Genomic DNA, 57,671 nt, shown 5'->3' with positions numbered 1-57,671 from the left:
GTCCTCTCGTACTAGGAGCAGATCCTCTCAAATTTCCAGCGCCCACGGTAGATAGGGACCGAACTGTCTCACGACGTTCTAAACCCAGCTCGCGTACCTCTTTAAATGGCGAACAGCCATACCCTTGGGACCTGCTTCAGCCCCAGGATGAGATGAGCCGACATCGAGGTGCCAAACACCGCCGTCGATATGAACTCTTGGGCGGTATCAGCCTGTTATCCCCAGAGTACCTTTTATCCGTTGAGCGATGGCCCTTCCATACAGAACCACCGGATCACTAAGACCTACTTTCGTACCTGCTCGACTTGTGGGTCTCGCAGTTAAGCGCGCTTTTGCCTTTATACTCTACGCGTGATTTCCGACCACGCTGAGCGCACCTTCGTACTCCTCCGTTACTCTTTAGGAGGAGACCGCCCCAGTCAAACTACCCACCAGACATGGTCCTCGCCCCGGATTACGGGGCAGAGTTAGAACCTCAACATTACCAGGGTGGTATTTCAAGGACGGCTCCATTGGAACTAGCGTTCCAACTTCAAAGCCTCCCACCTATCCTACACAAGTAAGGTCAAAGTTCAATGTCAAGCTGCAGTAAAGGTTCACGGGGTCTTTCCGTCTAGCCGCGGGTACACCGCATCTTCACGGCGAATTCGATTTCACTGAGCCTCTGCTGGAGACAGCGCCGCCATCATTATGCCATTCGTGCAGGTCGGAACTTACCCGACAAGGAATTTCGCTACCTTAGGACCGTTATAGTTACGGCCGCCGTTTACTGGGGCTTCGATCAAGAGCTTCGCTTACGCTAACCCCATCAATTAACCTTCCAGCACCGGGCAGGCATCACACCCTATACGTCCACTTTCGTGTTTGCAGAGTGCTATGTTTTTAATAAACAGTTGCAGCGGCCTGGTTTCTGTGGCTGCCAATAGCTCAGGGAGCAAGTCCCATCACCGTCAGCAGCGTACCTTCTCCCGAAGTTACGGTACCATTTTGCCTAGTTCCTTCAGCAGAGTTCTCTCAAGCGCTTTGGTCTACTCGACCTGACCACCTGTGTCGGTTTCGGGTACGATTCCTGTGTAACTGAAGCTTAGAGACTTTTCCTGGAAGCATGGTATCAGCCACTTCACTGTACAAGTACAGCTTGCTATCAGCTCTCAGCATAGAGCACCCCGGATTTGCCTAAGATGCATGCCTACTGCCTTCCACCTGGACAACCAACGCCAGGCTGACTTAACCTTCTCCGTCCTCTCATCGCATTACACAGAAGTATTGGAATATTAACCAATTTCCCATCGACTACGCCTCTCGGCCTCGCCTTAGGGGTCGACTCACCCAGCCCCGATTAACGTTGGACTGGAACCCTTGGTCTTTCAGCGAACGGGTTTTTCACCCGTTTTGTCGTTACTCACGTCAGCATTCGCACTTCTGATACCTCCAGCATACTTCTCAATACACCTTCATCGGCTTACAGAACGCTCCCCTACCACTTACGCTAATGCGTAAATCCGCAGCTTCGGCACATAGTTTTAGCCCCGTTACATCTTCCGCGCAGGCCGACTCGACTAGTGAGCTATTACGCTTTCTTTAAAGGGTGGCTGCTTCTAAGCCAACCTCCTAGCTGTCTATGCCTTCCCACATCGTTTCCCACTTAACTATGATTTTGGGGCCTTAGCTGGCGGTCTGGATTGTTTTCCTCTTGACTACGGACGTTAGCACCCGCAGTCTGTCTCCCGGATAGTACTCATTGGTATTCGGAGTTTGCATCGGTTTGGTAAGTCGGGATGACCCCCTAGCCGAAACAGTGCTCTACCCCCAATGGTATTCGTCCGAGGCGCTACCTAAATAGCTTTCGGGGAGAACCAGCTATCACCAGGCTTGATTAGCCTTTCACCCCTATCCACAAGTCATCCCCTGGCTTTTCAACGACAGTGGGTTCGGTCCTCCAGTTAGTGTTACCCAACCTTCAACCTGCTCATGGATAGATCGCCTGGTTTCGGGTCTATACCCAGCAACTAAACGCCCTATTAAGACTCGATTTCTCTACGGCTCCCCTATTCGGTTAACCTCGCTACTGAATATAAGTCGCTGACCCATTATACAAAAGGTACGCAGTCACCGAACAAGTCGGCTCCCACTGCTTGTATGCATGCGGTTTCAGGATCTATTTCACTCCCCTCACAGGGGTTCTTTTCGCCTTTCCCTCACGGTACTGGTTCACTATCGGTCAGTCAGGAGTATTTAGCCTTGGAGGATGGTCCCCCCATATTCAGACAAGGTTTCACGTGCCTCGCCCTACTCGTCATCATTGTGTGTGCCCTTTCGTGTACGGGAATATCACCCTCTACGTTCGCACTTCCCAGAGCGTTCCACTAGAACACACACAACTTAATGGGCTGCTCCCCGTTCGCTCGCCGCTACTAAGGGAATCTCAATTGATTTCTTTTCCTAAGGGTACTGAGATGTTTCACTTCCCCTCGTTCGCTTCATAAGCCTATGTATTCAGCTTATGATACCCGCCTTATAGCGGGTGGGTTCCCCCATTCAGAAATCTCCGGATCAAAGGATATTTGCCGCCTCCCCGGAGCTTATCGCAGGCTATTACGTCTTTCATCGCCTCTGACTGCCAAGGCATCCACCACATGCACTTAATTACTTGACTATACAACCCCAAACAGTCGTTAACACATACAAGTGAGTGTTATCGTTGCAAACTTAATTGCTACCATCTGTTGTCCTGTGAATTTAATCACCGTACAGCTTCAATCTAATTCATATACCAAAACGCTTGATTCAGTTAATTTGCTAGTTCTCAGATTAATTCTTCATCCAACTGCAATACTTACGTATTACCGTTAGTGTCAAATTAATCGAGTTTGAACAATTTATTTCAGACTCAATTTTCTAATCTGTTAATGATTAACTACCACCTCGTCGGTGTGTAGTAAACTGTGATAAATCACAGAACTTAATAAGCTATCTACTTACTAAATTCTATAAGCTATCTTGGAATTCAACTTTCGTTTTACATCACTTTGTAATGTATGGTGGAGACTAGGAGAGTCGAACTCCTGACCTCCTGCGTGCAAAGCAGGCGCTCTACCAACTAAGCTAAGTCCCCAGCTTATCATTTAATGAACGACATATCTTTCAATCTAAGCTACTGCAATCAGATTTGGTGGGTCTGACAAGACTTGAACTTGTGACCCCACGCTTATCAAGCGTGTGCTCTAACCAACTGAGCTACAGACCCTCAGATACATCTTCGAAGAACAACTTGTTGTGGATTCTTACCGATCGTCAATCTTTCGTTAAGGAGGTGATCCAGCCGCAGGTTCCCCTACGGCTACCTTGTTACGACTTCACCCCAGTCATCGGCCACACCGTGGTAAGCGTCCTCCTTGCGGTTAGACTACCTACTTCTGGTGCAACAAACTCCCATGGTGTGACGGGCGGTGTGTACAAGGCCCGGGAACGTATTCACCGCGGCATTCTGATCCGCGATTACTAGCGATTCCGACTTCATGGAGTCGAGTTGCAGACTCCAATCCGGACTACGATCGGCTTTTTGAGATTAGCATCCTATCGCTAGGTAGCAACCCTTTGTACCGACCATTGTAGCACGTGTGTAGCCCTGGCCGTAAGGGCCATGATGACTTGACGTCGTCCCCGCCTTCCTCCAGTTTGTCACTGGCAGTATCCTTAAAGTTCCCGACATTACTCGCTGGCAAATAAGGAAAAGGGTTGCGCTCGTTGCGGGACTTAACCCAACATCTCACGACACGAGCTGACGACAGCCATGCAGCACCTGTATCTAGATTCCCGAAGGCACCAATCCATCTCTGGAAAGTTTCTAGTATGTCAAGGCCAGGTAAGGTTCTTCGCGTTGCATCGAATTAAACCACATGCTCCACCGCTTGTGCGGGCCCCCGTCAATTCATTTGAGTTTTAGTCTTGCGACCGTACTCCCCAGGCGGTCTACTTATCGCGTTAGCTGCGCCACTAAAGCCTCAAAGGCCCCAACGGCTAGTAGACATCGTTTACGGCATGGACTACCAGGGTATCTAATCCTGTTTGCTCCCCATGCTTTCGTACCTCAGCGTCAGTATTAGGCCAGATGGCTGCCTTCGCCATCGGTATTCCTCCAGATCTCTACGCATTTCACCGCTACACCTGGAATTCTACCATCCTCTCCCATACTCTAGCTGACCAGTATCGAATGCAATTCCTAAGTTAAGCTCAGGGATTTCACATCCGACTTAATCAGCCGCCTACGCACGCTTTACGCCCAGTAAATCCGATTAACGCTCGCACCCTCTGTATTACCGCGGCTGCTGGCACAGAGTTAGCCGGTGCTTATTCTGCGAGTAACGTCCACTCTTCCTAGGTATTAACTAGGAGAGCCTCCTCCTCGCTTAAAGTGCTTTACAACCAAAAGGCCTTCTTCACACACGCGGCATGGCTGGATCAGGCTTCCGCCCATTGTCCAATATTCCCCACTGCTGCCTCCCGTAGGAGTCTGGGCCGTGTCTCAGTCCCAGTGTGGCGGATCATCCTCTCAGACCCGCTACAGATCGTCGCCTTGGTAGGCCTTTACCCCACCAACTAGCTAATCCGACTTAGGCTCATCATTTAGCGCAAGGTCCGAAGATCCCCTGCTTTCTCCCGTAGGACGTATGCGGTATTAGCATTCCTTTCGGAATGTTGTCCCCCACTAAATGGCAGATTCCTAAGCATTACTCACCCGTCCGCCGCTAAGTGATAGTGCAAGCACCATCACTCCGCTCGACTTGCATGTGTTAAGCCTGCCGCCAGCGTTCAATCTGAGCCATGATCAAACTCTTCAGTTTAAAATCATTAGTAGCTTATGGCTACAAATCTTGGCTCATCAATTTTCTGACTAAAAATTCGCTCAAATAAACTTCGAGAAATTTCTACCATTCAATCAATGAAATATTTTCGATCGATCAATCAGTAAAAATCCACACAAGTTGTTCTTCTATTCTCTTAATGATCTTCTCGATGATTCGTCATCATCAAGCTAGGTCGGCTATATTACTCTAAATTTCTTTAAAGTCAACAGGTAATTTAGATATTTTCAAAACTTATTCTCAAACCCAAAAATTTAACCCTTAAGCCAAATCCTTGTTTCTCAACAAGTTTTTATCTGCATCACCGCCGATGGATGTGCATTCTACAGCATTTCAGGTCAGGTGCAACCCCATTTTTTATTATTTTCTTTTGCATGTTTCTTTTTTCTACAAAACCAGTGTTTTCGTTGTTTTTATCAGCTATTTATGTATAAAAAGCAGGCTCATGGCCTGCTTTTTATTATTTTCATTTTGATTTAGTCAGTGAAAGTCACTCGTGCAATGGCTTTTTTACCTGACTGAATGATTAAAGTGACATTCTCTTTTACAGAGAAGCTCATATCAACCACATTCCAATCAACTTTTACTGCACCACGACCCACGGCGTCTTTCGCTGCTGCTGCATTTGGGTTTAAACCTGCAACACGAAGAATCGTTGCAATAAATAACTCACCACCAAACTCGCCACGAGAAATGATCACTTCTGGTGTATCTTCCGGCACTTCACCTTCTGTTACACGGTTACCTGCACTCTTATGTGCATTTTCCGCTGCTTCTGCATCATGGAAACGCTCTACAAGCTCAAGTGCCAAGATACGTTTAATTTCTTGCGGATTACGACCTGCAGCCATTTCATCAAGCAATACTTTGATTTCATCAAGTGACTTAAAGCTCAGTAAATCAAAATAACGCTCAATCAAGCTATCTGGCATAGACAAGATTTTTTGGTACATCGCACCAGGTGCATCAAATACACCAATATAGTTGCCTAAAGATTTAGACATCTTATTCACGCCATCTAAACCTTCAAGAATCGGCACAGTAATACAGACTTGTGATTCTTGACCGTAACGACCTTGTAGGGTACGACCCATTAACAAGTTAAAAGTCTGGTCTGTACCACCTAACTCGACATCTGCCTCAAGTGCAATCGAATCATAGCCTTGTACCAATGGATACAAAAATTCATGAATCGCAATCGGTTGATGATTGTTATAGCGCTTAGTAAAGTCATCACGTTCTAACATGCGTGATACGGTTTGCTGGCTTGCCAATTGAATTAGATCAGCCGCAGATTTCTGATTAAACCATTCCGAGTTAAAACGGACTTTGGTTTTATTCGGATCTAAAATTTTAAAGACTTGTTCTTGATAGGTCTTAGCATTGGCAATTACTTGCTCTTGTGACAACGGCGGACGCGTTGCGCTTTTACCCGTTGGGTCACCAATCATGGCAGTATAATCACCAATCAAGAAAGTGACTTCATGTCCTAAATCTTGGAAGGTTTTTAATTTATTAATTAGAACCGTATGTCCTAAGTGTAAATCAGGAGCCGTAGGGTCAAAGCCTGCTTTTACACGGAGTGGACGATTCTCTTTCAATTTTTTAAGTAAATCTTCGTCAGAGATAATCTCGTGCGTGCCTCGTTGAATGAGAGCAAGCTGTTCTTCGGCTGGCAAGAAATTTGACATCACAAAACCTAAACACATCAGTTATTCAATTTGTGCGATATACTAACATTTTTTCAGCATCTTGCAGGATAAGTTGTATATGAGCGCAATCTATATTGGTGTAATGACAGGCACGAGCATGGATGGTGTTGATATTGTTGCAACTTCATTCGACCCTTTAACGCTGCATGCTACGCTGACTGTGCCTTTTGAACCTGAATTACGCGATGAGTTGATGGCATTGACGCTCCCAGACGACAATGAAATTGATCGTATGGGTAAAGCTGATGTTGCTTTAGCGCAAATGATTGGGCATGGCATTAATGAACTGATTGAAAAGAATAATTTAGACCGCACTCAAATTAAAGCCATCGGTTCGCATGGGCAAACCATTCGCCATCGTCCTGAACATGGCTTTACCTTACAAATTGGTGATCCCAATATCATTACCGAAATCACGCAACTCCCAGTAGTGTCTGATTTCCGTCGTCGTGATATGGCAGCAGGTGGTCAAGGTGCACCTTTGGTCCCCGCCTTCCATCAAGCCTTATTCCTACATGACAGTATCCACCGTGTCATTTTAAATTTAGGTGGTATTGCAAACGTCAGTATGCTGCCTGCAAATGATTTAAACGGCGTATATGGCTTTGATACAGGCCCTGCCAATATTTTGATGGATGCTTGGTGTCATCGCCACACTGGACATCCTTATGATGAAAATGGTGACTGGGCAGCCTATGGCAATCCAATTCGTTCCTTACTAGATCGTCTACAGAATCATGAGTTTTTTGCCAAAGAACCACCGAAGAGCACAGGTCGCGAAGATTTTAATCTCGAATGGTTGGATGAGCAGCTCAGCGATTGGCGCAATGATCTGGAATATGATGAACTGGAAGATACACCAGAGAATGTTCAAGCGACCTTAATGAAACTCACCACACGTGCGATTAAAAAAGCAATTTATCGTAGCAAGGAATGGATGCCGACAGGTGAAATCTATGTCTGTGGTGGCGGTGCATATAACTCGCATCTACTTGAACAACTCCGTTGGCGCTTACGTAAACATAATTGGTCAGTGCAAACAACGGATGCACTTGGTCTAGCGCCAACTTGGGTAGAGGCAACTGCTTTTGCGTGGTTGGCTATGCGCTTCGTACAACAACTGAGTGGTAATTTACCTGCGGTGACGGGTGCAGCAGGTGATCGTATCCTCGGAACAATAACCATGGTATAAAACAAAAAAGCTTCTCAATTGGAGAAGCTTTTTTTATATCTAGAATCTGTTAGATTGAGAATGATGAACCACAGCCACAGGTTGTTGTCGCATTCGGGTTCTGGATCACAAAGCGTGAACCTTCAAGTCCTTCAAGATAATCAACAACTGAACCGATCAAATACTGGTAGCTCAAAGAATCCACCAACATTTTTACATCGCCATTCATGAACTCAGCATCATCTTCATTGACGCTTTCAGCGAAATTAAAGCCATAAGAGAATCCTGAACATCCACCACCCGTTACATAAACACGTAACATAAGGTCGTTATTCCCTTCACTTTCGCGCAGTTGGCGAACTTTTTTGGCAGCATTATCTGACAATTCTAGAGCTTGGGCGTTCATGATGCACATTCCTCAGACTTCAATACGTCTTTAATAAATAAAAGACCCGATATTTAGTATAGCATACTCAATATCGGGTCTGTATTTGAAGTTTAAAGTGCTGTTAGTAACTTTTTGCAAGATTATTTATAGTTCTCATCTTGCAGACCACATTCAAAGTTCTTCGCATCTTCGCGGCAACGGAATTGCCATAGCAATTTCATCATCCGTTTGTCATAGATTCCTTTTGCTGTCAGGTTAATGCGCGCTTCACGCATCAGTTTTTGATAACCTGGTTTATCCGAAGCTGGAACTTCCATCCAATATTTTTGTGGAATGTCTGCCTTCATTTTTCCAAGAATTGTAAATGCACGCGGCAATTGTGCTTTTACCCATTCTCTTGATTTTTGACCAAAACCCTCAGGGAATTTATCTGGATGAATGATCAAATTACCAGTTACTTGTAAAATTGGGTAATTCACAATTGCACCTTTTGTTCCCAAGCCCTTATAAAGCTCCAAAGGTTTGAACGCTGCCGCTGGTGCTCCAATAATATCGACCTGACCATTGTTAAACTTCGCACCAAAGTTAGTGATATCTGAACTGACCGCCTGTGCACCGACTTGCGAAGCCATAATTTTTTGGGCTTCGTCATAATCTAAAACGGCGATTTTCTTACCTGCAGCCTTGGCAACGGTATTGATATTACGGTCATTCACAAGTAAGTAAGCATCTCCCACTGGGATTACACCTACGACTTCATATTTACCATTCACCATCGCTTTGGCAAAAGTTGGACTCGCCAAACCTTGCATCACCTTCACAGCAAGTTTAAGGTCTGTAATTGCCCCAATCGCATCCAATGATCCTGTAAATGGGTTAAACTGGCGGCCACGCATGCCTGTGATACTCACGCCATCACATTTACCCGCTTTAAAGTCTTCCGCGATCACAGCTTCATTGGTCGCGACTTTCAGTTCAATATCAGCACCCCAGTTTTTTGCAGCAAGCTGATAATCTTTCATTAATGCATAGACATCGCCACTTTTACCCACGATATCGAATACACAAATTGTTTGTTTTGCCTGAGCGCCTGCAGATACCGCAGCGATACCTGTTGCAAGTAATAATGTTTTAAACCATTGCATTTTATTTTTCCTTTGCATCTATGCTGATTGTTGTTGCATCACACCCAAAAATTAAAGAATTAGCTAACATCCTGCTCTGGGCTTTCACATAAAAATATGTTTTTGTTCAGTCATGTCCAATCGTCCTGATTAAAACATATTTTAAATCTTCAAGATTTCATTTGGCTTTTTATATATTTGTATGATTACGATCTTTCAAAATAAACACAATGACTCAAATGACAAAGCCTAAAAAACAAAAAGCCTAGATGAATCTAGGCTTTAAGTGTGATATATCGCAATTACTGATTATTCACCAGGTAATGCACATTCAAAGTTAGCTTTGTCTACTGAACAACGTGCTTTTTTCAATACAGACATCATACCAGCATCGTAAATACCACGTTTAGTCATTTCTAAACGACCATCACGCATTAATTTTTGATATTTCAATGTGTCTTCAGCCGTTAAGTTCATTTTGTATTTCGCTGGGATTTCAGCTTCATAACGCTTGATCATTGAGAATGCTTTTGGAAGTTGCTTCACAAAATAATCACGAGATTTTTGACCAAAACCTGCTGGGAATTTTTCTGGGCGTAAAACTAGATCCGCTGTGACTTGTAGTACAGGGAAGTTAAACATTGCACCATTGGTACCCAAACCTTTGCTTAATTCTAATGGCTTGTAGGCATAAGCAGGCGCACCAACCATGTCCACTTGACCATTGTTAAATTTAGCAGCGAAGTTAGAGATATCAGAAAGTACGGCTTGAGCACCTACGCGTTGTACCATGATTTTTTGCGCATCGTCATAACCCAATACTGCGAATTTTTTACCCGCTGCTTTTTCAATTGAATTAATACTCTTGTCACGTACAAAAATGTATGCGGCACCCATTGGAGCGATACCACCAATTTCATATTTATTTCCACCTAAAGTGGTGGTCATTTTTGCTGCATTACGTGCGTCTAGAACATAAGTAATTGCGCGTTGTGCAACTTCATTACTTGGCGCACCACCTAATGAATCTACAGAACCAGCAAACTTGTTATATGGGCGGGCACGCATAGCGGTCATTGCAACAGCAGCACATTTACCTGCTTTAAAGTTGTTATCCGCAACCTGCTCATCTGTAAGCGCGAGAAGATTGACATCAGCGCCCCAGCTTTTCGCTGCGAGTGCCCAGTCTTGCATCATTTTGTATGATTCACCTGACTTTCCTAATAAGTCGAATACACACACGTCAATTGCTGCTTGAGTAGAAGCAGATACACCTAAGATCGAAGTTGCTGCAAGAGCAAGTGCAATTTTTTTCATATTTTTCATCCCTTCACAAACTTTATGTTTGTCTCCTTGTTCGAAGCAAATATTAATCATGTTTTTTGAAAAAAAATAGAGCTTATACTCTATTTTTATGTCTAGTTTGTATACTTTTTACCCAGTTTTATCTATTTCTATTATTTTCATAGGCAAATTTGTTATATATGCCTCACTTTGTTTATAGATTTATATTTTTGTACTGCTGTTCTCCTTGTTATTCACCACTCAAAGTACACTCAAAGTTTGTCCGCTCAACCGTACAACGGGCACGCTTGAGTACATTCATCATACTAGCATCGTATACGCCCTGCTTGGTTAAATTCATGCGACCATCACGTAACATTTTTTGATAACGAACTTTATCTTCGCTCGACAAGGTAATTTTTCTCGCGTTCATTCCTGCCTCTAAACGTTGCACCATGGCAAAGTTACTTGGCAGTTTATTGACAAACCATTGTCGAGATTGTGGACCAAATCCATTCGGGAATTGACTCGGACGAATAATTAAGTCACCTGTAATATTCACCACAGGAAAATTAAACAGCGCCCCATTAGCTAAGCCTTTACTAATTTCAAGTGGTTTATAGGCGTACGCTGGTGCAGCAATCACATCTACTTGGCCACTATTAAATTTCTTCACGAAATCAGAAATATCAGATGGGACAGCAACTAGATCTATGCTTTCAACAATGGTTTTTTGTGCTTGATCATAGTGTAGATAAGCAAATTTTCTACCTTTGGCTTTTTCAATGGTGTCGATCTTTTTGTCGCGGACAAAGATATATGCCAATCCCACTTGGATAATACCGACGACTTCAAATTTATCACCGTTGACTGTTGCCGTTAAACGATGCTGATTTCGTTTATCCAATACATAGGTGATTGCCTTTTGTGCAATGGCATTACTGGTAACTGCACCAACCGCATCGACTGAGCCTGCAAATTTATTATATTTACGTGCACGCATGGAGGTCATATACACGCCATCACATTTGCCTGCATCGAAATCTTTTTCCGCTTTTTCTTCATCTTGATAAGGAATTAATTCAACATCGCCCTGCCATGTTTTAGAGGCAAGCTTCCATTCTTCAATCAGTTTATAAGACTCCCCAGCCTTACCCAATAAATCAAAAACACAAATTTGTTGTTTTGCCTGTACAGGAGTAGCCATGACAAATAGAGCCGTAGCACTCAATGCCCAAAGTCCTTTTTTCATCTCGTTTTCCCTTATTTTTACTATCTTGCACAATTTTCCATCAGTGCTCGATAAATATAGTCAGCTTTTTCCTAAATGCATAGCGCTTTTATATACATACATCGGGTTTTCGTCAGTTTTAACAGACTTGATCACGTTTTAATGTTTTAGGCCAATATCAACTCAAAAGGAGAGTATTGAAACATCCATCCCCTATGTACTGATTTATTCACCACCTAAAGTACATTCAAAATTGGTCCGATCCACGGTACAACGTGCACGTTTGAGTACATTCATCATGGTGGCATCGTAAATACCACGTTTAGTCAATCCCATACGTGCTTCACGCAGGATTTGTTGATAACGAGTTTTATCTTCATTACTGAGGTTCATTTTGTATTTGGCTGGCAATTCTGATTCTAAACGCTGAATCAGAGCAAAATTGGTATTCAAACGACCAAGAAACCAAGCTCGTGAATTTTGCCCAAAATTACTGGAGAATTTTTCAGGACGAATAATTAAATCCATGGTCATATTTACAGCAGGAAAGGTAATAATCGCCCCATCATTGCCCAAACCTTTATGCAACTCTAATGGTTTGTAGGCATAGGCTGGCGCAGCCATGATATCGGCCTGCCCATTATTAAATTTTTTCGCGATATCTGATACATCCGCAAGGACCGCTTGTCCACCCAAGCTTTTGACTACGATTTTTTGCGCTTCATCATAACCAAGAACAGCAAACTTCTTGCCTTTGATTTGCTCAATGGTATTCATTTTCTTGTCTTTGACAAAAATATAAGCCAGACCAATTTGCGAAATTCCAGCAACTTCATAGTTTTCATTATCAACGGTACTGATCAAACGGCGTTGATTGCGCTTATCCAAAGCAAAACTAATCGCTTTCTGTGCAATCGCATAACTAGGAACAGCACCAATTGCATCAATTGAGCCTGCAAACTTGTTATAACGGCGTGCACGCATGGAGGTCATATACACACCATCGCATTTGCCTTGTTCAAAATCATTTTCGGCCAGTGCTTCGTTTTGGTAACTGATCAAGTAACTATCACCACGCCACGCTTTGGCAGCTAAAGCCCATTCCTCCATAGCCTTATAAGCTTCTCCCGATTTGCCGAGTAGATCAAAAACACAAATTTTGCTCGCAGCCTGTGTTTCTGTTTGCACAGCAAAAATCAGCATTGCCCCCAATGCAAGAATTCCCTTCTTCATCCTTAAATCCTGTTTATCTGCTTTTTGTCTAATTACTTATTTTTCATATAATTTAAATGATAATCTGATTCGCGTCACAAAAATAGAGCTTTTGCTCTATTTTATGATTGATTGATCAGCTCAATTCAGACAACTTGATCTTAAATATAAAAATTTGCATTCATGGGCGATCACCTTAAAATGCAGCTATCTATTCGCTATTTTGCATACTCATGATCCAATTTGACCAAGTTTCATTACGCCGTGGTGGGCGAGTTTTATTCCAAAAAGCTTCAATGCAGCTTCATCCGGGCTGGAAAATTGGTCTTACAGGCGTGAATGGTGCAGGTAAATCAACTTTATTTGCTGCATTCCTAGGTGAGTTGGTCGCAGATGAGGGCAATCTGACCCGTCCAGCAGTCTGGACAGTTGCCCATATGGCACAAGAAATTAAAGCCTTGGAAATGCCAGCAATTGATTTTGTTTTGTCTGGTGACGAAGAATATTGGGACATTCAAGAAAAACTCGCTCATCCAGATCAACTCAGTAATGATGACTTAGCTCAACTTCATGGTCGTTTTGATGAAATTCATGGCTATGCTGCGCCTGCCAAAGCTGCGCAACTCATGGCTGGACTCGGGTTTCTGGATCATCAATTGCGTTTAAATGTGGCGAGCTTCTCTGGCGGCTGGCGGATGCGTTTAAATCTTGCGCGTACCTTGATGAGCCGTTCAGACTTCTTATTACTGGATGAGCCAACCAACCACTTAGACTTAGATGCAATCTTGTGGTTAGAAGACTGGCTGAAAGCTTATGAAGGCACACTGGTTCTGATTTCACATGACCGTGATTTCCTCGATGCCATTACTGACCACATTTTGCATATCGAAAATCAGGAACTCACGCTATATACAGGCAACTATTCCACTTTTGAAACCACACGTAGCGAACGTTTAGCTCAACAACAGCAAGCCTTTGAGAAACAACAAGAGACGCGTGCACATCTGCAAAAATTTATTGATCGTTTTAAGGCGAAAGCCACTAAAGCTCGCCAAGCACAAAGCCGAATTAAACAACTTGAGCGAATGCAGCAGCTTGCGCCTGCACATGTCGATACACCCTTCACCTTTAGCTTCCGTGAGCCGACCAAAATGAGCTCGCCTTTGCTTAGTTTAGATGCAGCCACAATTGGTTACGGCGATAAAATGATTGCTGAAAAGATTCGTCTGCAAATCACCCCAAGTTCACGTATCGGCTTATTGGGGATGAATGGTGCAGGTAAATCAACCTTGATCAAAACTTTGGTCGGAGATCTGCCATTACTGGCGGGTGAACGTAAGGCTTCTGAGCTGCTCAATATTGGTTATTTTGCCCAGCATCAAATGGATGCATTAGATGCCAATGCCAGTCCAATGCTACAACTGGCCCGTATTGCTGACAAAAAGATCAGTGAAGCTGCTTTACGTGCCTTTTTAGGTGGCTTTGGCTTTAGTGGCGAACGTATGGACACACCGTGCGAAAGCTTCTCTGGCGGCGAACGTGCGCGTCTCGCTTTGGCTCTTATTGTATGGTTACGTCCGAATGTTTTAATCCTTGATGAACCAACCAACCATTTAGATTTGGACATGCGTCATGCCTTGACCATGGCACTGCAAGATTTTGAAGGAGCTGTGGTTCTGGTTTCGCACGAACGTCAGCTGATTGCCAGTGTTTGTGATGACCTCCTGTTAGTTCATGCAGGCAAATGCACTGAATTTGAGGGTGACTTACAAGATTATGCCAAATGGTTACGTGAAGCGCGTCAACAACAAATCAATGCACAGAGCGTCTTACAACAGCAAACGGCAAGCACCAGCACCCCTACTGGAAAAGTTGATAAGGAAGCACAGCGTAAAGAGACTGCTCGTCGCCGTGAATTGACGCGTCCGATTCGTAAAAATATTGAAAAAGTCGAAGCTCAAATTGAAAAGGTTCAGCCTCGCTTAGCTGAAATTGAAAATGCATTGGCAGACAGTGCGTTGTATGACGCCAATCGCAAAGATGATTTGATCAAGCTGATGAATGAACAAAATGAGCTGAAAGCAAAATTGGAACAGCATGAAGAGCAGTTATTAGAGTTAATGATGGAACTGGAGGAGTTGGAAAGCTCTTTCGCAGACTAAGATGAATAATAGTCCATACACGTTGTAGCTTAACGTGTATGGAGGTCATCTTATGAGGCCATTTCTTTAAACAAAATCTTCGATTTTCTTGATCTAACAAATGCTCAGATACTTAAAAACACAATGAATAGCATTAAAAGTGTCATGAATTTGTCGATAATTTAAGATAAGGTAAAAATTGGAATTTTCTCAGAAAATTGAGCTTTAGCTTCAGGCTCGATATACTCGGCTCCCACTGTTGTATAGTTATAACTGACGAATGAATCCTGAGGGTTAAATTCATTTCACATTTTTTGTACTTTAATTTGGTGAGTACTCTATTTTGGATTATACAAACTGAATGAATTCTTTAGATTTTATTTTTAATTTTGAACATATTTTGCCTGTTTTGGTTCAAGAATATGGCTTATGGATTTATTTCATCCTTTTTCTGATTATTTTTTCAGAAACAGCCTTTGTTTTTATGTTCTTTTTACCTGGCGACAGTCTGTTATTGACGGTGGGAGCATTATGTTCCGTAGTGGAAATCATGCATCTTGGTTACATGATCAGCCTCCTATTTTTCGCAGCTGCATTGGGTTATATGGTGAATTATCACATTGGCCGTCATTTTGGTGATCGTATTTTCAATGTTAAATCACGCTTTATTAAGCAAGAATACCTGCAAAAAACCAATGTGTTCTTCTTAAAGCATGGTGGGAAAACCATTCTACTGGCTCGTTTTATTCCTTTTGCTCGTTCATTTGCGCCATTGGCAGCAGGTTCAAGCAACATGAATTATAGTCACTTTGTGGTGTATAACATTTTAGGGGCTTTGCTGTGGATCAGTGTGCTAGTGACAGCAGGCTATTTATTTGGACATGCATTAATCCAAGTTAGCGACTTTGTCGAAAGTTAATAAGCATTTTTGCTGACAGAAATCTGATTATCATTCATTTCAAGCTTAAATAGATCATTAATAGGTAGGCGATTTCATCGGCTACCTTTTTTTTAATCATTTTATTCAGTCTAAGGTTTCACGTGGAACGTAAAAAACAATAGTAAATAATAATGAAAATAATTATCAATAAAAATAAAATCACTTCATAAAAACACAAACCTTAAGGAAGCCAATGCACTCACCTTCATTGGAAAATCAGTTATGAAGCAAACAGCAACTGCCATTAAAAAAACCAACTCGCGCTGGTTTCGCATTAACTTATGGATTCATCGTTGGATCAGCTTGGTGATCGTGATCCCCTTTGCGATTTTATCCATCACAGGGGTGATACTTATCTTTCATGAAGAAATCGATCACGCGCTTGGCGTTGAACCTACTGCTTTACACTCCTCAATTCAGCAACAACGCCCGCTCGCAGATTCATTAGCAACAGCACAAAAAACCTATCCCAAAGAGCAAATCATCAGTACAGGCTACGACCCTGAGCATCATCCTGGCGTGCTATTGATTGGTATGGCCAAACCAGAGCAAAGCTTTGAACAAGCACGTTGGTTATTTGCAGATATTGGTTCTGCGACATTAATTCAGCAACCAAATGAACGAGATACTTTGACTGGCTTCTTACTGGAACTACATGCCAACTGGTTTTTAGGTTTTACTGGACAGTTGATTGGAGCACTGATTGCATTTTTAGTGTTCTTATCACTGGTTTCTGGGCTCGTGGTCTACGCCCCTTATGTCAAAAAATTCTTTTTTGGCATTATTCGTTTTAGAAAGGGTCAGCGACTATTACAGCTTGACCTGCATAATTTAATTGGCTCTGCAATCCTCGGTTGGGCCTTGGTAGTGACCTTAACTGGATTTCTACTGGGTTTTGGGACGGTTGCGATTGGAGTTTGGCAAATCACTGAACTGAAAGCCCTCCAAGACAAATATCAGCATGCCAGTGTGATTCATCCAAATTTAAGCATTGATCAGGTCTATGCGGCCGCCCAGAAGGGTGAAGTCGGCTGGCATCCCACCAGTGTATTTTTTCCTAAAACAGAATATTCAACTCAGGGTCATTACATGGTCTTGCTGCAAGGCAATGAAGGCTTACAGGAAAAAATGCTGAAAGTCGCCTTGGTCAATGCTGAGACAGGACAAGTCGATACGGTTGAAGAATTACCCACCTATCTGAAAGCCATATTACTGTCACAACCTTTGCATTTTGGCAATTACGGCGGCATGCCTTTAAAGATCTTATGGAGTCTATGCACCTTACTCACCTTATTTATTACCCTGAATGGTGCATGGTTATGGTGGGCAAAACGTCAGCAAAGAAATCTAAAAGGAGTCAACGATGCAACTGTGGAATAAATTAAGTGTGTTATGGCTGTTAGCTTTATGCAGTATTTTAGGGATTGTTGGCATGCTGCTGATGGATGGTATTGCAGATGTTATTTTTCTTATTATCACCCTGCTGCCCTTGTTAGTTGCAGCATGGAGAGCTTATCTTTTACAGCGCGGTAAAAGATAAGCTCTTTTGTTTGGTATTGATGCCTAAGCTAATTAAGCATCAATATCTGCATTTAACGCATTTTCTTCAATGAAGGCACGACGTGGTTCTACATCATCCCCCATTAAGCAAGAGAACATACGATCTGCTTCAATCGCATCATCAATAGTCACTTGCAACATATTACGGTTTTCAGGATCCATGGTCGTTTCCCAAAGTTGCTCAGCGTTCATCTCACCCAAACCTTTATAGCGTTGGATCATCATGCCACGGCGTGAGTCTTGTAAAATGTGCTGCCATACTTGATGGAAATTGCTCACCTGAATACGACGCTCTCCTTTTTGTAGATAAGCCCCTTCTTCAAGCAACTTGAACCAGCTCTTAGAATTCTTCAGTAAACGAGCGTACTCAGCAGAATTTAACAGACCCGCATCGAGTAAATAAGAATGCGGTAAGTTATGCACGTAGACTGTGACACGTGGCCAATAATGCGCAGATTTTTCACCTTGCGCATTTTCACGTTCAAACGCTTCTAAGGTAATCTCTGGACGTAAGCTTGGTTGTAATGTCTCAATTGCAACACGTAATTGCTCTGCCCATGTTTCAACATAATCACGTTCATGGTTGTGATCTGTTTTAAACGCATCTAGCTCAAGTAAACCATCCAACAAACTTGCAGGATAACGTTGAGTGAGGCGTTGTAAGCTCTTTTGCGAAACTTGATAGTCAGCAATAACGCTGGCTAATGCTGTACCGTTAATCGCAGGTGCTTCAGCGCTGACATGTAATGCAAGTTCATCAATCGCATTGGAGATCAGGAAAGTTTCAAGTGCGTCATTATCTTTGATGTACTGTTCTTGCTTGCCTTTCTTCAACTTATACAATGGTGGCTGTGCAATATAAATATAGCCACGCTCAACCAATTCAGGCATTTGACGGAAGAAGAAGGTCAATAACAATGTACGAATATGTGAACCATCCACGTCCGCATCGGTCATGATAATGATTTTGTGATAACGCAATTTGTCTGGGTTATATTCTTCACGTCCAATCCCACAGCCCAAAGCGGTAATCAAAGTACCCACTTCCTGACTGGAAATCATCTTGTCAAAGCGCGCACGTTCAACGTTCAGAATTTTACCTTTTAGCGGTAAAATTGCCTGCATCTTACGGTTACGACCTTGTTTGGCACTACCGCCCGCAGAGTCACCCTCGACCAGATAAAGTTCAGACAATGCTGGATCTTTTTCCTGACAGTCGGCCAATTTACCAGGTAACCCCGCGATGTCTAAAGCACTCTTACGACGTGTCATTTCACGTGCTTTACGTGCCGCATCACGCGCACGCGCAGCATCAATAATCTTACCTGCAATCGATTTCGCCGCTTGCGGGTTTTCCAGCAAATAAGCCGAGAACTCTTTGTTCATGGCCTGCTCTACCGCAGGTTTCACTTCACTTGAAACCAATTTTTCTTTGGTTTGTGATGAGAATTTTGGATCTGGCACTTTCACTGAAATGATCGCAGTTAAACCTTCACGCGCATCATCACCCGTGACAGCAACTTTTTCTTTCTTAAGAATATTTTCACTTTCAAGATACTGGTTTAAACCACGGGTTAACGCAGCACGGAAACCTGCAAGGTGTGTACCACCATCTTTTTGTGGAATATTGTTGGTAAAGCAACGAACGTTTTCTTGGTAACTCTCATTCCACTGCAATGCCACTTCAACGGCAATACCACTATCCGTATCAGCGGTGAAATGGAAGATCTCATTTAAATGAGTTTTACCTTCGTTAATGTATTTAACGAACTCAGATAAACCACCTTCATAGTCATAAACATGTTCGAAATTTACACGTTCATCACGTAATACAATTCGTACACCAGCGTTTAGAAAAGAGAGTTCTCTTAAACGGCGAGCTAAAATATCGACATTAAAAATGGTTTGGCTAAAGGTGAGTTCACTCGGCCAGAAACGAACCGTTGTACCCGATGTATCGGTTTCACCTACAACTTTTAATGAATATTGTGGATCACCATGCGCGTATTCTTGTTCATGGATTTGGCCAGCACGGTGAATGGTCAAATGCAATTTTTTAGATAGGGCATTTACAACTGAGACACCTACACCGTGTAAACCACCCGACACCTTATAACTGTTGTCATCGAATTTACCACCTGCATGCAGGATCGTCAGAATCACCTCTGCTGCCGACACCCCTTCTTCTGGGTGAATATCGGTTGGAATTCCACGACCATTATCCGAGACACTCACCGATTCATCTTCATGAATCGTCACGATAATCTCGTCACAGTGTCCTGCTAAAGCTTCATCGATGGCGTTATCCACCACCTCAAACACCATATGGTGTAAACCTGTACCGTCATCGGTGTCACCGATATACATGCCAGGGCGTTTACGAACCGCGTCTAATCCACGTAATACTTTAATACTAGAGGAATCATAAGCCTTTTCATTTGTTTGTTCTGTTTGAGAGACTGATTGAGACTCTGAACTCATGGTTACTCCCTAGTAATATTGATCTATTTAAAGATGAAAAATAAAATTATGGCGCAGCAAGACTGACTTGACCGTGAACAACGTGGAATAATTGAAAAGAAATCGACAAATCCTGTAAGTGTTTTAATACCGACGCATGGTCCAAGGTGGTCATAAAAACTTGACTTCCTAACTGACTCAATCGCTCAATTAAACGTTGTTGTGCAGTCTCATCTAACTCTGCTGTCAGATCATCTAATAATACCACAGTTTCCTTATTACTCGCATGTAGCATTGCAATTTGTGACAGTTTTAATGCCATGATTAACAACTTTTTTTGTCCGCGAGATAACACATCATCTGCATTGCCAAAAGGCGTTTTTAAACGTAAATCAGCACGATGCGGACCGTACTCGGTATAACGCCGATCGAGGTCTCTTTGATGCTGCTGAACCAAGTCCTGCAATAGACCTTGTTCAGTATGAAAGCCGGGATTGTATTCCAGTTCAATTTCAAGATTGGGTAGAAGTTGCTTTAAATCTTCATGGAAAAATTGGTTCCATTGCTCAACAATACTGACCCGTTGTGAATGCAGCATTTCGCCATAATCACTCAGCATTTTATTCCAAGGCTCTAAATCAGCCAAAGTCAGATTGCGCCGTGTCTTAAGCAAACTATTACGTTGTTTGAGTGCTCGAGAATAATACTGCCATGCAAAATAAAACTCAGGTTCCACGTGGAACATTAACCAATCTAATAACTGTCGCCTAGGCTTTGCACCATGATCAATGATATCGGTACTTTGTGGATCGATATGCTGTAAAGGCAATAATTTTGCCAGCTGACCTTGTGTCGCAATGGTATCGCCATTGACCTTAATTACCTGTTCGCCCGAAGCCAACTTTTGCATACCAATACGTTCACTGGCAGATTGCGCAAACACAATCGCATCCCCAGCGTCATATTGGATGTAATGTTTTGGAATATGGGTTCGAAATGAACGACCAGTCGCCAGTAAATGAATTGACTCTAGAACTGAAGTTTTTCCAGAACCATTTGCGCCGTAAAAAATATTAAACGGTTGCAACTCATGGAGTGCAACCGTCTTTAAATTACGTACACGTTCGATATTTAAACGCGTGATTTGCATGCTTTAAAACTCAAATCTCGTCATTAAACTCGCATTGGCATCACAACATAGGTTTGATCAGGATGCGCTGGATCTTGGACAAGTACCGATTGATTGGCTTCGCTCATGCTCATTTTCACATCATCTCCATCCAGTACACCGAGTACTTCAAGGATATATTGCGCATTAAATGACATTTCTAGAGGGGCATCTTGATATTGAATTGCAATATCTTCTACCGCTTCATCCTGTTCTGGGTTATTGGCACGCAACTGCAATGAATCTTGATTAAAATTCAAGAAAACACCACGAAGTTTTTCATTACTTAAAATAGCAACACGTTGTAAAGATTGCTTGAATACATCGTGTGCAATAAACACATGCTTATCACCATTTTTTGGAATTACACGACGATAATCTGGGAACTTTCCATCAATTAACTTGGTCGTGAAACGAACCGTTATATCACCCTGCTCTTTATCACGGCTTGGCGTATTAATGGTGACATTCAACAGTTCACGCCCAATCAACAAGGTTAATTGCTCATCTTCAATACTCAGTAAACGTTGTAATTCGCCTACTGCCTTACGTGGAACAATTGCTTGCATCGGCGATGCTGCTGTTGAAGAAGCTAAAACTTCACACAAAGCTAGACGATGTCCATCAGTGGTTACTGTACGTAGTTGATTTTGATCAATTTCCAGCAAAGTACCAGTCAAATAAAAACGTACGTCTTGTACAGCCATTGCAAAGGCTGTTTTTTCAAATAAACGCTTCAATTCGCGCTGTGTTACCTGAACTTGTGTACCCTGACTATTTTCAGTGGTTAGCAATGGATAATCTTCAGCAGGAAGAGTACCCAAAACAAAACGGCTGTTCCCTGATTTTAAGATACAGCGTTGATCTTCTGTAATTTGCAAATCAATCAAAGCTGCTGTCGGAAGAGATTTACAAATTTCGACTAATTTACGCGCTGGAACTGTTGTTTCACCTGCTTCTAAACAAGCACCATCAGCTAACGTTGTGCTTGCAACCAGTTCAACTTCTAAATCAGAGCCCGTAATCGTTAAGGCCTGTTGTGTGGTTTGAATTTTGACATTTGAAAGAATATTCAAGGTATGGCGACGTTCAACAGCCCCCACTACATGTGATAGAACATTGACTAAACTTTCTTTAGCGATTTTCAAACGCACGATTTTATTCCTCTTACAACAGAAGCTGATATGAATGTTAGCAGTGTACTATGCTGCACTTAAAAGCAGTTTGCAACTCTGAAAGTCGGGTCTATAGACAATTAATCGCCCAATTCACTTTTGCCGATTCAAATATAGAAGGTTGTGCCTTGTTTTTGCATGAAAAATCGCTCAATGCGACTAAAACTACATTCAGCAACTTGCCAATAAATACATAATTACTGGGCCGATTGTGTTAATTCAGCCCTATTTGTCATCGCAAGGTCAAATATTACGACACCAAATCTTAACTCTGTAACAAACGCAGGAGGTTTTTATAGTCTTCATTAAAAATTGGATCTTCTTCACGCAAACTCGTGACTTTTTCACAGGCATGCATCACGGTACTGTGGTCACGACCACCAAAGGCCATTCCAATTTCAGGAAAACTATCCCCAGTTAATTCGCGTGCAAGTCCCATCGCTAACTGACGCGGGCGAGCATAAATACGCGTACGTTTTGGTCCAACCAATTCTTTCAGTGGGATTCGGAAATATTCACTCACCACACGCTGAATATTTTCAACACTAATGGTACGTGCACGAATTGCCAATACATCTTTTAAAGATTCACGTACGACATCAAGGTCAATTACGGTACCTTTGAAACGTGAAATTGCCACTACTTTATTGAGCGCACCTTCAAGCTCACGCACATTCGCAACCACTTGTTGAGCAATAAATAAAGCACAGTTACGTGGTAAATCAACGCCACTGTTTTCAGCTTTTTTCAGCAAAATTTCGATTCGAGTTTCAATATCTGGTGGCTCGACACCCACAGATAAGCCCCAAGAAAAACGAGAGACTAAGCGTGGATCAAGTTCGGTGAGTTCTTTCGGATAACGGTCTGAAGTTAAAATAATCTGTTTAGATTCATCAAGTAAAGCATTGAATGTATAGAAAAATTCAACCAAACTCGCTTCTTTACCAGCAAGTAAATGAATATCATCGACCAATAACAGATCTAAAGAACGACAATTTTTCTTAAACTCTTCAACCTTACCTTTTTGCAAAGAACTGACAAAATCTTGTACAAAACTTTCTGAGGTCATGTACATCACACGTGCATTCGGTTTTGCTTGTAATAAAGCATTACCCACAGCTTGCATTAAATGTGTTTTACCCAGACCTGTTGGACCATATAAAAATAAAGGGTTGTGCTGCGATGCCCCCAATTGGGTCAAAACTTTACGACATGTTTCAGCAGCCATCTGGTTCGATCGGCCTTCAACAAACAGTGAGAAAGTAAATAGAGAATTTAACTGTCTTTTCTTCGGTATTTTGCTGACATTTTGGCTAGGTTGTACCAAATCTGATTCTTTTTTAACTTTTGTTGGAACAGAAACTTGTGTCGTTAAAGCTGCTGTCGTGGTTGCAGGTTGCTCATGAGACGACAGAATCGTACCTGGACGTGAATCAACCAAGATTTCAACCTGACGTACTCGGCCTTCCGATAATTGCTCAGCAAGAATTGAAATCAATTCTAAATGATTGTCTTGAATATAACGTGTCCAATATGGGTTGGGTGCATATAAACGCATCACACCGTCAACTTCTTCAGCAACCAAAGGACGAATCCACATCGCAAAGACGTTGTCAGAGAGCTCTTGTCGCAAGCGAGTTAAGCAGTCTGTCCAGAGCATGTGCATCCCCTATATATCCATTTTTTAAATTCAAAAACAAAGAAACCACTAACCCCATCTTTCGAAGGGGTCGCCATTCTAACCAAGTTATCCACATCTGTCAGGCAAATTTATGGGACTTTTGCTGAAAAAGAAAGCAATCGTTTATAAATTCAAATTTAAAACCACGTGTGCATAACTTTTTGCACAAGCTGTGGATAGTTTTAACCATGAAGTTATCCACAAATTATAAAATTAATAAAAACATGGTTATCCACAAAGTAACTATATGTTTATTTATAAAAAAACATGCATTTCCACAGAATAAACCCTCCCTAATAGTAATAAATTTAAATTTTAAAATTTGAATTTACTTATAGGGTTCACTCGAATTGTGGATAACTGAGCATATCGAAATTTAAATTCAAAATCCAAGAATTAAATTTAAAATACAAAATGAATTGTTGATAAGCTTGTGATTAAGGTGTGAATATAGCTTAATGTTGATATAATTTAAATAGATAGCATGTGTATATTTTTTGTTTTCAATCAAAACAACAAAGTCAGTGTTTCTCTACTTATGTCAAACAGAACAAACAAAATGTAAAGATTTGGATTTTCCATTGACAGACTGAGCTTTGCACCATAAAATCGCGGACCTTTATAGAAAGATCATTTTTGGGAGTTTCGATATGAAACGTACTTTCCAACCATCTGAATTAAAGCGTAAGCGTGTTCATGGTTTCCGTGCTCGTATGGCAACAAAAGCTGGTCGTCAAGTTTTAGCTCGTCGTCGTGCAAAAGGTCGTCATAGCTTAACTGTTTAATACTGTTAAGCTGACCAGACTTGGGTGATGACACTTTACAGTTTTGGCACTGAATCTCGTATTCGTTGTGCTGCAGATTATAAAAGTGTATTTGATGGTGCGCTTTTTAAAGTGCATCAGCCCCATTTCCTTTTTTTAGCAAAATTAACCGAACAGCCGAAAAGCCGTTTGGGTATTGTCGTTGCTAAAAAAAAGGTGCGTCGTGCACATGAACGAAATCGAATAAAACGTCTTGCTCGGGAGAGCTTTCGCTTACATCAAGCGCAATTTAATGCTGATATCGATATTGTGGTGATGCCTAAAGTTGGTATAGAAGCAATCGCAAATCAAGAATTACATCAACAATTAGATTTTGCTTGGCAAAAATTACAACGCTTAGCAAAGAAGCATTCCAAAGTCGTTGTGACATCCCTCCAAAATTAGAGATCTCCAATGGTACGTTTACTACATTGGTTGATAAGATGTTACCAAATCGCAATTAGTCCCTTATTGGGTCCTCGTTGTCGCTATATTCCCACTTGCTCTCAATATGCAATTGAAGCACTGCAGACACATGGTGCAGCAAAAGGTATATGGCTTTCGACTAAGCGAATTTGCCGTTGTCATCCTTGGGGTGGTTCAGGCTATGATCCCGTCCCACGCAAAGCACTTCGTTTTATTTCGTTTCATCAAATAGATTCTCAAATGCATCACGTTGCTGTACCCTTTCGTGATCGTTTATTCAAGCAAAATCTCTCTAACCATTTGGGATAATAGATATGCAACAATGGGCCAGATTTGCAATTCTTGGAGCCATGTTTGTTACCGCATATTTGCTTATTTTGGCTTGGCAAAAAGATTATGGTCATGCTACACCAGCTCCGCAACAACAAGCGGCTGTTGTAAGTGCGCATGACGTATCTGCAGATTTGCCAAATGCTCAAAATGCAACAGCGGCTTCAGACTTGCCACAAGCAAATGTGACTGCATCACAAGCCACAGAAGCACCTTCTGTGAGTCAGCAATTGATTTCAGTACAAACTGATCTTTACCATCTTTGGATCAATCCAAAGGGTGGTGATATTGTCCGTATTGAATTGTTAAGCCATGATGAAAGCAAAGACAGCGAAAAACCTTTTGTTATGCTGGAAAGTGATGCGAAACGTACTTACGTCGCTCAATCTGGCTTGATTGGTTTAAACGGACCTGATAGCAGCCGTAGTGGTCGTCCAATGTATGATGTTGAAAAAACAGCATATACCTTGGCGGATGCAAAAAGCGTCGCATCTAAAGATGGTAAAACACATCAAGTTTTGACTGTGCCGTTGGTATTTAAAACACCAGAAGGCGTAGAAGTGATCAAATCGTTCACCTTCACGCAAGGTGATTATCCGATTACTGTAAAACACCAAGTTATTAACCGTAGTCAGCAAAACTGGCAAGGTCAAATGTTTGGTCAGTTAAAGCGTGATAACTCAGACGATCCAGGTAAATCTTCGCAAGGTATTTTCACTTTGGGAACTTATTTGGGCGGCGCTTGGGGTGCACCAGATGCACACTATAACAAGTTAAAATTTGCGAATTTTAATGATGAAAAACTGAATGTTGATGCGAAAGGTGGCTGGGTTGCTATCGTTCAGCATTATTTTGTAAGTGCTTGGATTCCTGGGAATTTAAAACTTACTCAAGCAGATGGTCAGCCGTATGTTGCTAAGCTGGAATCTCGTCAGTCTGCTGATCACATGAATATCATGGGCTTCACTTCTCCAGTGATTAATGTACCTGCTGGTACGTCAATGGAAGTAGATGCGAAGCTTTATTCTGGTCCGAAAGTTCAGTCTGAACTGAAAGACTTGGCGGATGGTTTAAACCAAACTGTAGATTATGGTTGGTTATGGCCAATTGCTAAATTGTTATTCTTAGGTTTGCAATTCTTCCATAACATCATTGGTAACTGGGGCTGGTCAATCATTCTATTGACGATCTTGGTAAAACTGATTTTATGGCCACTTTCTTCAAAAAGTTATCGCTCAATGGCGAAAATGCGTGTGATTGCGCCTGAAATGCAACGCATGAAAGAAGAATTTGGTGAAGACCGTATGCGTTTCTCACAAGAAATGATGGCCTTGTATAAGCGTGAACAAGTCAATCCATTGTCTGGTTGCTTGCCGTTATTGCTACAAATGCCGATTTTCTTAGCGTTGTACTGGGTGTTGATGGAATCTGTTGAACTTCGTCATGCACCGTGGTTAGGTTGGATTCAAGACTTATCTGCAATGGATCCATGGTTCATCTTGCCGTTGATCATGGGTGTGACTATGTTTGTTCAGCAAATGTTGAACCCACAGCCAACTGATCCAATGCAGGCAAAAGTATTCCGTATCATGCCAATCATGTTTACGGTATTCATGTTGTTCTTCCCAGCAGGCTTAGTGCTTTACTGGATCGTCAACAACAGTATTACTATTTTGCAACAATGGTTTATTAACAAAGGTGTCGAAAAAGATCGTCTCAACAAGGTTGAGCCGAGCGCTTAAGTTCGAACTTTTACTGAATAAATCCGCTTAAGATGGTAATCTTAGGCGGATTTTTCTTTGTCTGTATTTAGGGTTTGCTATTCCATAACCCGCTCGTTTTTAGGTGAATTTAACATGCAACATCAAACCACTATTGCTGCGATTGCTACCCCATTAGGTCGTGGTGGTGTGGGGGTGATTCGACTCTCTGGACCAAAAGCCTATGCAATAGCAGAGCAACTAACCCAGAAAAAACTTCCTGCTGCACGAATGGCGGGCTTCCGTCAGTTTTGTGATGCCGATGGCTCGGTGATGGATGAAGGCATCGTGTTATGTTTTCCAAATCCTCACTCGTTTACTGGCGAAGATGTGGTGGAGTTACAGGGACATGGTGGTCCAGTCATTCAGAATGCGTTATTAGCACGTTTACTTGATTTGGGTGCGACAGCTGCAAAAGCGGGTGAATTTTCCATGCGTGCTTTTGAAAATGGCAAAATGGATTTGGTGCAAGCAGAAGCAATTGCCGATTTGATTGATGCCACCTCACAGGCGGCAGCACGTTCGGCAGTTCGTTCCTTACAAGGTGCATTTTCAACCAAGATTAACACCGTTTTAGAAAAGCTGATCCATTTGCGTTTGCATGTGGAAGCTGCGATTGATTTCCCAGAAGAAGAAATTGATTTTCTTGCCGATGGCAAGATTTTAGCGTTATTGGATGATGTGCAAGACTCTGTTCAAGCGGTACAGCAGTCTGCGCGTCAGGGCCAGTTATTACGTGAAGGTTTACAGGTGGTGATTGCTGGTAAGCCAAATGCAGGTAAATCCAGCCTGTTGAACGCGCTCGCAGGCCATGAGCGTGCCATTGTGACTGATATTGCAGGCACTACTCGTGATGTACTACATGAAAAGATCAGTTTAAATGGCTTGCCGATTACCCTAACTGATACTGCAGGTTTACGTGAAACCGGCGATATCGTTGAGCAAGAAGGTATTCGTCGTGCGATTAAGGAAATCGAGCAGGCAGATTTATTGCTATTGGTTTATGACTTAAATCAGGGTGATGAACCTTTGCAATTGGCGCATGAATATTTTGCAGAGCATCTTGAGCCAAAACGTTTGCTATTGATTGGCAATAAATGCGATTTAACGGGTCAAGATGCTACGTTAAGCGATTATCAGGGCTTTCGTCATATCAGTGTTTCTGCAAAACAGGATATGGGGGTTCAAGCGCTCATAGATGCGATTACAGCGCATGCTGGCTTTCAGCCTGAAGAAGATACCTTTATTGCCAGAACACGCCATTTAGACGCAATGAAGCGTACTCAGCGCTATCTTGCAGAAGCACGTGAGCAACTCGTTGTGTTTAATGCAGGTGAACTGGTCGCTGAATCATTACGTCTAGCACAAAATGCATTGGGTGAAATCACTGGTGATTTTAGTGCGGATGACTTACTTGGTAAGATTTTTGGTTCGTTCTGTATTGGAAAATAATGAATTAAATCAAATATGAATGGCTTGGATTATATGGTAATCCAAGCCATTTTTTCTATCACTGATCTTCAGTTTGTTGCTCTTCTTCAGGCTTTTCCTCTTGTACCACGTTTAATGCGGTCATCATGGCGACAGGTGAACCTTCTTGACGGGTACTTTTTAGCTTGATCTGTAAACGCAGTTCATTGACTGAATCAGCATTACGTAAAGCTTCATCGTAATTAATTGCACCTTCATTATAGAGCTCAAATAAGGCTTGATCGAAGGTCTGCATACCGAGTTCGCGCGATTTGCTCATAATCTCTTTCAGTGCATGGAACTGCCCTTTTAGGATATTGTCTCCGATTAATGGTGTATTCAGCAAAATTTCAATCGCAGCACGACGCCCTTTACCATCTTGGGTGCGTACCAAACGTTGCGAAATAATTGCTTTCATATTGGATGAAAGATCCATGAGTAACTGATTACGACGTTCTTCTGGGAAGAAGTTAATAATTCGATCTAAGGCTTGATTGGCATTGTTGGCATGCAATGTGCCTAGGCACAAATGGCCTGTTTCGGCAAAGGCAATCGCATGTTCCATGGTTTCTGTATCGCGGATTTCTCCGATCAGAATCACATCTGGTGCCTGACGTAAGGTGTTTTTCAAGGCATGCTGCCATGAATGACAATCCACACCGACTTCACGATGAGTAATCATTGATTTTTTGTGCTTGTGTACGTATTCCACTGGATCTTCAACAGTAATGATATGCCCCGCTGAGTTTTCATTACGATGGTCAATCATGGCTGCCAAAGAGGTTGATTTACCTGATCCTGTTCCACCCACCACCAGTACCAAACCCCGCTTTTCCATAATCACATTTTTTAAGGATTCAGGGAGTTTGAGCTTTTGGAAAGTTGGAATTTCAGAAGTAATGGTACGAATCACCATACCAATCTGTAGCTGTTGTTTAAATACATTGACACGAAAACGTGAAACATTCGGAACATTGATTGCAAAATTACATTCCCATTCAGTTTCAAACTCTTGGCGTTGTTTTTCATTCATGAGGCTATAGGCAAACAACTTGGTTTTATCTGCTGTTAAGGCTTGTTGCCCTAAAGGTCGCATTAAGCCTTGTAGTTTAATGCTCGGTGGAAAATCTGCGGTGATAAATAAATCTGAACCGCCATATTCCACCACCTTGGTGAGCATATGAAACATAAAGGTTTTGGCTTCTTCTAATAATTCCGCGTTATACATTGATTTACCTAGATTTTAAAATGAAACGGTGTTCAGTGCTGACTCAAAATAATCCAATAAGATAAACATAGACCTGTTTCTTTAAAATGAAAATAGCGATGGGTCAGATGCTATGCAATATAGACTAAGTCTCATGATCATGACTTGGTGAGTGAGCTGAATTATTCCAAAAAGCCATGTTTTGATCTATATACTTTTTAAAATTATTAAATAAATATCAATGTGATGTCTCAATATTGTCAGGTTTTTACATAATAGATCAATGACGCAATGTTTTTTAGCTTAATTCATCTGCATCATCTGATGTTCCACGTGAAACATCGCTAGCGTTAGTTGAATTTTGGTTGTTGCTCAGTAAGCTAAGCTGTTTGTCGATCAGAGAGTCATTACAATAGCCACTGATTTTTGAATAGAGTGTCAATCATGTTAAAAAAAATTGGGATGTTCTCATTACTTAGTTGTGTTTCTGCAATGAGTTTCGCTAATGTAGAGACGTTAAAAAACAATTTAACGAAGCAATATCCCAATATCCAAGTGACTAATATTCAAACTACAGAAATGACTGGCTTATACAGTGCGAGTTTGGACAACCAGATTATTTACTTGGATGAAAACGCAGAACATATGTTTGTGGGCTCTATGGTTCGTCTAAAAGATCAGAAGAACCTTACGAAAGATTTGGTGTTAAAACAAAACTCGATTGACTGGAAACAACTGCCTTTTAAAGATGCGATTAAAACAGTCAAAGGCACAGGAAAACATGAGCTTGCTATATTCTCAGACCCGAATTGTTCTTATTGTAAAAAATTAGAAGCTGAGTTAGATAAGCTCAATGACGTGACGATTTACACATTTATGTATCCATTAAAATCGCAATCAATGGCGGTGTCTAAATCAGTCTGGTGTGACGCCAATCAAGCCTATGCATGGAAAAACCTGATCCAGAAGAATGTACAGCCGCAAGCAAAAAGCTGTGCTAATCCGATTGAACGCAATCTTGAGTTAGGACGTAAATTGGGTGTCGACGGCACACCAACTTTGATCTTTGGAAATGGTTTGAAAATGGTTGGCGGGCGCAGTGCTGAAGAAATACAAATGATTTGGAAAGAATTAGGTCTATAGATTTATAAAGAAAAACTCCCAATCCATTGCTCAAAATGAATTGGGAGTTTTTTATGTATTTAGCTTTTTTTGGTGACCAATTTATAAATAAATAAAATAATCACAGCACCAAGTACGGAAGCAATAAAGCCAGCTGCCGAATTTTCACCATATAGGCCCAATAAGCGACCGCCATAAGTAGCGAGCAATGAACCTGCAATACCCAATAATGTTGTTACGATGAAACCAGCTTTATCTTCACCTGGATGTAGTGCTCTGGCAATTAAACCAGCAAAAAAACCAACTACAATTGCCACAATTAGAGACCACATTGTCTTTCTCCTTGTTTTAACAGTGATATTTATTACTATCCTGCTTGATCTGGTCTTGCTTTGTCTGTAGTGGATTGCCTATTTGTGTCGTATTTTTGTGCATTCTTTAGCAAGGTTTGTTTAAGATCAAGCCATAAAAAAGGTGCCCGAAAGCACCTAAAGTAAGAGCAATGTTCAGCTCATTGCATCTGTCTAAGCATCGATGAAATATCTACGATGTTTATAAATTAAAGACCAATCTCACCGATAAAAGGCAGATGACGATATTTTTGATCAAAATCTAAACCATAACCCACGATAAAACGATCTTCGACTTCAAAACCTAAGAATTTTACTTCTAAAGGAATTTCACGGCGTGATGGTTTACTGACCAAGGTACAGAGTTCAATTGAGTTTGGATTACGGGTTTTAAGCATCTCTACCACTTTGCTTAAAGTGTTGCCTGAGTCGATAATATCTTCAACCACAAGTACATCTTTACCGTGAATTTCACCATCAAGATCTTTGAGGATTTTTACGTCACGTGATGAAATCGTCGTGCCATTAACGTAACTAGAAACAGTCATAAAATCGAGTTCGTGTGGCTTTTCAATTGCACGGCATAAGTCTGCCATAAAAATAACTGACCCACGCAATAAGCCAATCAATACCAGTTCTTTATCACTTTGAGCATAGTGTGCATTGATTTTTTCGCCAAGTTCTTTCACTTTGGCTTGAATCTCTTCACTTGAAATCATAATGCGCATTGCAATGGTCATCGGTAGATTCCTAACACTTTAAAAAATGGAAAAATAAAAAAGGTGTTGACCTGCAACACCTCGAAAACTTGAGCTAATGTGGGAATTTTAAAACAAAATCACATTTCATGCACCTTTTGATGATGAAGAATATGTATCATTTTGAGATAAGCGACTGTCACGTTTTAATAGAACAGCACATCCTATGGCGAATAACATTAACCCAAGTCTTTGTTTGTTTAAAATTTTAGTTTTGGCTATAGGCTTTTTGTCCATAGATATACGTCGCCTCAATATTTCGGTCATCGCCCATAGTGAACAAGGCAAATAAGCTGTCATCAATCGACTTTGAGCGCGACTGACGTAGTTGCTGCAATGCCGTCGGTTTCAGATTCAATACGACAAAATCAGCTTCTTTACCAACGTTGAAGTTACCTAGTTTATCATCGAGATCCAAGGCTTTTGCGCCACCCAGTGTCGCATGATAAAGCGATTCAAAAGCAGAGAGTTTATCGCCTTGTAACTGTTGTACTTTGTAGGCTTCATTTACAGTTTGCAATAAGCTAAACGAGGTCCCTGCCCCAACATCTGTACCCAAGCCGACTTTCACTTGCTGTTCCCATGTCTTTTTCAATGGAAATAAACCACTGCCCAAAAACAGGTTTGAGGTTGGACAGAAAGCAATGGCAGAGTCTGTGTCATGCATGCATTTCCATTCAGCATCTTCCAAATGGACACAATGGGCGAATACAGAGCGTTGACCTGTTAAACCATAATGATGATAAACATCCAAATAACCTTTTTGCTCAGGGAATAGATCTTTCACCCATGCAATTTCGTCTTTGTTTTCGCTTAAATGAGTATGAACATACACATCTGGGAATTGTGCTTTGAGTTGTCCTGCTTTTTCGAGTTGTTCAGGTGTAGAGGTCGGAGCAAAACGTGGGGTAATCGCATATAGTGCACGACCTTGACCATGCCATTTCTCAATCAATGCCTTAGAGTCGTCATAGCCGCTCTCTGCGGTATCGCAAAGGGCTTCTGGTGCATGACGATCCATCATCACTTTACCCGCGATTAAACGCATCTGGTGCTGTTCTGCAGCTTCAAATAGAGCATCAACCGACTCTGGGTGCACGGTACAGAAGACCAATGCTGTGGTGGTGCCATTTTTGAGGAGTTCATTGACAAAAAACTTGGCAATTTCTTGCGCATACGCTTTGTCTTTGAACTGAATTTCGGTTGGGAAGGTATAAGTGTTTAACCAGCTTAATAGTTGTTCGCCGTAGGCACCGACCATCTCCGTTTGTGGAAAATGGATATGTGTATCGATCATACCTGGGATGATCAATTGCTCTGGGTAATGCTGAATTTCAACATTTGCAGGAAGATGGGCTTGAGCGTCGTTCCACGTGCCAAACCAGCGGATTTTACCTTGTTCAGTAATGAGCACACCATCTTCGATATAACGAACCTGATTGGCAATTTCAGCAGCTTGGGAAACGGTTTTTTGAATATCTAAGAAACGACCACGAATTACCGTGATTGGAGTAGCCAAAGTCATAACAACCTACAATTTTACTTTTTTCGATTGATTGTACCCGATTTTGCCAAACTTACTGGATTAATCGCCTAATTAAAGCCATTAAAACGTGTGTAAATGTGAGTAATAGATTGAATCAATTCACTTTACATTTGAGCCGAAATGAGTAAATTGTCAGCAATAATGATACTTCTTGAGAAAAATACACATGTATTATTGGAATACCAAAGCTTTGGCGCATGAGTTGGCTGAAGATACTTTAAGTAAACAACATTATAAGAACTATTATCTTGCGGCGGCATTGGTGGTGAGTGTGGTGTACTACTACGGTATGTATTCGCCTTATGTTGATGTTCGTGTGATTGGCATTGAAGCAGCGTTAACCCTTGTGATTATGGTTGTCGGGATACAACGTACGTATCAGGCCAATGGCGGTGATCAAGGTATTCATTTCTTGAGTCGGATTACAGCCCTATCCTTTCCGATTTTGATGCAAACGACGGTTGCGGGGATTGTATTTGGTATTGTGCTGTTAGCGATTTATCAATATTTTGCTTTAGAACAGACCGCATTTGAGATGTGGTACGAGTGGTGTGTTTCTGCTTTTACAGTTTTTCTGCAAATTTTATTTTTTACTCGCTTGGCTGCGTATATGAAACGTGTGGCAGCACATACGATTTAAGTAAATCTCTATGATTATATGGATTTCAATTTAGTCGATTAATTTTGTATAGGCATTTTCCTTACTTTTGATGGATCAAAAGTAACAAAAATCCTCTGTTTAGCTGATGATACATCCATGTATCACAGCTAAACCAACGGCATCCATGCCGCTTAGCACCATAGGACATTGTGGGGTTTTCAAAAAATAAAAACTGTAGATGATTTATCTAGATATAAATCTTGTCTTTTACTCTACAAAATAATGTGCAGCAAAATGGGCATCATTGCCAATGATGTCATAGCAGTCCTCACGGATCGACATACCTGCACATTGGTGTCCTACCATCCATAATCCTAAAGTTGGTAACTGGCCTGAAAAAGATGGTGTATCTACCCATTTTTGTACCACATAGCCGTGTTTATCATAGTCTTCAAAATAGAAGCTGCCTGATGCAGCACCTTGATCTAGACCATCTTGCAACACCCGAATATTGGCCCCTTCCCTTGCTAAAATTGGCTTTTTCACCCATTTACCAGACAAGGTTTGCTGTGGGTCAAACGGATGTGTCTCGACCAATAAAGGGTGATTTGGATAGCGTTTCCATAGCTCGATTAAAATCGCTTTATTGGAGAGCAACATTTTCCAGCAGGGTTCAATCCATTGTGTTTGAGGGTTGAGGTATTGGGCGAAAGATTCTTCCCAAATCCATTCCCATGGATAAAGCTTAAATAGGTTATGAATAGGATGGTTGTTTAAATCAACAAAACCTTGCCCATTCCATCCAATATTCTCCATTGATAGTTCAGAGACCTGTAGATGGGCCTGAAAGGCAGTATCCATTAAATATTCTAGATTGCCCCAATCCTCTCGTCCTGCCTCCTGACATGCAGCAAAATGGATATGACTGCCACGTGGAAGAATGGTTTTCCAACGTTTAATCAGGTCTTCATGAATACTATTAAACTGATCTCGATTGGGAATACCTGAAACTTGTTCTATCCATAGCCATTGCGCTACAGATGCTTCCAGTAAGCCCGTTGGCGTATCGGCATTGTATTCCAGCATTTTGATGCTGCGACCGTCGTAAGCGAAGTCAAAACGTCCATACAGCATCGCTGCATTTTGTTGCCATGATTGCTCGATATGTGCGATAGCCGCAGTCGGAATATGGAAGTAATCGGGGTAATTACCACGCTGAATTAGATCTGCTGCAACAGATAAACACATTTGATGCAATTCATTGGCAGCATCTTCCAGCTGTTCAATTTGTTTCAAGCTAAATTCATAGGCAACACCTTCCGACCAGTAAATTGAACCGTCCAGTGAGGGTAAATTAAAATAATCAAAGCCAATATTTTGGTGTTCAATTTGCCAATCTGTGCGTGGTGTGAAAATTTTTCTTTTCATTTTTGAATATCAGTTTTTGGAATTAACCACCAAAGGAAAAACCGCCACGACCAAAGCCACCGCGAACAGGAGATGATGCAGAATAAGTTTTTGCAGTAGTTGATATGGAAGGTTGCCCAACGCTGAGATTGGTACGTGGGCTTAAAGTATTGCCACGGAACGAGACTTCACGATTGTTTTGATAATATTGAGGTCCTAAATAACGTCCTGAGCCAAAGCCACCATAATAGCGAACCCCAGCACTTGAGCCGCCGCTCCCCGAGCTATTTTCTTCCTCACAGGTCTCAGTATTCCAGTCTGTTGCACAGTCATATTGGCTGTTGTAAACATCTTGAACCAATGGACCATCATTATGGCTACATGCAGTTAATAATAATGGTACAACGACTAGGTTAATTTTTTTAGAACGCATGATGAGACCCCACTCATTTTAATTGGCATGATCAACACTCATTGGTCAACAGCCTTGTTTTATTATGTTTCTGATTAGGAAAGCCGACATATGATATTGATCTACGCTTTTAAAGTACAGAGTCGTAAGGCATGATTATGTGTGGATTCAATCAATATATGCGGACGATTGACGTATGAAAAAAATGCATGAGCATTATCAATCGATTCTTTTTGAATTAATCACTCAATCTCCTGTGCTTTCTGCAATATTACAGACATTGTCTCGTTTACATCCTCATGCCTATTTAAGTGCTGGGGTACTTCGAAATACCGTATGGGCGTATTTACATGGTCAATCTTTTGACTTGCAATATAGCGATGTAGATGTGATTTATTGTGATGCAACAGAAATGGATCAGCATTCACAAAAGCAACTGCAACATAATCTAGAAAGATTATTTCCACAACAGCAATGGGATGTGGTCAATCAGGCATTGGTACATACATGGTATCGCGGAGAAAATGGCAAAAGGATTCAGCCTTTGGCATCGATTGAACACGCCTTATTGCTATGGCCTGATACTGCAACAGCCATTGCGGTACGCGTCAATGCCTCAGGAGAACTGGAATTGATTGCGCCGTTTGGTTTGCAGGACTTATTTGAATTAAAGCTGCGTTGGAATTCAGCACTGGTGAGCTATGCCACATTTAAAAAACGGGTTGATTCCAAACAATGGTTACAACAATGGCCTCAATTACAAGAAGTTGATCCAAAAATAGAAAATATTGGGCAATGAGTTCCAAATAAAAAAGGCCTTCAATTGAAGGCCTTTTTTAGGTTCAGCTTATTATTGAGCTTGGCGTTTATTATGGCGTAACGATAGATAAGCGGTAATGCTTAATACCAGTACGATAAAGCCTAACGAGATCCAGATTGGCATATGGAATACATCGAGCAATAACATTTTCGCACCGATGAACAATAAGATGATGCCTAAGCCATATGGTAAGTAATGCATTTTACTTGCAGCACCTGCCAACAAGAAGAACATTGCACGTAAGCCTAAAATTGCCATTAAGTTTGCAGTTAAGACAATAAACGGGTCACTGGTGACGGCGAAAATCGCAGGAATAGAATCCACCGCGAAAATAACATCAGATGCTTCAACCAAGATCAAGACTAAGAATAATGGCGTTGCCCACAACACACCGTTCTGACGAACGAAGAAGTTATTACCATGTAGTTGTGGTGTGATACGCATGTGTTTGCGTAACCATTTCAATAGCTTGATATCTTCAATATTGGTGTCTTCTTCATCTTGTCCTTTCAGGAACTTAAAGCCCGTGTAGACCAAGAACGCACCGAAGATATACAGCACCCAAGAGAACTCTTGTACGAACCAAGCACCAATAAAGATAAAGATGGTTCTTAGGATGATCGCGCCCAATACACCATAAAGCAGGATTTTACGTTGAAATGCTGGTGGAATCGCAAACGCTGCGAAAATCATTAGCCAGACAAAGACGTTATCAATTGCCAGCGATTTTTCCAGTAGATAACCTGCAAAGTATTCCATGGTTTTTTGGTTTGCAATGGTTGCACCTACGGTTTGCTGTAGGTAGAACCATAAACCACCACCAAAGATCGTTGCGACTGTTACCCACGCAATGCTCCAGTAAGCTGCTTGTCGAATAGGTACATCTTGGTCTTGTTTTTGTTTAAAGCCTAAAAAGTCGATCAGCAGCATGACTGTGACAAGGCCGAAGAACACGACATATAGCCATAAATTACCGATAGTTTCCATCACAACTCCCTATCTGGCAAATGGACATAAAAAAACCTTGACCAGTTGCCAGATGAATTAATACATCTGTTTCAACATGATCAAGGTCTTGCCTACATCACGATTGATCGTGATGCTCAGAGTCCGACTTTTTGCAAAGTGTAATGACGAAACTCTGACACCTAAGCTGTTTGTGACTTAGGTTTGGAGGAGGCTACTCCCCTTGTCAAATTCTGTATGGATAATGCTATCCAAAGATGTGCATAGAATTACACAAATAATCGATTTAAGCAAATTTTCAATGCATAAATTTTAAGCATTTTTATGATCGAGGTGATAGGTAAATTCATGAAGATCGATTAAGTTAGCACTTAAGGTATTATTCCGAGAGTAAGAGATGAGTGCTGAAAAAAATCAAAATAAAACGCGAAAATTATTTGCTCCCCGTGATCCTGAAGAAGCCCATCGCGCGGCTACACCTTTAGAACTATTATTTGACCTGATTTTTGTGGTGGCAATTGCAACCGCAGGACAGCAACTTCATCACGCAATCATTGAAGGTCATTTATGGCACGCTTTGCCAACCTATTTTATGGTGTTTTTTGCCTTGTGGTGGGCGTGGATGAATTTCACTTGGTTTGCCTCAGCCTATGACAATGATGACACGCTGTATCATTGTTTGACCTTTGTCCAAATTGTTGGCTCATTGGTGATGGCGGCGGGCATCCCAGCTGTTTTTCAAGAACAAAATTTCGATGTGATTATCATTGGTTATGTGATTATGCGTTTGGCTTTAGTGACCCAATGGATACGTGTCGCAAAACATGATCCTGAACGGAGGGTAACAGCTTATCGCTATGCCGTTGGCATTGTCTTGGTTCAGTTGGGATGGTTAATCGGCAATTTCAGCGCCATTCACATGACCCCTCTGCTGTTCCTTATTTTAGTTTTGGCTGAACTCGCTGTACCTCTTTATGCTGAGAAGCATGCAGTAACACCATGGCATCCACATCATATTATCGAGCGTTACAGTTTGCTCACCATCATCGTGTTGGGAGAGTCGATTATTGGCAGTTTTGCCGCAACGCAGGAAGCTTTTTCCAATCATGACGTGAATTTTAAGGAAATCTTTTTAGTGATTGGCGGACTGTTGATGATGTTTGCCATGTGGTGGGTCTACTTTGACCGCAGTCATCATCACCATCAACGTCATGGGGTACAGCCTTTTTTATGGGGCTATGGTCATTTTTTTATCTTTATCAGTATTGCTGTATTAGGTGCAGCTTTAGCTGCCGCTGTTGATGTTTCAACTCAACATGCTCATATTTCCAGTCAAATGATGGGATGGCTGATTGCTGCCTGTCTGGCGATTTATAGCACCTATATTTGGTTATTTTACGAGGCATTTTATTTATCAGGATGGAGACGTTGGCTCTATCCAATCACAGTGATGATCCTCTTTTTGATTCCTCTGTTCTTTGCCGATATTGGCTATATCGTTTTTGCGATGGCGGTGATTTATATCCTGCGTCTTCTCATTTCCAAAGTGTATTTGATGAAATGGAGTGATGATCAGTTGGCATCCAGCAAATAATCAAAGCGCTGCGATTGCCTAGCTTAGGAGAACAAGTGAGGGATGGGATACACTCGCTTGTTCTAATTAAAAATTTTTAGAATTTCAGTACGTAAAAATTGATGGCGGGGGTTTTGTGTGACGTGTTCATGCCAATACATGCCCATATTGATTTTAGGCAGTTCGGTTGGTAAAGCATGAATCTTCAGATTTTCAGCATAATGTAGATGTTTGAGGATACTTTGAGGAATAGTCAGTATTGCATTTGGGTATTGAGCCAAGATTTGTAGTGCTGTCGAATAATGCTGGCAACGCAGGAAAATTTGCCGCGACAGTTGTTGGCGATTGAGATAAATATCCTCCAATAATAAGCCTGTACGCCGTGACGACACGCCAATATGCGGTGATGATAAATAGAGCGATAAATCCATGTCTTGTTGCTGGGTGCAGACCACAAAATGGTCTTCAATCAGATTTTCAAACTGTAAATGATCTTGATGTGGTTGAACCAGATCAATGACAAAATCAATTTGTTGGGCGGAGAGATCTGCCAGCATGTTTTTACGGTCCAGCTTGGAACTCAAAAATTGGATGTCCAGATTCAGTTGGGCAAAGTGATTGACCAATTGCGGGAAAATAATCGGTTCGATTTCATCATGAATGGCGATTTTCAGGCTTTGCAGCATGCTTGGAATAAAAGCATGCTGAGGAATTGCAATCTGTTGGATGGCAAGCAATGCGGCCTGAATTGGTTGATAAATTTGTTCAGCATAAGGGGTTGGTCGCATTTTTTGCCCACTACGAACAAATAGCTCATCACCTAACTGAGTTCTTAAGCGTTGTAAGGCATGGCTGACCGCAGACTGGCTGATACAGAGTAATTGAGCTGCTTTTGAAATGCTGTTTTGCTCAAAAATGGCAATAAAAAGCGGATAGAGATTAATATCAATGCGATGGAAATTGCCCACTTCCAGTGGATGACTATTATGAATCTGATTCATAGTTTTGAATAAAATTAAATCATTTCATTCATAATAAATTTTCACTTATGGTGATGTAAAGCAGCGAATCAATATTCGCCATATTTTACATTGAGGGAAATGATAATGTTTGCATTGTCTGAACGCGCACAGGATTTTATTGCACGAACTAAAGCCTTTATCCAACAAGAAATTGAACCGATCGAAAAGACATTCTGGGATGAAGTACATCATCACAATGTTGATGGTGACTGGACCAAGTGGCAATGGCCTGAACAATTACAACAATTGAAAGATAAGGCAAAAGCGGCTGGCTTATGGAACATGTTCTTACCTGATGCAGAGCTCGGTGCAGGATTATCGGTTCAGGAATATGCACATATTGCTGAACTCACAGGACGGAGCTTACTTGCACCCACCGTATTTAACTGTAACGCGCCTGATAGCGGCAATATGGAGGTGTTATGGCGTTATGGGAGCGATGAGCAAAAACAACAATGGCTACAGCCCCTGCTCGCTGGCGAAATCCGTTCCGTATTCTGTATGACTGAACCTGCGGTGGCATCCAGTGATGCCACCAATATGCAAGCCACGGCGGTGATCGAGGGCGATGAGATCGTCTTGAATGGCCGTAAATGGTGGTCATCTGGTTTGGGTGATCCCAACGCCAAAGTGATTATTTTCATGGCTTATACCCCTGACCCAAACAAGGACCGTCATCATCAACATTCAATGGTACTTGTGCCGATTGATACGCAAGGCGTGACCATTGAACGTATGCTGCCTGTGTTTGGTGATTATGATGCGCCGCATGGGCATGGACAGGTCAGTTTTGACAATGTGCGTGTACCCGTCAGCAGCTTTATTGGTGGTGCAGGACAAGGTTTTGAAATCGCTCAAGGTCGTTTAGGACCAGGGCGTATTCACCATTGTATGCGTTGTATTGGTGCTGCTGAAAAAGCCTTGGAGCTGATGATTGATCGCGGTATGTCACGCAAAGCTTTTGGTAAAGAAATCCTGAAATTGGGCGGTAATTTAGAGCGTGTTGCAGATGCACGTGTGCAGATCGATCAAGCGCGATTATTAACGCTATATGCCGCTTATAAGATGGATACGCAAGGCAATATGGCGGCTCTGACAGAGATTTCTGCAATCAAAGTAGTGGCACCAAGTGTATTACAGCATGTGGTCGATATGGCGATTCAGATTCATGGTGGTGAAGGTGTTTCACGCGATACGCCATTGACAGCCTTTTTCAATCAAGCGCGTAGTTTACGTTTGGCCGATGGACCTGATGAAGTCCATAAAGGCATGATTGCCAAATTAGAACTCAAAAAACGTGGCTATGGTCGTTCATAAGGATAAAAGTAAATGGCAGTAATTGATGTTGGTGGGCAAGTTCGTCACGGTGAAGAACTAGATATCGCGGCGGTTGAAAGCTGGTTAAAAAACCAAGGTGTGGATCTGCAAGGACAGCCACAAGTGACCCAATATTCGGGTGGTGCATCGAATTGGACTTATCGTTTGCAGTATGACAATGCTGATCTCATTTTACGTCGTCCACCTAAAGGGACCAAAGCCAAATCTGCGCATGATATGGCGCGTGAATACAATGTGCAGAAGCATCTTGCGCCGTTCTACCCTGTTCTGCCTGAAATGATTGCACTGTGTCAGGACGAGAGCGTGATTGGCTGTGACTTCTATGTCATGAAACGGATTGAAGGTATTATTCCGCGTGCCAATTTACCCAAAGAATTACAGCTGGATGAGCCGCAAGTACAGCAGCTGTGTCTGAATGTTCTGGATAAATTGATTGAACTACATCAAGTACCCTATCAAGGTACAGAGCTGGAAAAACTGGGTAAAGGTGAAGGCTATTGCCGTCGTCAGGTTGAGGGTTGGGATGCGCGTTACAGTAAGGCACTGACGCCAAATGTGCCTGATTTTGCCTTTGTGCGTGAGTGGTTGTTGGAACATATCCCTGCCGATGCTAAAACTTGCGTGATTCATAATGACTGGCGTTTTGATAATGTCATTTTAGATCCACAACAACCGACTCAAGTGATTGGGGTGCTGGATTGGGAAATGGCGACACTGGGTGATCCATTGATGGATTTGGGCAGCGCACTCGCCTATTGGATTCAAGAGGATGATGATGCTTTGATGAAATCTAGCCGTCGTCAACCCACCAATTTAAAAGGCATGCTGACACGGCAACAAGTGGTGGATTATTATCTGGAAAAAACAGGTCTAAAGCCTGATAACTGGGCATTTTATGAAGTGTTTGGTTTATTCCGCTTAGCGGTGATTGCGCAACAGATCTATTATCGTTATTACCATCAGCAAACCGATAATCCAGCCTTTAAAGATTTTTGGATCATGATTCATGCCTTACATATTCGGGCTTTAAAACTGATTACGCAAAACAATTCGCAAGCGCGGCCATTGATTGCTGAATATGGCGCAAAACTACAGGATATTTTAAAACGATGACCACAATTTATTTGGTGCGACATGGGCAGGCGTCATTTGGTGCAGCAAGTTATGATCAGCTTTCCGCTAAAGGTGAACAGCAGGCGCAGGTCGTCGGTGATTTTTTTAAACAGACCCTAAAGCAAACACCGTTGATTGTGGCAGGTTCGATGCAACGTCATCAGCAAACAGCACAATTGGCCTTATCCCAAAGTTTTCATGATGCAGCGATTCAAACAGAGTCAGTATGGAATGAGTTTGATCATCAACAGGTGTTTGCACAATACGAACCACGTTTTAATCAACCTGAATTGCTGAAACAGGATGTCGAGCTAGTCGCCAATCCACGTGCTTATCTCGCGAAAATCTTTGATGGCGCGATTGATCGCTGGATTGGAGAGCAATATGACCATGAATATCATGAGACTTGGTTAGGCTTTCAATCGCGTGTAGAAAGTGCTTTGCACAGTTTGTGTCAGCAGATTGATGCCACGCAACCGCGTCAGGCGGTGGTATTTAGTTCTGGTGGAGTCATTTCTGTGGCGGTCGGTCAGGTATTAGGTCTGGGTGCTAAACAGATTTTTGCACTGAATTGGTCGATTGCCAATGCCAGCATAACCACGTTGCGTTGGACAGATGGTCGTTTGCAATTACTCAGTTTCAATGAGCATCATTATTTGAAAGCGCGTGATGCTGAACTTTTAACATGGATTTAAAAAATAGGTGGCAGGCATGGCAAAGACGATTTTAATTACAGGGGCAAGTTCAGGCTTGGGCGCAGGTATGGCGCGTGAATTTGCCGCCAAAGGCTACAATCTTGCACTGTGTGCACGACGTTTAGAGCGTTTGGAAGCTCTACAACAACAGTTACAAAGCCAGTTTTCGATTCAGGTCAAAATCAAGACCCTTGATGTGACTCATTACGATGATGTGTTTACGGTTTTTAAAGCCTTTCAGCAAGAATTTGGAACGATTGACCGAATTATTGTCAATGCAGGCGTCGGTGATGGCCGCCGTATTGGTAAAGGGCATTTTGAAGTGAATCGTGCTACAGCAGAAACCAATTTTATTTCTGCCTTGGCGCAATGCGAAGCAGCAGTTGAAATCTTTAGAGCGCAAAACAAAGGGCATTTGGTGGTGATTTCATCCATGAGTGCGATGCGTGGTTTACCGAAGCATTTGTCGACTTATGCGGCCAGTAAAGCCGCGGTGGCGCATTTGGCCGAAGGGATTCGTGCTGAGTTGTTGAATACGCCAATTAAAGTCTCAACGATTTTCCCGGGTTATATTCGTACTGAATTGAATGAAGGTGCGAAGAAATTACCGTTTGAAGTGGATGAAAAAACCGGAAGCAAGGCTCTGGTGGAGGCGATTGAGAAGGAACCCGTGAAGGCGTATGTGCCGCAGTGGCCGTGGTTGCCAATGGGGATTGCAATGAAGATTCTGCCGTTGAAACTTGTGAATAAACTGAGTTGATTGCAATTTTAAATGCATGGATAAATATGTTTATTCGGCAATATTTCACAGCCTCATATAGGCTGAATAGTCGAGTTGTTTGGGTATAGGCGTTTCCTTACTTTTCAGGGATGAAAAGTAACAAAAATCCTTTGTTGAGCAGAGGGTACATCCATGTCACCCCTGCTCAACTGGCGGCATCCATGCCGCCTGTCACGATAGTGAATACTGTGACAAGATTAGATTATGAAAGTAGGCTATGAGCTAGATTACGACAAAGCTGTAATTAACTTTTGGTGTAAACCACCAAAACCACCATTGGACATGATCACCACAGCATCGCCCTCACCTGCTTCATTAACCACACGGGCAATGATGTCATCTAAAGAGCGACTGACTTCAGCTTTGTTTGATGATGCTGAGATCACAGGTTGTAGATCCCAATCCAAGCCTTCTGGCTGATACCAAATCACTTCATCAGCTAAACGTGCTGAATGTGCCAAACCATCTTTGTGGCTGCCCATACGCATGGTATTCGAACGTGGTTCAATGATCGCCCACAGCTTACGTTCGCCTAGACGTTTACGTGCGCCGTCGAGTGTGGTTTCAATCGCAGTTGGGTGGTGGGCAAAGTCATCATAGACTTCGATGCCACGCACCGTACCTAACAGCTCCATACGGCGTTTAACACCACCAAAGTTGGATAATGCTTCACACGCCTGTTCAAGGCTGACACCCACATGTTGTGCAGCCGCAATGGTTGCTAAAGCATTGGCAACACTGTGTTGCCCTGTCATGTTCCATTTCACTTCACCAATCACTTTACCGTGTTCAAGCACTTTAAAGTGACTGCCATCGGCACTGATCAACTCAGCAGATAACACTGCTTGATCATTTGGCTCTAGACTGGTACGAAGCACAGGCGTCCAACAGCCTTGCTCTAATACTTCATCAATATTAGTTTCAGTAATTGGCGCAATAATACGACCTTCACTTGGAATGGTACGGACTAAATGATGGAACTGTTTTTGAATCGCAGCGAGATCATCAAAAATGTCGGCGTGGTCAAATTCAAGGTTATTTAAAATTGCTGTTTTAGGGTGATAGTGAACAAACTTAGAACGTTTATCGAAGAAAGCAGAATCATATTCATCTGCTTCTACACAGAAATATTTGCCACCACCTAAACGTGCACTTTCACTAAAACCAAGCGGTACGCCACCGATCAAGAAACCTGGATTTAAGCCTGCTTGATCAAGTACCCAAGCCAGCATGGTGGTGGTAGTGGTTTTACCATGTGTACCCGCGACACCAAGCACATGTTTGCCTTGTAACACATGGTCTGCCAAAAACTGTGGACCAGAAATATAAGGAAGGCCTTCATTCAGCATGTATTCAATCGCATCAATACCACGTTTCATGGCATTGCCGACAATCACAAGATCAGGATGGGGTTGCAAGTGACTACGGTCATAGCCCTGCATTAATTCAATACCTGCATTTTCCAGTTGAGTCGACATTGGTGGATAAACATTGGCATCTGAACCTGTGACTTTATGTCCTAAATCTCGTGCGAGTAGAGCCAAAGACCCCATAAATGTGCCACAAATACCCAAAATATGCAGATGCATAACGCGCCTTCTCCACTGCTTTTCATACAGCACTGATATCGTGTGTATGATTGTCGTTATCAATAAAAATCAAACGCAACGATAGCAAGGCTTGCATGGAAAAGATAGTCAAAATTCGTTGTTGTTGTTTAGTTCTAATTGCATAGATGAATGCTAAAATTTCAGCGTTTTTACAAGCATTTCACCTCTGCTGTTCAACCTTTATCTGGATAAAAGCACATTATGTTGAGCCCTACTCTTTTAGCGTTATGTTTGTTGATTATTTCCAACTGTTTTATGACTTTGGCGTGGTATGGGCATCTGAAAATTCTGCATGATGCGCCCATTTGGCAGGCGATCTTATTTAGCTGGTGTATTGCCTTGCTGGAATACAGTTTTATGATTCCTGCCACCAAGTTGCTCAACCAGCATGGCTGGAGTCTGGGTGAAATGAAAATCACTCAGGAAGTGGTGACGTTAATGGTGTTTGTGCCCTTTATGATTTTTGTGTTTAAACAACCCTTCAAACTCGATTACATCTGGGCGATGCTATGTTTAATGGGCTGTGTCTACTTTGTTTTTAGAAATCAAAGCTAATTTTTCGAGGCGTCAGTTAACGCGTTCTTTTGTTGGGGATGCCTGAAAAAACCGCTATAATATGTGCCAATTTATTCCCTTGTGCTTGGCGTAAGTCGAGATACTTGTCTATTTTTATCATGTTTTGGAAAAGCCAATGAATGCGGTCGCAACAGATAGCCAACCTTTAGTCGGAATTATCATGGGTTCTCAATCAGATTGGGCAACACTTGAACATACCGCTAACATGCTCAAACAGTTGGGTGTTCCTTTTGAAGCTGAAGTGGTTTCTGCGCATCGTACGCCAGATCGTTTATTTGAATATGCTGAAACAGCTCGTGAACGTGGTATTCACGTAATTATTGCGGGTGCTGGCGGTGCTGCACATTTACCAGGTATGTGTGCTGCTAAAACTGATTTACCTGTATTGGGTGTACCGGTTAAATCATCGATTTTGAATGGTGTTGATTCATTGCTTTCGATTGTACAAATGCCAGCAGGTATCGCCGTAGGTACTTTGGCAATTGGTCAGGCTGGTGCGACGAATGCTGCAATTCTGGCGGCACAGATTTTAGGTTTAACTCGTCCAGACATTGCTAAAAATGTGGCTGACTTCCGTACTGCACAAACCGAAAAAGTATCGAGTAATAACATTCCTGGTCAAGTGTAACGGGGCTGAACATGAATAAAACCATCGGTATTTTTGGTGGTGGGCAGCTAGGCCGGATGATGGCACAAGCAGCGTTACCACTTAATATTCAATGCACCTTCTTTGAAGCAGAAACAGATTGCCCTGCTGCGATTTTGGGTCCAGTTTTTTCGAGCCAAACGGTACAGGGATTACAGGATTTTATTGCAAGCGCGGATGTATTTAGTCTTGAGTTCGAAAATACGCCTGTTGCAGATGTGGATGTTTTAACACAAAGCAAAACCTTGCACCCTCCTCGCCTTGCTTTGGCGACTGCACAAAATCGTTTGGCTGAAAAACGTTTGTTTGATGAGTTGAGCATTCCTGTTGCGCCGTATCGCGCTGTGGACAGCTTAGATAGCTTAAAACAAGCGGTATCGGATCTTGGATTACCCATCGTATTGAAAACCGTAACGGGTGGTTATGATGGTAAAGGTCAATTCGTTTTACGCACTGAAGATCAAATTGAGACCGCTTGGGCTGAATTAGGTCCTGCAAAAAGCTTGGTTGCAGAAAGTTTTGTCAAATTTAGCCGCGAAGTATCGATTATTGCGGTACGTGGGCAAAATGGTGATGTGAAAACTTGGGCTTTGGCTGAGAATCACCATCATAATGGCATCTTATCACACTCAATCATACCTGCACCAAATAGCGCTGATTTACAGCCTGTTGCGCAAGACTATATTACCCGTTTACTGAAGCACTTAGATTATGTGGGTGTTCTCACACTTGAACTATTTGTGACGGAACAAGGTTTATGCGCCAATGAAATGGCGTGTCGTGTGCATAACTCAGGTCATTGGTCGATTGAAGGTGCGATTTGCTCGCAATTTGAAAACCATATCCGTGCAGTTGCTGGCTTACCATTGGGAGCAACTGAAGTCATTCGCCCAAGTGTGATGATCAATATTATTGGTCAGCATCCCAAGTCAGAAGATGTTTTGGCACTGAATGGCGCACATTTACACCTCTATAATAAGTCTGAGCGTACTGGCCGTAAGCTTGGACATATTACTTTAATGCCAAATCATTCAGGTGATTTAACAGATTTATGCCGCCAATTGGCGAAAATATTACCTGTTCCTCTGGCATTAACCGATGATATGAGCATCTAAACTTATCCACAATTCCTAAAAAAAGCGATCTTTGGATCGCTTTTTTTATTTCATATGCTTTTTAAATTTAAAAATACAGAAAGAGCCTGTTGTGGATAACTTGTTTTTGATATTTTGAATTTAAAATAGTGATTGTTGTTTGAATTTAAATGACAGTGGATAAGTATTTATGGGGTTTAAATTCAAAATAGAGATCCCGTTTTAAATTTAAAAATAAGGTGATAACAGGTTTTTAAATTTAAATGATAGGATGTGGATATCTATTGTCTCTATAATAATGATATGAAAAATAAAAGCTTATTGTTTTCTTTGGCGTTCTGTTTGAATCACTTGCCATTTAACTCGAAGAAATGAATTTAAAAGTGGATAAGTTTTTTAAATTTAAACGATCGAGTTATCCAGTATTGTATTTTTTGAATTTAAATTAGGTTTGTTGATAACTTTTAAATTTAAAAGAAAGCCTGAATTATGAATTTAAAAGCAGTGTTTTAAATTTAAAACCAGAGAAATGAATTCAAAGTTACGTTTCCAAACTATACATCTTCATATAGCGTGTTAAGGTGGAGAGGAAATTTAAATTCAAAAGTTTTGGTTCAGTCATGAAACGTCATTTTTCTTTTTTTCTAGGCACTGCCTTATTTACTTTTTTCAATCAGGCGCATGCCGAGCTTGTGATTAACGGTGCAACAGTTTCGACACCAGCCACAACAGCGACTGTTGCCAGCAGTAATTATACGCCAAATTCCAATTTTCAGGGCTGTATTGCCAATTTGCGTTCGCAGGCAATCGCATCAGGTGTATCAGGCGCAACCTATGATCGCTATACGCAAAATTTAACGCCTGATTATTCCGTGATTGATAAATTAAATTATCAGCCTGAATTTTCGACACCGATCTGGGATTATTTGTCTGGCCTTGTGGATAACGAGCGCGTACAAGCAGGGCAGCAAAAACTTACTCAACATCGTGCCGTCTTGAACCGAGTTGAGCAGGCCTATGGTGTACCTGCCGAAACGGTCGTAGCAGTGTGGGGCGTCGAAAGTAACTATGGTGATATTTCGGGTAAATATCCTTTATTACAGGCATTGGGTACTTTGAGCTGTGAAGGTCGCCGTCAAAGTTATTTCCGTGGCGAGTTTTTTGCCACCATGCGTATTTTACAACGTGGTGATTTAACCCAAGATCAACTTTATGGTTCATGGGCTGGTGCATTTGGCCATACTCAGTTTATGCCATCAACCTATGAGCGCTTAGCCGTAGATTTTGATGGTGATGGTCGTCGTGATTTGGTTTCAAGTACCACCGATGCCTTAGCTTCAACCGCTAATTTCCTAAAACGGGCAGGGTGGCAAACTGGCATGCCATGGGGTTTTGAAGTCAAAATTCCACAAGGGATGTCGATCTCTGGTGAAAGTCGTCGTAATAAGAAAGCACTAAATAGCTGGATTGCACAAGGGGTAACCCGCGCTGATGGCACTGCATTGATTCAAGGTAATCTATCGGGCAGTACGCCAGCGGGACTGATTTCACCAGCGGGTGCTAATGGTCCATTATTCCTGGTATTTAAAAACTTCGATGCAATTTATAGTTATAACGCGGCTGAAAGCTATGGTTTAGCCATTGCGCATTTATCGGATCGTTTACGTGGTGGCACGCCATTTTTAACCGCTTGGCCAACCGATGATGCAGGAACATCCCGTGCAGAACGTCGTGAAATTCAACAGTTTTTAGTGCAACGTGGCTATGATATTGGTGCAGTCGATGGTTTGATTGGTGATAAAAGTCGTCAGGCCATTCGTCAAGAGCAAAGCCGTCTCGGTTTAAATCAGACTGGACGTGCAGGACAACAAATTTTACGTGCGTTCCGTCAGGAACAGGCGAAGCAAATGATGCAATAAATCTGTATCAGATGAAATAAAAAAGGTCTGCCCATTGCAGACCTTTTTTATTTGTATATTTAGGGTGCAGCGTCTAATTTAACTGCTTCTAAAATATCAAAAATCACGGCAGTGACATCTTGGCTTAAATCACGATCATTAAAGATTTCATAAGCTGTGATGGTGACATCAGTATCACTTGGTAACTGTTTTTGTTCTTCTTCAATTAAATGTTCGATCGGCAATAAAGTCTGTTTGACTTCTAAATGTAGAATCTCGTTATAAGGCACGTTTTCATCTTCCAACTCGACTTCTTGCTCATTGAAATAAGGAATTAAAATCGAGTGTAAGTAGGGGCTAATATCTTGAATATCTAAGAGTTCGATATCACGAGTCTGTTCAATCGTACTGATGTGGTCGTTCACTTCAATTAAGATATGATAATAACTCATGCTGATCTCCGTTAAGGCTAAGATGATGTTTTAACTCCACAATAACATGAATAAATCAAAACAATCGACCCATTCTTGTTATTGCTTAGCACTTCATCTTATATCTAACGATCATGTTGAAGAGATCTGTTTTAATCAGCCAAACCGAGTAACTTTAGGTCTGTATCAGTGAGCTGAAAATCTTTGGCATCTTGTTCTTTAATCCGTGGATACATTAATGACTTCGGATCACGGGTATGTTTTAGGCCCAATGCATGTCCAAATTCATGTGCTAGCGTTAAGCGTAGGTCATCAGTAGACGAAAATTCATAAATAAAAATCTGTGTTCCATCAAATTGACCTTTGTGCAGCACTTCAGGCTTAAAAGTTTCATTAAACTCATTTACAGAAGCACTTAATTGTTGGTGAATTTGTTTGGTTTTTTCAGCTTTTAACTGATTTTGTTGAACTTTTTGGTTGTATTCAGCAATTTTTTTTTGCAACGTTAAGGCTTGTTGTTGCAATTGTTGCTGCTGTTTTTGCAGTGTAGAGAATAATGCTTTATTGCTGCTGTCTGCCTTATATTGTGCTAAGCCTTGCTGATATTGCTGAACCTGAGTGTCATAGGCTTGTTTTTGAAGCTCAAGCTGCGCATTGCTTTCAGTCAGTTCTGCATTGATCTGCTGTAATTTCTCATTTCGATTGAGCCAATCCTGTTGTTCTTGCTCGAGTTGGCCTAAGCTTTCAGCACGTTTCATACTACGAATTTGACGCTGGTCAAAAACGAGATTAATCACGAAATCGGCATCAGGATCATAAACAAAATATTTTTGACCTGTGTTCTTTTCCCAAATTGCAGCAGCCTGTTGGCTTAATTCGATCATTTGCTGATGATTGATATTCAAGCGTGGATCAAGCTCAGCAATACGGTAACGTAGAGGCTGTTCTGTACTATAGCGAACTTGCGACTGCGCCGATGCAGTCGAAGAAATTTTAGCAAAAGCGGGAGCAGGGGCTAGCAAGGTAAAACATGCAGCCATCAGGAGAGACAAAAGACGCATAACGGGAGATAAAACATGAAAGAGATCACATTTTATTCAATTAAAACCATTAGTCAAATTGATGGTCTATATAGTTTCTTATAACTTTTTAAGATATTTCTGGAAAATGAATAAAAATACATTTGTAGAAATAGGGATGAAAAATTATGATAAATAAAAGCAATTCGTTTATTAAATGATCTAAAAATAAAATGAGAACAAATATTTATTTTTTATTTTTGGATGTATTGAATCGCTGAAATTTTAACGTGGTACTTAAAAAATAGGTTTTTCACACATCTAAAAAATACATTCTATTTCACATAAAATATTTATTCTTTTGTACAAAAACTATACTTAGAGTCTAGTCAATGTTAATTCTTGTAAACAAAAACCGTTGTTGTTATCAATAAATGGCTTTTACCAAATCTTTATCTGAATCGGTGAGTGCAAATTGCTGGAAGTTTTGTTTTTGAATAACAGGGTACATCAGTGAGTGTGGGTCATTGGTATGCTCTAGACCGAGAGCATGTCCAAATTCATGTGCGAGTGTTAAACGTAGATCATTTGCAGAAGAAAATTCATAAATCAGGATTTGTTTGCCATTGAAATGACCTTTATGCAGTAAATGCGGCTGAAATACCTGATTAAATTGACTTGCCGATGCCACCAACTGTTGATTGTTTTGATTTAGGTTTTGAATGCTTTGGTTGAGTTGTTGTGTTCGTTGATTATGTTCTTGAACTTCCCGCTGTAGTAATAATGATTGTTGTTCCAACATCTTTTGTCTTTGAGAGAATTGTTGAGCCAAATCTTTAGAGGTAGAACGTGTTTGGTTGAAACGGAGTACTTCTGCATTATATTGCTGGAATTGGGCATTCAATTGAGCTTGTTTGCTGGCAATTGATGCGGTGCTTCTTTGGATCTCATTTTTTATCAGTTGCAATTGCTGATTTTGATTTTCCCATAGTTTTTGCTGTTGTTTAAGTTGATCTAAACTCTGTACACGATCGACACTGCGTTGCTGGCGCTCATCAAAAACTAAATTAATAGTAAATTCAGCTTGTGGATCATAAATAAAATTTTGTTGTCCTGTTTCTTGCTCCCAAAGCTTAGTGGCTTGTTGGGTGAGTTCAAGAACTTGTTGCTGGCTGAGATTGAAGCGGGAATCGATATCCGAGATACGGTAATGTAAGGTTTTTTTAATGGTTTGATGCTGATGTCCATCAATAGGATTTGTATTGGTTTGGGCATTACTCAATTGAGGCGTTATCATGCTTATACAAGCAATCAAGACTGCTAGATAATGAACTCGCATTGTAAATCTCCCCAAATAAAGACTTATTTTTCCTCATTATTTTGCGAGCGTCAAAATGCTATCTAGTTAATAATTAAAAGTAAAAACTGTGACTTTTTTCCAAAAAATAAAAAAATGAATCGAATGATTTGCACAATAATAAAAATGATGCTTTATGTGTTTTTTAAGCATAAGCTTAAAAATATCAAGGTATTAAATTCACCCTAATGAAAAATGGAAAATTCGACGTAAAGAAACCCTATAAATCGCCTAATTGTTAACTTTTGTAAATATTATATAAAATGGTAAAGTTTTTGAATTTTAGATAAAAATTTGTTTATTTGTGACATTTATCGTCCATCATTTTTTATTGTTTGAGTCGGTGTTTTATCAGTAATATTCTGCGGCAGCTATCTTGCCAACAACAAATCACGATCTGACTGAGTTAAACGGAAATGCACTGTATCTTGATCTCTCATGATCGGATGCATCAGCGCTTGAGGATCATCGCTATGTTGTATTCCCAATGCATGACCTAATTCATGTGCAAGTGTTAAACGTAGATCATCTTCAGATTCAAATTCATAAATTAGAATCTGTTTACCATTAAATAAACCCTTATGAAATAAGTGGGGCTTAAAGCGTTGTTTATATTGAGTGACTGAAGCATTCAGTTGCTGATCCAAAGCATTGAGCTCATCAATCTGCTGATTTAACTCTGCGATTCTCTGATTATATTGATTAATTTCTTGCTGTAATAACTGCACATTTTGCGTTAAGGCCTGCTGTCGTTGTTGAAAATATTCAAGATTGGCAATCGAGTTTCGGTTTTGCTGTGCATTTTGTTGTTCTTGATTGTAGGATTGGATTTGTTGGTTAAGCTGTTGTTGTTTTAAATCGAGAAATTGCTTACTACGAATAATCTCCTGTTCGATTTGATCAAGTTTTTGTTTTTTTTCTAGCCAATGCTGCTGATTGGATTGTAGCTGACTTAAATGTTCCCGACGTTGTTCACTTTCTTGTTGGCGTTCATCATAGATCAAGTGGATTGCAAGTTGCGCATGCGGATCGTAAACAAAATAATCTTGCCCAGTACCATCTTTCCAGATTTGGGTCGCTTGTTGGCTAATTACTTTCACTTGTTCTATGCTGAGTTTAAAGCGCGGGTCAACTTCGGCGATACGATAGCGCAGGCGAGTATCAAAGGGGCTGCTAATACGATCAGTGAGCGAATTAAATTTAAGTTGTGGGTGTTGGCGGGTTTGATAACCCGACCAGAATATAAAGAGCAGTAATGCAATAATGATGGCGAGTTTCATTCAGTATTTTTTTTAAATAACGGTTGATACAGGTTTGGTACGACTAAAACTCCCCAGATAAGCGTAGAAAGTATGTTCCCTAGCTCATAAAAAATGGCGCCAAAACCAGACATGAATGTCCAAGAATAGCTTGGTAAAAGATAAATAAGTAACAGTGGGAAAAAACTATAGACATAAATCTTTCTTGCCCACTCTTTAAATAGTAGCAAACCAATCAATACAACAAAAAAACCGATACTAAGCAGACCTGAAAAGACCAATTCCCAGTGCTGAATATCTTTGGATAACAGCTCACTAATTTCAATGGAGGTTGCATCGTATGCATCAAATATTGCACTTAGAAAAAAACAAAGTAGTGAAGATATAAGGATTAATCTAAATTTAGTTTTAGTGATTACGGGATCAGTTTTCATCTTCTGTCTAGGTATGATTCTTTTAATGTTTTGGATTATACAGAAAAAAAGCTCAGTTTATTTAAACTGCTATGCTGATGATGCGATTGGAAGGGAACAATCTTCCAGTTACTTGTTATTCATTTGAACAGCTGCCATATTGAATTTTATTGCTGAATATCAATAAAAATGCAAAGGAACATGCATGTTGAAATATCTACTTAAAGCACCTGATGTTGCATGGGCTGCGGCTTCTCCCGCACCAGCAAAGGCAGAAAATCTAAAAATTAAATATTTGGGGACTGCGGGGTTTATCTTGTCTGATGCCAATCGAACCTTAGTACTTGATCCTTTTATTAGCCGCCCAAGTCTTTGGCAGACCTTTACTCAACCTTTATCTAGCGATCCAGCATTGGTCAAACACTATATCCCTGATGCGGATGAGGTGTTGATTGGGCATGCGCATTATGACCATATTCTGGATGCCGCAGAAGTTTGCAAACAAACAGGTGCTCGCCTGATTGGTTCACAGGCCAGTGTGATGTATGGGCGTTCCGCAGGCTTACCTGAGCAACAGATGCAAGCCACACACGGCAGAGAGGTGATTCACTGTGGCGCGTGGCAAGTGGTTGGTTTGCCTTCAATCCATGGTAAGGCGCTGTTTGGTCGTGTTCCATTAGCAGGAGATATGACCACACCACCACCATATCCCCCGAAGTTTCATCAGTTGCGACATGGATTGGTATTGAACTGGTGGATTGATACGGGGCAACTGCGTGTTGTTCACATCGATTCCGCCGATTTTATTGAACAAGAGTTGCAGGGCAGACAGGCAGATATCGTGTGTCTGTGTGCGATTGGGCGTAAATATCGCCCGAATTATGTCAAAGATGTGGTGCGAATACTCAAGCCGAAATACATTATTCCATGTCATTGGGATACGATGGTCACACCAATTGATGCGCCACCGCAGTTGTTGCCAGGGGTGAATATTGCTGAATTTCTAGATGAAATTAAAGCCTGTGGTGTCGTACCTTTGTTTATGCCGATTCTAAGTGAGTTGTATTTTGATCAATCTAAATCTATCTAATAACCACTTTTTATCAATTGGTTTTAATTCATTGTGAGCACAGCCCAACAGGATGGTCTCCATGCCGCCTCTACAATAGCGAAATAAGTATTGATTATAAGAATTTAATGCAAAAAAAACCGCGCTTGCGCGCGGTCTTTTCTAAAGAGACAAATTATTTTTTGTCATCTTTAACTTCGGTGAACTCAGCATCTACAACGCCATCGTCCGCTTTCTGTTGTTGACCTGCATCGCCACCTTGGAATGCATTTGGATCAAAACCTTCTGCGCCGCCAGCTGCACCTTGTGCTTGTTCATAAGCACGTTGTGTAATTGGCATCAAGATGTTTTGTAAAGCTTCAGTTTTCGCTTTGATGTCTTCAACATCATTTTCTTTAGTTGCTGCTTCAAGCTCAGAAACCGCAGTTGTGATCGCAGTTTTTTCATCTTCAGTAACTTTATCACCAAGATCTTTTACTGCTTTCGTCGAGCTAGAAACAAGCGCATCCGCTTCGTTACGTGCTTTTGCTAACTCTTCAAACTTACGATCTTCTTCAGCATTCGCTTCAGCATCTTTGATCATTGCTTCGATTTCAGCATCAGACAAACCTGAGTTTGCTTTAATCTGGATCGATTGTTCTTTACCAGTGCTCTTATCTTTAGCTGATACTTTCAAGATACCATCAGCGTTGATGTCGAACGATACTTCAATTTGCGGTACGCCACGTGGAGCAGGTGGGATATCGCCTAATTGGAAGTTACCCAACAATTTGTTTTGTTGAGCCATTTTACGTTCACCTTGGTAAACTGAAATGTCTACTGCAGGCTGGTTATCAGCAGCTGTAGAGAACACTTGTGATTTCTTCGCAGGAATCGTGGTGTTTTTCTCAATGATCGGAGTCAATACACCGCCCATTGTTTCGATACCTAAAGTTAACGGTGTTACGTCTAATAAAAGTACGTCAGTTTTGTCACCAGACAATACCGCACCTTGAATCGCAGCACCAATCGCAACCGCTTCATCCGGGTTCACGTCTTTACGTGGCTCTTTACCGAAGAATTCTTGTACTTTTTGTTGTACAAGTGGCATACGAGACTGACCACCAACCAAGATTACGTCAGAGATGTCAGAAGTCGAAAGACCAGCATCTTTAAGTGCAATACGGCAAGGCTCAATCGTACGAGCAACTAAGTCAGCAACCAAACCTTCAAGTTTTGCACGTGTTACGTTGATCACTAAGTGTTTAGGACCAGTCGCATCAGCCGTGATGTATGGAAGGTTGATTTCAGTTGCATTCGATGAAGAAAGCTCGATTTTTGCTTTTTCAGCAGCTTCTTTCAAACGTTGTAACGCAAGTGGATCATTTTTCAAGTTCACACTTTGTTCTTTCTTGAATTCTTCAACCAAGAATTCAATCAATGCGTTATCAAAGTCTTCACCACCAAGGAAAGTATCACCATTTGTTGATAACACTTCGATTTGTTGGTCGCCATCAAGGTCAGCGATTTCAATGATTGATACGTCGAATGTACCACCACCTAAGTCGTAAACCGCGATTTTACGATCGCCTTCTTTTTTGTCCATACCGAACGCAAGTGCAGCAGCAGTTGGTTCGTTGATGATACGTTTAACATCAAGACCTGCAATTTTACCTGCATCTTTAGTTGCTTGACGTTGTGCATCGTT

The 57,671-nt window shown here is 41.5% G+C and carries 48 protein-coding genes, 2 tRNA genes and 2 rRNA genes (2 of these 52 cut by a window edge); 23 read left to right on the top strand and 29 right to left on the bottom strand.

Annotation, left to right across the window (positions count from 1 at the left end; all coding sequences use genetic code 11):
• The 5 genes from FPL17_RS14305 to tyrS all read right to left on the bottom strand — a co-directional run.
• Window positions 1–2,656, bottom strand: a 23S ribosomal RNA gene (locus FPL17_RS14305) (it extends 237 nt beyond the left edge of the window).
• A gap of 383 nt (window positions 2,657–3,039) precedes the next feature.
• Window positions 3,040–3,115 (bottom strand) — tRNA-Ala (locus FPL17_RS14300).
• A gap of 55 nt (window positions 3,116–3,170) precedes the next feature.
• Window positions 3,171–3,247: transfer RNA gene (locus FPL17_RS14295), tRNA-Ile, on the bottom strand.
• Window positions 3,248–3,306: 59 nt separating this feature from the next.
• Window positions 3,307–4,844: ribosomal RNA gene (locus FPL17_RS14290) — 16S ribosomal RNA — on the bottom strand.
• The 16S and 23S rRNA genes sit together here with 2 tRNA genes alongside, the layout of an rRNA operon.
• Before the next feature lie 497 nt (window positions 4,845–5,341).
• Window positions 5,342–6,574: a tyrosine--tRNA ligase gene (gene tyrS / locus FPL17_RS14285; protein WP_159885704.1), complete on the bottom strand. Its 1,233-nt coding sequence runs from the start codon at window positions 6,572–6,574 to the stop codon at window positions 5,342–5,344.
• A 61-nt stretch (window positions 6,575–6,635) separates the two neighbouring features.
• Here tyrS and FPL17_RS14280 point away from each other — a divergent pair, with 61 nt between their 5' ends.
• Window positions 6,636–7,769: an anhydro-N-acetylmuramic acid kinase gene (locus tag FPL17_RS14280; RefSeq protein WP_159885702.1), complete on the top strand. Its 1,134-nt coding sequence runs from the start codon at window positions 6,636–6,638 to the stop codon at window positions 7,767–7,769.
• Between the two features lie 49 nt (window positions 7,770–7,818).
• Here FPL17_RS14280 and erpA read toward each other — a convergent pair whose 3' ends face one another.
• From erpA to FPL17_RS14255, 5 genes are all read right to left on the bottom strand, one after another.
• Window positions 7,819–8,154, bottom strand: coding sequence for an iron-sulfur cluster insertion protein ErpA (gene erpA, locus FPL17_RS14275; RefSeq protein WP_005186235.1), 336 nt, complete (start codon window positions 8,152–8,154; stop codon window positions 7,819–7,821).
• Between the two features lie 122 nt (window positions 8,155–8,276).
• Window positions 8,277–9,281, bottom strand: coding sequence for a putative solute-binding protein (locus FPL17_RS14270; RefSeq protein WP_005186237.1), 1,005 nt, complete (start codon window positions 9,279–9,281; stop codon window positions 8,277–8,279).
• A 288-nt stretch (window positions 9,282–9,569) separates the two neighbouring features.
• Complete coding sequence (locus FPL17_RS14265; protein WP_032857880.1) at window positions 9,570–10,577, bottom strand: putative solute-binding protein; 1,008 nt, start codon at window positions 10,575–10,577, stop codon at window positions 9,570–9,572.
• Window positions 10,578–10,794: 217 nt separating this feature from the next.
• A complete protein-coding gene (locus FPL17_RS14260) occupies window positions 10,795–11,796 on the bottom strand; it encodes a putative solute-binding protein (protein ID WP_159885700.1) in 1,002 nt (333 codons plus the stop codon).
• A gap of 204 nt (window positions 11,797–12,000) precedes the next feature.
• Window positions 12,001–13,008 (bottom strand): putative solute-binding protein, encoded by a 1,008-nt coding sequence (locus tag FPL17_RS14255; RefSeq protein ID WP_159885698.1) that lies wholly within the window; start codon window positions 13,006–13,008, stop codon window positions 12,001–12,003.
• A 212-nt stretch (window positions 13,009–13,220) separates the two neighbouring features.
• Between FPL17_RS14255 and FPL17_RS14250 the strand changes: the two genes are divergently transcribed.
• The 4 genes from FPL17_RS14250 to FPL17_RS18805 all read left to right on the top strand — a co-directional run bounded on the left by FPL17_RS14250 (window position 13,221) and on the right by FPL17_RS18805 (window position 17,608).
• Window positions 13,221–15,149, top strand: a complete 1,929-nt coding sequence (locus FPL17_RS14250) for an ATP-binding cassette domain-containing protein (protein WP_159885696.1) — start codon at window positions 13,221–13,223, stop codon at window positions 15,147–15,149.
• Between the two features lie 340 nt (window positions 15,150–15,489).
• Window positions 15,490–16,047, top strand: a complete 558-nt coding sequence (locus FPL17_RS14245; protein ID WP_005186243.1) for a VTT domain-containing protein — start codon at window positions 15,490–15,492, stop codon at window positions 16,045–16,047.
• Window positions 16,048–16,290: 243 nt separating this feature from the next.
• Window positions 16,291–17,448 carry a PepSY-associated TM helix domain-containing protein gene (locus FPL17_RS14240; RefSeq protein WP_159885694.1) on the top strand — a complete coding sequence of 386 codons (1,158 nt, stop codon included), beginning with the start codon at window positions 16,291–16,293 and terminating at the stop codon, window positions 17,446–17,448.
• Window positions 17,432–17,608, top strand: a complete 177-nt coding sequence (locus FPL17_RS18805; protein ID WP_167515371.1) for a hypothetical protein — start codon at window positions 17,432–17,434, stop codon at window positions 17,606–17,608. Before FPL17_RS14240 ends, FPL17_RS18805 begins: the two co-directional genes overlap by 17 nt.
• Window positions 17,609–17,640: 32 nt before the next feature.
• Here FPL17_RS18805 and gyrB read toward each other — a convergent pair whose 3' ends face one another.
• The 4 genes from gyrB to dnaA all read right to left on the bottom strand — a co-directional run bounded on the left by gyrB (window position 17,641) and on the right by dnaA (window position 24,091).
• The gene (gene gyrB / locus FPL17_RS14235; protein ID WP_005186246.1) at window positions 17,641–20,109 is read right to left on the bottom strand and encodes a DNA topoisomerase (ATP-hydrolyzing) subunit B; all 2,469 of its coding nucleotides are present in this window, start codon (window positions 20,107–20,109) and stop codon (window positions 17,641–17,643) included.
• Between the two features lie 46 nt (window positions 20,110–20,155).
• A complete protein-coding gene (recF, locus tag FPL17_RS14230; RefSeq protein ID WP_159885692.1) occupies window positions 20,156–21,238 on the bottom strand; it encodes a DNA replication/repair protein RecF in 1,083 nt (360 codons plus the stop codon).
• 23 nt (window positions 21,239–21,261) lie between these two features.
• Window positions 21,262–22,410 carry a DNA polymerase III subunit beta gene (gene dnaN / locus FPL17_RS14225; protein ID WP_005146294.1) on the bottom strand — a complete coding sequence of 383 codons (1,149 nt, stop codon included), beginning with the start codon at window positions 22,408–22,410 and terminating at the stop codon, window positions 21,262–21,264.
• A 286-nt stretch (window positions 22,411–22,696) separates the two neighbouring features.
• Window positions 22,697–24,091, bottom strand: coding sequence for a chromosomal replication initiator protein DnaA (dnaA, locus tag FPL17_RS14220; RefSeq protein WP_005146292.1), 1,395 nt, complete (start codon window positions 24,089–24,091; stop codon window positions 22,697–22,699).
• A gap of 671 nt (window positions 24,092–24,762) precedes the next feature.
• Between dnaA and rpmH the strand changes: the two genes are divergently transcribed.
• From rpmH to mnmE, 5 genes are all read left to right on the top strand, one after another.
• The gene (rpmH, locus tag FPL17_RS14215) at window positions 24,763–24,897 is read left to right on the top strand and encodes a 50S ribosomal protein L34 (RefSeq protein ID WP_000831329.1); all 135 of its coding nucleotides are present in this window, start codon (window positions 24,763–24,765) and stop codon (window positions 24,895–24,897) included.
• Between the two features lie 27 nt (window positions 24,898–24,924).
• Window positions 24,925–25,320 carry a ribonuclease P protein component gene (gene rnpA / locus FPL17_RS14210; protein ID WP_004656857.1) on the top strand — a complete coding sequence of 132 codons (396 nt, stop codon included), beginning with the start codon at window positions 24,925–24,927 and terminating at the stop codon, window positions 25,318–25,320.
• 9 nt (window positions 25,321–25,329) lie between these two features.
• Window positions 25,330–25,650 carry a membrane protein insertion efficiency factor YidD gene (gene yidD / locus FPL17_RS14205; RefSeq protein ID WP_159885690.1) on the top strand — a complete coding sequence of 107 codons (321 nt, stop codon included), beginning with the start codon at window positions 25,330–25,332 and terminating at the stop codon, window positions 25,648–25,650.
• Between the two features lie 5 nt (window positions 25,651–25,655).
• Complete coding sequence (yidC, locus tag FPL17_RS14200; protein WP_159885688.1) at window positions 25,656–27,413, top strand: membrane protein insertase YidC; 1,758 nt, start codon at window positions 25,656–25,658, stop codon at window positions 27,411–27,413.
• 114 nt (window positions 27,414–27,527) lie between these two features.
• Window positions 27,528–28,883, top strand: a complete 1,356-nt coding sequence (mnmE, locus tag FPL17_RS14195; protein WP_005186269.1) for a tRNA uridine-5-carboxymethylaminomethyl(34) synthesis GTPase MnmE — start codon at window positions 27,528–27,530, stop codon at window positions 28,881–28,883.
• Between the two features lie 58 nt (window positions 28,884–28,941).
• Here the strand turns inward: mnmE and FPL17_RS14190 are convergent, their stop codons facing one another.
• A complete protein-coding gene (locus FPL17_RS14190) occupies window positions 28,942–30,129 on the bottom strand; it encodes a PilT/PilU family type 4a pilus ATPase (protein WP_159885686.1) in 1,188 nt (395 codons plus the stop codon).
• Window positions 30,130–30,552: 423 nt separating this feature from the next.
• Here FPL17_RS14190 and FPL17_RS14185 point away from each other — a divergent pair, with 423 nt between their 5' ends.
• Window positions 30,553–31,251: a DsbC family protein gene (locus FPL17_RS14185; RefSeq protein WP_005186276.1), complete on the top strand. Its 699-nt coding sequence runs from the start codon at window positions 30,553–30,555 to the stop codon at window positions 31,249–31,251.
• A 59-nt stretch (window positions 31,252–31,310) separates the two neighbouring features.
• On the opposite strand, the gene FPL17_RS14180 is transcribed toward FPL17_RS14185, so the two are convergent.
• The 3 genes from FPL17_RS14180 to guaD form a co-directional block, all read right to left on the bottom strand.
• Window positions 31,311–31,562 carry a GlsB/YeaQ/YmgE family stress response membrane protein gene (locus FPL17_RS14180; RefSeq protein ID WP_005146280.1) on the bottom strand — a complete coding sequence of 84 codons (252 nt, stop codon included), beginning with the start codon at window positions 31,560–31,562 and terminating at the stop codon, window positions 31,311–31,313.
• Window positions 31,563–31,789: 227 nt separating this feature from the next.
• Window positions 31,790–32,320 (bottom strand): hypoxanthine phosphoribosyltransferase, encoded by a 531-nt coding sequence (gene hpt / locus FPL17_RS14175; protein ID WP_005146279.1) that lies wholly within the window; start codon window positions 32,318–32,320, stop codon window positions 31,790–31,792.
• A gap of 226 nt (window positions 32,321–32,546) precedes the next feature.
• Window positions 32,547–33,863: a guanine deaminase gene (guaD, locus tag FPL17_RS14170; RefSeq protein ID WP_005186277.1), complete on the bottom strand. Its 1,317-nt coding sequence runs from the start codon at window positions 33,861–33,863 to the stop codon at window positions 32,547–32,549.
• Window positions 33,864–34,050: 187 nt separating this feature from the next.
• Here guaD and FPL17_RS14165 point away from each other — a divergent pair, with 187 nt between their 5' ends.
• A complete protein-coding gene (locus FPL17_RS14165; protein ID WP_159885684.1) occupies window positions 34,051–34,524 on the top strand; it encodes a hypothetical protein in 474 nt (157 codons plus the stop codon).
• A 228-nt stretch (window positions 34,525–34,752) separates the two neighbouring features.
• On the opposite strand, the gene FPL17_RS14160 is transcribed toward FPL17_RS14165, so the two are convergent.
• Together FPL17_RS14160 and FPL17_RS14155 are read right to left on the bottom strand one after the other, a co-directional pair.
• On the bottom strand, window positions 34,753–35,913 hold the full coding sequence (locus FPL17_RS14160; RefSeq protein ID WP_159885682.1) for a glutathionylspermidine synthase family protein: 1,161 nt from the start codon (window positions 35,911–35,913) through the stop codon (window positions 34,753–34,755).
• Window positions 35,914–35,935: 22 nt separating this feature from the next.
• Entirely contained in the window at window positions 35,936–36,325 is a 390-nt protein-coding gene (locus tag FPL17_RS14155; protein ID WP_005186280.1) for a hypothetical protein, read from the bottom strand.
• A gap of 175 nt (window positions 36,326–36,500) precedes the next feature.
• On the opposite strand from FPL17_RS14155, the gene FPL17_RS14150 reads away from it, so the two are divergent.
• Complete coding sequence (locus tag FPL17_RS14150; protein WP_159885680.1) at window positions 36,501–37,103, top strand: nucleotidyltransferase family protein; 603 nt, start codon at window positions 36,501–36,503, stop codon at window positions 37,101–37,103.
• 51 nt (window positions 37,104–37,154) lie between these two features.
• Here FPL17_RS14150 and FPL17_RS14145 read toward each other — a convergent pair whose 3' ends face one another.
• On the bottom strand, window positions 37,155–38,111 hold the full coding sequence (locus FPL17_RS14145) for a TerC family protein (RefSeq protein WP_005186297.1): 957 nt from the start codon (window positions 38,109–38,111) through the stop codon (window positions 37,155–37,157).
• Between the two features lie 376 nt (window positions 38,112–38,487).
• Between FPL17_RS14145 and FPL17_RS14140 the strand changes: the two genes are divergently transcribed.
• Complete coding sequence (locus tag FPL17_RS14140; protein WP_159885678.1) at window positions 38,488–39,684, top strand: low temperature requirement protein A; 1,197 nt, start codon at window positions 38,488–38,490, stop codon at window positions 39,682–39,684.
• A 62-nt stretch (window positions 39,685–39,746) separates the two neighbouring features.
• Here FPL17_RS14140 and FPL17_RS14135 read toward each other — a convergent pair whose 3' ends face one another.
• Entirely contained in the window at window positions 39,747–40,664 is a 918-nt protein-coding gene (locus tag FPL17_RS14135; protein WP_005186300.1) for a LysR family transcriptional regulator, read from the bottom strand.
• 105 nt (window positions 40,665–40,769) lie between these two features.
• Here FPL17_RS14135 and FPL17_RS14130 point away from each other — a divergent pair, with 105 nt between their 5' ends.
• Genes FPL17_RS14130 through FPL17_RS14115 form a run of 4 tightly spaced genes read left to right on the top strand, consistent with a single transcriptional unit; the run spans window position 40,770 to window position 44,591 of the window.
• Window positions 40,770–42,002, top strand: a complete 1,233-nt coding sequence (locus FPL17_RS14130; protein ID WP_159885676.1) for an acyl-CoA dehydrogenase family protein — start codon at window positions 40,770–40,772, stop codon at window positions 42,000–42,002.
• Between the two features lie 12 nt (window positions 42,003–42,014).
• The gene (locus tag FPL17_RS14125; RefSeq protein ID WP_159885674.1) at window positions 42,015–43,136 is read left to right on the top strand and encodes a phosphotransferase family protein; all 1,122 of its coding nucleotides are present in this window, start codon (window positions 42,015–42,017) and stop codon (window positions 43,134–43,136) included.
• Window positions 43,133–43,831 carry a histidine phosphatase family protein gene (locus tag FPL17_RS14120; protein WP_159885672.1) on the top strand — a complete coding sequence of 233 codons (699 nt, stop codon included), beginning with the start codon at window positions 43,133–43,135 and terminating at the stop codon, window positions 43,829–43,831. Before FPL17_RS14125 ends, FPL17_RS14120 begins: the two co-directional genes overlap by 4 nt.
• A 16-nt stretch (window positions 43,832–43,847) precedes the next feature.
• A complete protein-coding gene (locus FPL17_RS14115) occupies window positions 43,848–44,591 on the top strand; it encodes an SDR family oxidoreductase (RefSeq protein WP_159885670.1) in 744 nt (247 codons plus the stop codon).
• Window positions 44,592–44,839: 248 nt separating this feature from the next.
• Here the strand turns inward: FPL17_RS14115 and mpl are convergent, their stop codons facing one another.
• Entirely contained in the window at window positions 44,840–46,201 is a 1,362-nt protein-coding gene (gene mpl, locus FPL17_RS14110) for a UDP-N-acetylmuramate:L-alanyl-gamma-D-glutamyl-meso-diaminopimelate ligase (RefSeq protein ID WP_159885668.1), read from the bottom strand.
• Window positions 46,202–46,423: 222 nt separating this feature from the next.
• Between mpl and FPL17_RS14105 the strand changes: the two genes are divergently transcribed.
• The 4 genes from FPL17_RS14105 (at window position 46,424) to FPL17_RS14090 (ending at window position 50,457) form a co-directional block, all read left to right on the top strand.
• Window positions 46,424–46,777 carry a DMT family protein gene (locus tag FPL17_RS14105; RefSeq protein ID WP_005186310.1) on the top strand — a complete coding sequence of 118 codons (354 nt, stop codon included), beginning with the start codon at window positions 46,424–46,426 and terminating at the stop codon, window positions 46,775–46,777.
• A 136-nt stretch (window positions 46,778–46,913) separates the two neighbouring features.
• On the top strand, window positions 46,914–47,426 hold the full coding sequence (gene purE, locus FPL17_RS14100) for a 5-(carboxyamino)imidazole ribonucleotide mutase (protein ID WP_159885666.1): 513 nt from the start codon (window positions 46,914–46,916) through the stop codon (window positions 47,424–47,426).
• A gap of 11 nt (window positions 47,427–47,437) precedes the next feature.
• A complete protein-coding gene (locus FPL17_RS14095; protein WP_159885664.1) occupies window positions 47,438–48,559 on the top strand; it encodes a 5-(carboxyamino)imidazole ribonucleotide synthase in 1,122 nt (373 codons plus the stop codon).
• 599 nt (window positions 48,560–49,158) lie between these two features.
• Entirely contained in the window at window positions 49,159–50,457 is a 1,299-nt protein-coding gene (locus tag FPL17_RS14090) for a lytic murein transglycosylase (RefSeq protein WP_151716963.1), read from the top strand.
• 59 nt (window positions 50,458–50,516) lie between these two features.
• Here FPL17_RS14090 and FPL17_RS14085 read toward each other — a convergent pair whose 3' ends face one another.
• The 5 genes from FPL17_RS14085 to FPL17_RS14065 all read right to left on the bottom strand — a co-directional run bounded on the left by FPL17_RS14085 (window position 50,517) and on the right by FPL17_RS14065 (window position 54,936).
• A complete protein-coding gene (locus FPL17_RS14085) occupies window positions 50,517–50,888 on the bottom strand; it encodes a hypothetical protein (RefSeq protein ID WP_159885662.1) in 372 nt (123 codons plus the stop codon).
• Window positions 50,889–51,019: 131 nt separating this feature from the next.
• Window positions 51,020–51,928: a matrixin family metalloprotease gene (locus FPL17_RS14080; RefSeq protein WP_159885660.1), complete on the bottom strand. Its 909-nt coding sequence runs from the start codon at window positions 51,926–51,928 to the stop codon at window positions 51,020–51,022.
• Between the two features lie 385 nt (window positions 51,929–52,313).
• A complete protein-coding gene (locus FPL17_RS14075; protein WP_159885658.1) occupies window positions 52,314–53,225 on the bottom strand; it encodes a matrixin family metalloprotease in 912 nt (303 codons plus the stop codon).
• A 389-nt stretch (window positions 53,226–53,614) separates the two neighbouring features.
• Complete coding sequence (locus FPL17_RS14070; RefSeq protein ID WP_159885656.1) at window positions 53,615–54,523, bottom strand: matrixin family metalloprotease; 909 nt, start codon at window positions 54,521–54,523, stop codon at window positions 53,615–53,617.
• Window positions 54,520–54,936, bottom strand: coding sequence for a hypothetical protein (locus FPL17_RS14065; RefSeq protein WP_159885654.1), 417 nt, complete (start codon window positions 54,934–54,936; stop codon window positions 54,520–54,522). The genes FPL17_RS14070 and FPL17_RS14065 overlap by 4 nt, the downstream gene beginning before the upstream one ends.
• A 184-nt stretch (window positions 54,937–55,120) precedes the next feature.
• Here FPL17_RS14065 and FPL17_RS14060 point away from each other — a divergent pair, with 184 nt between their 5' ends.
• Window positions 55,121–56,005, top strand: a complete 885-nt coding sequence (locus tag FPL17_RS14060; RefSeq protein WP_159885652.1) for an MBL fold metallo-hydrolase — start codon at window positions 55,121–55,123, stop codon at window positions 56,003–56,005.
• A 154-nt stretch (window positions 56,006–56,159) separates the two neighbouring features.
• Here the strand turns inward: FPL17_RS14060 and dnaK are convergent, their stop codons facing one another.
• On the bottom strand, window positions 56,160–57,671 hold the 3' portion of the coding sequence (gene dnaK, locus FPL17_RS14055) for a molecular chaperone DnaK (RefSeq protein WP_005186321.1). It continues 435 nt past the right edge of the window; the window shows 1,512 of its 1,947 coding nt (coding positions 436–1,947); its start codon lies off the right edge, out of view — the gene reads right to left on this strand; the stop codon is at window positions 56,160–56,162.

This window comes from Acinetobacter dispersus, from assembly GCF_009884975.1.
In the GTDB taxonomy this organism is placed as follows: domain Bacteria; phylum Pseudomonadota; class Gammaproteobacteria; order Pseudomonadales; family Moraxellaceae; genus Acinetobacter; species Acinetobacter dispersus.
The sequence above is the reverse complement of the archived record's forward strand: the minus strand, read 5'-3'. Positions and strand labels throughout refer to the sequence as shown.

What these genes read in the sequence shown, in the direction of transcription:
- tyrS (WP_159885704.1), bottom strand. Translation starts at nt 6,574, where the DNA reads ATGTGTTTAGGTTTTGTGATGTCAAATTTCTTGCCAGCCGAAGAACAG.
- FPL17_RS14280 (WP_159885702.1), top strand. Translation starts at nt 6,636, where the DNA reads ATGAGCGCAATCTATATTGGTGTAATGACAGGCACGAGCATGGATGGT.
- erpA (WP_005186235.1), bottom strand. Translation starts at nt 8,154, where the DNA reads ATGAACGCCCAAGCTCTAGAATTGTCAGATAATGCTGCCAAAAAAGTT.
- FPL17_RS14270 (WP_005186237.1), bottom strand. Translation starts at nt 9,281, where the DNA reads ATGCAATGGTTTAAAACATTATTACTTGCAACAGGTATCGCTGCGGTA.
- FPL17_RS14265 (WP_032857880.1), bottom strand. Translation starts at nt 10,577, where the DNA reads ATGAAAAAAATTGCACTTGCTCTTGCAGCAACTTCGATCTTAGGTGTA.
- FPL17_RS14260 (WP_159885700.1), bottom strand. Translation starts at nt 11,796, where the DNA reads ATGAAAAAAGGACTTTGGGCATTGAGTGCTACGGCTCTATTTGTCATG.
- FPL17_RS14255 (WP_159885698.1), bottom strand. Translation starts at nt 13,008, where the DNA reads ATGAAGAAGGGAATTCTTGCATTGGGGGCAATGCTGATTTTTGCTGTG.
- FPL17_RS14250 (WP_159885696.1), top strand. Translation starts at nt 13,221, where the DNA reads ATGATCCAATTTGACCAAGTTTCATTACGCCGTGGTGGGCGAGTTTTA.
- FPL17_RS14245 (WP_005186243.1), top strand. Translation starts at nt 15,490, where the DNA reads ATGAATTCTTTAGATTTTATTTTTAATTTTGAACATATTTTGCCTGTT.
- FPL17_RS14240 (WP_159885694.1), top strand. Translation starts at nt 16,291, where the DNA reads ATGAAGCAAACAGCAACTGCCATTAAAAAAACCAACTCGCGCTGGTTT.
- FPL17_RS18805 (WP_167515371.1), top strand. Translation starts at nt 17,432, where the DNA reads ATGCAACTGTGGAATAAATTAAGTGTGTTATGGCTGTTAGCTTTATGC.
- gyrB (WP_005186246.1), bottom strand. Translation starts at nt 20,109, where the DNA reads ATGAGTTCAGAGTCTCAATCAGTCTCTCAAACAGAACAAACAAATGAA.
- recF (WP_159885692.1), bottom strand. Translation starts at nt 21,238, where the DNA reads ATGCAAATCACGCGTTTAAATATCGAACGTGTACGTAATTTAAAGACG.
- dnaA (WP_005146292.1), bottom strand. Translation starts at nt 24,091, where the DNA reads ATGCTCTGGACAGACTGCTTAACTCGCTTGCGACAAGAGCTCTCTGAC.
- rpmH (WP_000831329.1), top strand. Translation starts at nt 24,763, where the DNA reads ATGAAACGTACTTTCCAACCATCTGAATTAAAGCGTAAGCGTGTTCAT.
- rnpA (WP_004656857.1), top strand. Translation starts at nt 24,925, where the DNA reads ATGACACTTTACAGTTTTGGCACTGAATCTCGTATTCGTTGTGCTGCA.
- yidD (WP_159885690.1), top strand. Translation starts at nt 25,330, where the DNA reads ATGGTACGTTTACTACATTGGTTGATAAGATGTTACCAAATCGCAATT.
- yidC (WP_159885688.1), top strand. Translation starts at nt 25,656, where the DNA reads ATGCAACAATGGGCCAGATTTGCAATTCTTGGAGCCATGTTTGTTACC.
- mnmE (WP_005186269.1), top strand. Translation starts at nt 27,528, where the DNA reads ATGCAACATCAAACCACTATTGCTGCGATTGCTACCCCATTAGGTCGT.
- FPL17_RS14190 (WP_159885686.1), bottom strand. Translation starts at nt 30,129, where the DNA reads ATGTATAACGCGGAATTATTAGAAGAAGCCAAAACCTTTATGTTTCAT.
- FPL17_RS14185 (WP_005186276.1), top strand. Translation starts at nt 30,553, where the DNA reads ATGTTAAAAAAAATTGGGATGTTCTCATTACTTAGTTGTGTTTCTGCA.
- FPL17_RS14180 (WP_005146280.1), bottom strand. Translation starts at nt 31,562, where the DNA reads ATGTGGTCTCTAATTGTGGCAATTGTAGTTGGTTTTTTTGCTGGTTTA.
- hpt (WP_005146279.1), bottom strand. Translation starts at nt 32,320, where the DNA reads ATGACCATTGCAATGCGCATTATGATTTCAAGTGAAGAGATTCAAGCC.
- guaD (WP_005186277.1), bottom strand. Translation starts at nt 33,863, where the DNA reads ATGACTTTGGCTACTCCAATCACGGTAATTCGTGGTCGTTTCTTAGAT.
- FPL17_RS14165 (WP_159885684.1), top strand. Translation starts at nt 34,051, where the DNA reads ATGTATTATTGGAATACCAAAGCTTTGGCGCATGAGTTGGCTGAAGAT.
- FPL17_RS14160 (WP_159885682.1), bottom strand. Translation starts at nt 35,913, where the DNA reads ATGAAAAGAAAAATTTTCACACCACGCACAGATTGGCAAATTGAACAC.
- FPL17_RS14155 (WP_005186280.1), bottom strand. Translation starts at nt 36,325, where the DNA reads ATGCGTTCTAAAAAAATTAACCTAGTCGTTGTACCATTATTATTAACT.
- FPL17_RS14150 (WP_159885680.1), top strand. Translation starts at nt 36,501, where the DNA reads ATGAAAAAAATGCATGAGCATTATCAATCGATTCTTTTTGAATTAATC.
- FPL17_RS14145 (WP_005186297.1), bottom strand. Translation starts at nt 38,111, where the DNA reads ATGGAAACTATCGGTAATTTATGGCTATATGTCGTGTTCTTCGGCCTT.
- FPL17_RS14140 (WP_159885678.1), top strand. Translation starts at nt 38,488, where the DNA reads ATGAGTGCTGAAAAAAATCAAAATAAAACGCGAAAATTATTTGCTCCC.
- FPL17_RS14135 (WP_005186300.1), bottom strand. Translation starts at nt 40,664, where the DNA reads ATGAATCAGATTCATAATAGTCATCCACTGGAAGTGGGCAATTTCCAT.
- FPL17_RS14130 (WP_159885676.1), top strand. Translation starts at nt 40,770, where the DNA reads ATGTTTGCATTGTCTGAACGCGCACAGGATTTTATTGCACGAACTAAA.
- FPL17_RS14125 (WP_159885674.1), top strand. Translation starts at nt 42,015, where the DNA reads ATGGCAGTAATTGATGTTGGTGGGCAAGTTCGTCACGGTGAAGAACTA.
- FPL17_RS14120 (WP_159885672.1), top strand. Translation starts at nt 43,133, where the DNA reads ATGACCACAATTTATTTGGTGCGACATGGGCAGGCGTCATTTGGTGCA.
- FPL17_RS14115 (WP_159885670.1), top strand. Translation starts at nt 43,848, where the DNA reads ATGGCAAAGACGATTTTAATTACAGGGGCAAGTTCAGGCTTGGGCGCA.
- mpl (WP_159885668.1), bottom strand. Translation starts at nt 46,201, where the DNA reads ATGCATCTGCATATTTTGGGTATTTGTGGCACATTTATGGGGTCTTTG.
- FPL17_RS14105 (WP_005186310.1), top strand. Translation starts at nt 46,424, where the DNA reads ATGTTGAGCCCTACTCTTTTAGCGTTATGTTTGTTGATTATTTCCAAC.
- purE (WP_159885666.1), top strand. Translation starts at nt 46,914, where the DNA reads ATGAATGCGGTCGCAACAGATAGCCAACCTTTAGTCGGAATTATCATG.
- FPL17_RS14095 (WP_159885664.1), top strand. Translation starts at nt 47,438, where the DNA reads ATGAATAAAACCATCGGTATTTTTGGTGGTGGGCAGCTAGGCCGGATG.
- FPL17_RS14090 (WP_151716963.1), top strand. Translation starts at nt 49,159, where the DNA reads ATGAAACGTCATTTTTCTTTTTTTCTAGGCACTGCCTTATTTACTTTT.
- FPL17_RS14085 (WP_159885662.1), bottom strand. Translation starts at nt 50,888, where the DNA reads ATGAGTTATTATCATATCTTAATTGAAGTGAACGACCACATCAGTACG.
- FPL17_RS14080 (WP_159885660.1), bottom strand. Translation starts at nt 51,928, where the DNA reads ATGCGTCTTTTGTCTCTCCTGATGGCTGCATGTTTTACCTTGCTAGCC.
- FPL17_RS14075 (WP_159885658.1), bottom strand. Translation starts at nt 53,225, where the DNA reads ATGCGAGTTCATTATCTAGCAGTCTTGATTGCTTGTATAAGCATGATA.
- FPL17_RS14070 (WP_159885656.1), bottom strand. Translation starts at nt 54,523, where the DNA reads ATGAAACTCGCCATCATTATTGCATTACTGCTCTTTATATTCTGGTCG.
- FPL17_RS14065 (WP_159885654.1), bottom strand. Translation starts at nt 54,936, where the DNA reads ATGAAAACTGATCCCGTAATCACTAAAACTAAATTTAGATTAATCCTT.
- FPL17_RS14060 (WP_159885652.1), top strand. Translation starts at nt 55,121, where the DNA reads ATGTTGAAATATCTACTTAAAGCACCTGATGTTGCATGGGCTGCGGCT.